General features: G+C 52.3%; 53 protein-coding genes and 2 riboswitches (2 of these 55 cut by a window edge). Of the genes, 33 read left to right on the top strand and 20 right to left on the bottom strand.

All coding sequences use genetic code 11. The features are described 5' to 3' along the window. The 3 genes from OGW17_RS09225 to OGW17_RS09215 form a co-directional block, all read left to right on the top strand. On the top strand, positions 1–630 hold the 3' portion of the coding sequence (locus OGW17_RS09225; protein WP_012132447.1) for a Zn-dependent oxidoreductase. It extends 390 nt beyond the left edge of the window; the window shows 630 of its 1,020 coding nt (coding positions 391–1,020); its start codon lies off the left edge, out of view; the stop codon is at positions 628–630. Positions 631–683: 53 nt separating this feature from the next. Continuing rightward, positions 684–2,063 carry an MFS transporter gene (locus OGW17_RS09220; RefSeq protein ID WP_012132446.1) on the top strand — a complete coding sequence of 460 codons (1,380 nt, stop codon included), beginning with the start codon at positions 684–686 and terminating at the stop codon, positions 2,061–2,063. A gap of 175 nt (positions 2,064–2,238) precedes the next feature. Further along, a complete protein-coding gene (locus tag OGW17_RS09215; protein ID WP_071258303.1) occupies positions 2,239–3,711 on the top strand; it encodes a mannitol dehydrogenase family protein in 1,473 nt (490 codons plus the stop codon). 107 nt (positions 3,712–3,818) lie between these two features. Here the strand turns inward: OGW17_RS09215 and OGW17_RS09210 are convergent, their stop codons facing one another. Further along, positions 3,819–4,505 carry a GntR family transcriptional regulator gene (locus tag OGW17_RS09210; protein WP_012132443.1) on the bottom strand — a complete coding sequence of 229 codons (687 nt, stop codon included), beginning with the start codon at positions 4,503–4,505 and terminating at the stop codon, positions 3,819–3,821. A gap of 87 nt (positions 4,506–4,592) precedes the next feature. Continuing rightward, positions 4,593–5,339 carry a bifunctional NADP-dependent 3-hydroxy acid dehydrogenase/3-hydroxypropionate dehydrogenase YdfG gene (ydfG, locus tag OGW17_RS09205; RefSeq protein WP_024130344.1) on the bottom strand — a complete coding sequence of 249 codons (747 nt, stop codon included), beginning with the start codon at positions 5,337–5,339 and terminating at the stop codon, positions 4,593–4,595. Between the two features lie 137 nt (positions 5,340–5,476). Between ydfG and dcp the strand changes: the two genes are divergently transcribed. The 3 genes from dcp (at position 5,477) to OGW17_RS09190 (ending at position 9,974) form a co-directional block, all read left to right on the top strand. Beyond that, positions 5,477–7,522: a peptidyl-dipeptidase Dcp gene (gene dcp, locus OGW17_RS09200; RefSeq protein WP_286452165.1), complete on the top strand. Its 2,046-nt coding sequence runs from the start codon at positions 5,477–5,479 to the stop codon at positions 7,520–7,522. A 200-nt stretch (positions 7,523–7,722) separates the two neighbouring features. Then, positions 7,723–8,901, top strand: coding sequence for a serine hydrolase domain-containing protein (locus OGW17_RS09195; RefSeq protein ID WP_071258306.1), 1,179 nt, complete (start codon positions 7,723–7,725; stop codon positions 8,899–8,901). Between the two features lie 182 nt (positions 8,902–9,083). Next, on the top strand, positions 9,084–9,974 hold the full coding sequence (locus OGW17_RS09190) for a diguanylate cyclase (protein WP_047457159.1): 891 nt from the start codon (positions 9,084–9,086) through the stop codon (positions 9,972–9,974). Positions 9,975–10,306: 332 nt separating this feature from the next. Here OGW17_RS09190 and mgtS read toward each other — a convergent pair whose 3' ends face one another. After that, complete coding sequence (gene mgtS, locus OGW17_RS09185) at positions 10,307–10,402, bottom strand: protein MgtS (RefSeq protein WP_000901367.1); 96 nt, start codon at positions 10,400–10,402, stop codon at positions 10,307–10,309. A 329-nt stretch (positions 10,403–10,731) separates the two neighbouring features. Between mgtS and OGW17_RS09180 the strand changes: the two genes are divergently transcribed. The 6 genes from OGW17_RS09180 to urtE all read left to right on the top strand — a co-directional run bounded on the left by OGW17_RS09180 (position 10,732) and on the right by urtE (position 17,567). After that, on the top strand, positions 10,732–11,835 hold the full coding sequence (locus OGW17_RS09180) for a cobalamin-independent methionine synthase II family protein (protein ID WP_012132436.1): 1,104 nt from the start codon (positions 10,732–10,734) through the stop codon (positions 11,833–11,835). A gap of 263 nt (positions 11,836–12,098) precedes the next feature. Next, positions 12,099–13,370 (top strand): urea ABC transporter substrate-binding protein, encoded by a 1,272-nt coding sequence (gene urtA / locus OGW17_RS09175; RefSeq protein WP_071258307.1) that lies wholly within the window; start codon positions 12,099–12,101, stop codon positions 13,368–13,370. Positions 13,371–13,414: 44 nt separating this feature from the next. Next, positions 13,415–14,989, top strand: a complete 1,575-nt coding sequence (urtB, locus tag OGW17_RS09170) for an urea ABC transporter permease subunit UrtB (protein ID WP_071258308.1) — start codon at positions 13,415–13,417, stop codon at positions 14,987–14,989. Continuing rightward, positions 14,989–16,062: an urea ABC transporter permease subunit UrtC gene (urtC, locus tag OGW17_RS09165; RefSeq protein ID WP_012132433.1), complete on the top strand. Its 1,074-nt coding sequence runs from the start codon at positions 14,989–14,991 to the stop codon at positions 16,060–16,062. Before urtB ends, urtC begins: the two co-directional genes overlap by 1 nt. Continuing rightward, positions 16,062–16,859 carry an urea ABC transporter ATP-binding protein UrtD gene (gene urtD / locus OGW17_RS09160; RefSeq protein ID WP_024130341.1) on the top strand — a complete coding sequence of 266 codons (798 nt, stop codon included), beginning with the start codon at positions 16,062–16,064 and terminating at the stop codon, positions 16,857–16,859. Before urtC ends, urtD begins: the two co-directional genes overlap by 1 nt. Positions 16,860–16,868: 9 nt before the next feature. Further along, positions 16,869–17,567 (top strand): urea ABC transporter ATP-binding subunit UrtE, encoded by a 699-nt coding sequence (gene urtE / locus OGW17_RS09155; protein ID WP_012132431.1) that lies wholly within the window; start codon positions 16,869–16,871, stop codon positions 17,565–17,567. Positions 17,568–17,613: 46 nt separating this feature from the next. Here urtE and ydeE read toward each other — a convergent pair whose 3' ends face one another. After that, positions 17,614–18,801: an efflux MFS transporter YdeE gene (ydeE, locus tag OGW17_RS09150; protein ID WP_071258309.1), complete on the bottom strand. Its 1,188-nt coding sequence runs from the start codon at positions 18,799–18,801 to the stop codon at positions 17,614–17,616. Between the two features lie 195 nt (positions 18,802–18,996). Here ydeE and eamA point away from each other — a divergent pair, with 195 nt between their 5' ends. Continuing rightward, complete coding sequence (gene eamA, locus OGW17_RS09145; RefSeq protein WP_047457143.1) at positions 18,997–19,896, top strand: O-acetylserine/cysteine exporter; 900 nt, start codon at positions 18,997–18,999, stop codon at positions 19,894–19,896. A 32-nt stretch (positions 19,897–19,928) separates the two neighbouring features. Here the strand turns inward: eamA and marB are convergent, their stop codons facing one another. Genes marB through marR form a run of 3 tightly spaced genes read right to left on the bottom strand, consistent with a single transcriptional unit; the run spans position 19,929 to position 21,014 of the window. Continuing rightward, positions 19,929–20,147: a multiple antibiotic resistance protein MarB gene (gene marB / locus OGW17_RS09140; RefSeq protein ID WP_071258310.1), complete on the bottom strand. Its 219-nt coding sequence runs from the start codon at positions 20,145–20,147 to the stop codon at positions 19,929–19,931. 30 nt (positions 20,148–20,177) lie between these two features. Next, positions 20,178–20,561, bottom strand: coding sequence for an MDR efflux pump AcrAB transcriptional activator MarA (marA, locus tag OGW17_RS09135; protein WP_024130339.1), 384 nt, complete (start codon positions 20,559–20,561; stop codon positions 20,178–20,180). Positions 20,562–20,579: 18 nt separating this feature from the next. Continuing rightward, positions 20,580–21,014, bottom strand: coding sequence for a multiple antibiotic resistance transcriptional regulator MarR (marR, locus tag OGW17_RS09130; protein WP_012132424.1), 435 nt, complete (start codon positions 21,012–21,014; stop codon positions 20,580–20,582). A 250-nt stretch (positions 21,015–21,264) separates the two neighbouring features. On the opposite strand from marR, the gene OGW17_RS09125 reads away from it, so the two are divergent. Continuing rightward, the gene (locus tag OGW17_RS09125; RefSeq protein ID WP_071258311.1) at positions 21,265–21,930 is read left to right on the top strand and encodes a MarC family NAAT transporter; all 666 of its coding nucleotides are present in this window, start codon (positions 21,265–21,267) and stop codon (positions 21,928–21,930) included. Positions 21,931–22,588: 658 nt separating this feature from the next. Here the strand turns inward: OGW17_RS09125 and OGW17_RS09120 are convergent. From OGW17_RS09120 to ptrR, 3 genes are all read right to left on the bottom strand, one after another. Further along, entirely contained in the window at positions 22,589–23,782 is a 1,194-nt protein-coding gene (locus OGW17_RS09120; protein ID WP_012132421.1) for a sugar transporter, read from the bottom strand. Between the two features lie 164 nt (positions 23,783–23,946). Then, positions 23,947–24,891, bottom strand: a complete 945-nt coding sequence (locus OGW17_RS09115) for an L-lactate dehydrogenase (RefSeq protein WP_071258312.1) — start codon at positions 24,889–24,891, stop codon at positions 23,947–23,949. 81 nt (positions 24,892–24,972) lie between these two features. After that, positions 24,973–25,839 carry a putrescine utilization regulator PtrR gene (gene ptrR / locus OGW17_RS09110; RefSeq protein ID WP_071258313.1) on the bottom strand — a complete coding sequence of 289 codons (867 nt, stop codon included), beginning with the start codon at positions 25,837–25,839 and terminating at the stop codon, positions 24,973–24,975. 103 nt (positions 25,840–25,942) lie between these two features. Between ptrR and sad the strand changes: the two genes are divergently transcribed. From sad to OGW17_RS09085, 5 genes are all read left to right on the top strand, one after another. Beyond that, positions 25,943–27,331, top strand: coding sequence for a succinate-semialdehyde dehydrogenase (sad, locus tag OGW17_RS09105; protein WP_071258314.1), 1,389 nt, complete (start codon positions 25,943–25,945; stop codon positions 27,329–27,331). A gap of 102 nt (positions 27,332–27,433) precedes the next feature. After that, positions 27,434–29,023, top strand: coding sequence for a methyl-accepting chemotaxis protein (locus OGW17_RS09100; protein WP_012132417.1), 1,590 nt, complete (start codon positions 27,434–27,436; stop codon positions 29,021–29,023). 63 nt (positions 29,024–29,086) lie between these two features. Then, complete coding sequence (glsB, locus tag OGW17_RS09095; RefSeq protein ID WP_058669100.1) at positions 29,087–30,013, top strand: glutaminase B; 927 nt, start codon at positions 29,087–29,089, stop codon at positions 30,011–30,013. Continuing rightward, entirely contained in the window at positions 30,013–30,372 is a 360-nt protein-coding gene (locus tag OGW17_RS09090) for a DUF4186 domain-containing protein (RefSeq protein WP_049010515.1), read from the top strand. Before glsB ends, OGW17_RS09090 begins: the two co-directional genes overlap by 1 nt. 149 nt (positions 30,373–30,521) lie before the next feature. Beyond that, positions 30,522–31,973, top strand: a complete 1,452-nt coding sequence (locus tag OGW17_RS09085; RefSeq protein WP_071258315.1) for a tagaturonate reductase — start codon at positions 30,522–30,524, stop codon at positions 31,971–31,973. 160 nt (positions 31,974–32,133) lie between these two features. Here OGW17_RS09085 and OGW17_RS09080 read toward each other — a convergent pair whose 3' ends face one another. Next, complete coding sequence (locus OGW17_RS09080; protein WP_024130336.1) at positions 32,134–32,460, bottom strand: GFA family protein; 327 nt, start codon at positions 32,458–32,460, stop codon at positions 32,134–32,136. Between the two features lie 323 nt (positions 32,461–32,783). On the opposite strand from OGW17_RS09080, the gene OGW17_RS09075 reads away from it, so the two are divergent. Further along, positions 32,784–33,305: a GNAT family N-acetyltransferase gene (locus tag OGW17_RS09075; protein WP_058669102.1), complete on the top strand. Its 522-nt coding sequence runs from the start codon at positions 32,784–32,786 to the stop codon at positions 33,303–33,305. Positions 33,306–33,340: 35 nt separating this feature from the next. Here OGW17_RS09075 and OGW17_RS09070 read toward each other — a convergent pair whose 3' ends face one another. Then, the gene (locus OGW17_RS09070) at positions 33,341–34,054 is read right to left on the bottom strand and encodes a GNAT family N-acetyltransferase (RefSeq protein WP_012132412.1); all 714 of its coding nucleotides are present in this window, start codon (positions 34,052–34,054) and stop codon (positions 33,341–33,343) included. A gap of 243 nt (positions 34,055–34,297) precedes the next feature. On the opposite strand from OGW17_RS09070, the gene OGW17_RS09065 reads away from it, so the two are divergent. Then, positions 34,298–34,810, top strand: coding sequence for a GNAT family N-acetyltransferase (locus OGW17_RS09065; RefSeq protein ID WP_071258319.1), 513 nt, complete (start codon positions 34,298–34,300; stop codon positions 34,808–34,810). Positions 34,811–35,170: 360 nt separating this feature from the next. On the opposite strand, the gene OGW17_RS09060 is transcribed toward OGW17_RS09065, so the two are convergent. Continuing rightward, entirely contained in the window at positions 35,171–35,950 is a 780-nt protein-coding gene (locus OGW17_RS09060; RefSeq protein ID WP_071258321.1) for an HAD-IIB family hydrolase, read from the bottom strand. A gap of 202 nt (positions 35,951–36,152) precedes the next feature. Continuing rightward, positions 36,153–36,227, top strand: a riboswitch (Fluoride riboswitch). Between the two features lie 236 nt (positions 36,228–36,463). On the opposite strand from OGW17_RS09060, the gene OGW17_RS09055 reads away from it, so the two are divergent. Together OGW17_RS09055 and eno are read left to right on the top strand one after the other, a co-directional pair. Next, complete coding sequence (locus tag OGW17_RS09055; RefSeq protein ID WP_012132409.1) at positions 36,464–36,892, top strand: universal stress protein; 429 nt, start codon at positions 36,464–36,466, stop codon at positions 36,890–36,892. A gap of 15 nt (positions 36,893–36,907) precedes the next feature. Next, a complete protein-coding gene (gene eno / locus OGW17_RS09050; RefSeq protein ID WP_071258322.1) occupies positions 36,908–38,194 on the top strand; it encodes a phosphopyruvate hydratase in 1,287 nt (428 codons plus the stop codon). Here eno and OGW17_RS09045 read toward each other — a convergent pair. After that, a complete protein-coding gene (locus OGW17_RS09045) occupies positions 38,191–39,726 on the bottom strand; it encodes a MutS-related protein (protein WP_071258323.1) in 1,536 nt (511 codons plus the stop codon). The genes eno and OGW17_RS09045 overlap by 4 nt on opposite strands. After that, entirely contained in the window at positions 39,723–41,282 is a 1,560-nt protein-coding gene (locus OGW17_RS09040) for a MutS-related protein (RefSeq protein WP_081353180.1), read from the bottom strand. Before OGW17_RS09040 ends, OGW17_RS09045 begins: the two co-directional genes overlap by 4 nt. Positions 41,283–41,332: 50 nt before the next feature. Beyond that, positions 41,333–41,395: riboswitch (Fluoride riboswitch) on the bottom strand. Positions 41,396–41,470: 75 nt separating this feature from the next. Between OGW17_RS09040 and OGW17_RS09035 the strand changes: the two genes are divergently transcribed. Then, positions 41,471–42,793, top strand: coding sequence for a glycoside hydrolase family 10-like protein (locus tag OGW17_RS09035; RefSeq protein ID WP_049011696.1), 1,323 nt, complete (start codon positions 41,471–41,473; stop codon positions 42,791–42,793). A gap of 41 nt (positions 42,794–42,834) precedes the next feature. Here OGW17_RS09035 and OGW17_RS09030 read toward each other — a convergent pair whose 3' ends face one another. The 3 genes from OGW17_RS09030 to OGW17_RS09020 form a co-directional block, all read right to left on the bottom strand. Beyond that, positions 42,835–44,103, bottom strand: coding sequence for a type II toxin-antitoxin system HipA family toxin (locus tag OGW17_RS09030; RefSeq protein ID WP_071258324.1), 1,269 nt, complete (start codon positions 44,101–44,103; stop codon positions 42,835–42,837). After that, positions 44,096–44,410 (bottom strand): helix-turn-helix domain-containing protein, encoded by a 315-nt coding sequence (locus tag OGW17_RS09025; protein WP_047463672.1) that lies wholly within the window; start codon positions 44,408–44,410, stop codon positions 44,096–44,098. The genes OGW17_RS09030 and OGW17_RS09025 overlap by 8 nt, the downstream gene beginning before the upstream one ends. Before the next feature lie 204 nt (positions 44,411–44,614). Then, entirely contained in the window at positions 44,615–46,558 is a 1,944-nt protein-coding gene (locus OGW17_RS09020; protein ID WP_012132402.1) for a methyl-accepting chemotaxis protein, read from the bottom strand. Positions 46,559–47,283: 725 nt separating this feature from the next. Here OGW17_RS09020 and OGW17_RS09015 point away from each other — a divergent pair. Genes OGW17_RS09015 through OGW17_RS08985 form a run of 7 tightly spaced genes read left to right on the top strand, consistent with a single transcriptional unit; the run spans position 47,284 to position 54,211 of the window. Then, positions 47,284–48,150, top strand: a complete 867-nt coding sequence (locus OGW17_RS09015; RefSeq protein WP_012132399.1) for a MurR/RpiR family transcriptional regulator — start codon at positions 47,284–47,286, stop codon at positions 48,148–48,150. A gap of 14 nt (positions 48,151–48,164) precedes the next feature. Next, on the top strand, positions 48,165–48,752 hold the full coding sequence (gene ddpX / locus OGW17_RS09010) for a D-alanyl-D-alanine dipeptidase (protein WP_049011702.1): 588 nt from the start codon (positions 48,165–48,167) through the stop codon (positions 48,750–48,752). A 16-nt stretch (positions 48,753–48,768) separates the two neighbouring features. Then, the gene (locus OGW17_RS09005; RefSeq protein WP_071258326.1) at positions 48,769–50,331 is read left to right on the top strand and encodes an ABC transporter substrate-binding protein; all 1,563 of its coding nucleotides are present in this window, start codon (positions 48,769–48,771) and stop codon (positions 50,329–50,331) included. Positions 50,332–50,375: 44 nt separating this feature from the next. Beyond that, entirely contained in the window at positions 50,376–51,398 is a 1,023-nt protein-coding gene (locus OGW17_RS09000) for an ABC transporter permease (protein WP_012132396.1), read from the top strand. Next, positions 51,395–52,291 carry a D,D-dipeptide ABC transporter permease gene (gene ddpC / locus OGW17_RS08995; protein WP_071258327.1) on the top strand — a complete coding sequence of 299 codons (897 nt, stop codon included), beginning with the start codon at positions 51,395–51,397 and terminating at the stop codon, positions 52,289–52,291. The genes OGW17_RS09000 and ddpC overlap by 4 nt, the downstream gene beginning before the upstream one ends. Continuing rightward, positions 52,288–53,274, top strand: coding sequence for an ABC transporter ATP-binding protein (locus OGW17_RS08990; protein WP_071258329.1), 987 nt, complete (start codon positions 52,288–52,290; stop codon positions 53,272–53,274). The genes ddpC and OGW17_RS08990 overlap by 4 nt, the downstream gene beginning before the upstream one ends. Further along, on the top strand, positions 53,267–54,211 hold the full coding sequence (locus OGW17_RS08985; RefSeq protein WP_071258330.1) for an oligopeptide/dipeptide ABC transporter ATP-binding protein: 945 nt from the start codon (positions 53,267–53,269) through the stop codon (positions 54,209–54,211). Before OGW17_RS08990 ends, OGW17_RS08985 begins: the two co-directional genes overlap by 8 nt. 100 nt (positions 54,212–54,311) lie before the next feature. Here the strand turns inward: OGW17_RS08985 and osmC are convergent, their stop codons facing one another. After that, positions 54,312–54,743, bottom strand: coding sequence for a peroxiredoxin OsmC (gene osmC, locus OGW17_RS08980; RefSeq protein ID WP_012132392.1), 432 nt, complete (start codon positions 54,741–54,743; stop codon positions 54,312–54,314). A gap of 169 nt (positions 54,744–54,912) precedes the next feature. Between osmC and sra the strand changes: the two genes are divergently transcribed. Beyond that, on the top strand, positions 54,913–55,056 hold the full coding sequence (gene sra, locus OGW17_RS08975; protein ID WP_024130331.1) for a stationary-phase-induced ribosome-associated protein: 144 nt from the start codon (positions 54,913–54,915) through the stop codon (positions 55,054–55,056). A gap of 173 nt (positions 55,057–55,229) precedes the next feature. Continuing rightward, complete coding sequence (gene maeA, locus OGW17_RS08970) at positions 55,230–56,927, top strand: malate dehydrogenase (RefSeq protein WP_012132390.1); 1,698 nt, start codon at positions 55,230–55,232, stop codon at positions 56,925–56,927. A 126-nt stretch (positions 56,928–57,053) separates the two neighbouring features. On the opposite strand, the gene fdnI is transcribed toward maeA, so the two are convergent. Beyond that, positions 57,054–57,671 carry the 3' portion of a formate dehydrogenase-N subunit gamma gene (gene fdnI, locus OGW17_RS08965; RefSeq protein WP_012132388.1) on the bottom strand. Its footprint extends 39 nt past the window's final position, so only the last 618 of its 657 coding nucleotides appear in the window; its start codon lies off the right edge, out of view; it ends in the stop codon at positions 57,054–57,056.

Here is a 57,671-nt window from a genome sequence, read left to right as displayed (position 1 = left end):
ATCCCGGATGCCATTGCTGATAAGCACGCGGTGATGGTTGAACCTTTCACCATTGCGGCGAACGTCACCGGGCAGGTTAATCCGACAGAGAACGATATTGCGCTGATTTATGGCGCAGGGCCGATGGGACTGACGACGGTTCAGGCGCTGAAGGGCGTTTATAACGTTAAAGAGGTGATTGTTGCCGATCGTATTGATGAACGACTGGAGATGGCGAAAGAAAGCGGCGCCGACTGGGTTATCAATAATGGACAGCAATCTCTGCAAGATTTCCTGGACGAAAAAGGGTTAAAACCGACGCTGATCGTTGATGCGGCGTGTCATCCGTCTATTTTACAAGAAGCTATCTCGCTGGCGTCGCCCGCCGCGCGCATTGTACTGATGGGGTTCTCCAGCGATCCTTGCCAGATTGTGCAGCAGGGGATTACCGGCAAGGAGCTGTCAATTTATTCGTCCCGTTTGAATGCGAATAAATTCCCGGTCGTTATTGGCTGGCTGGAAAAAGGTCTGATCGATCCCGATAAGCTCGTCACGCATACGTTTAATTATCACCATGTCACTGACGCGATTGAATTGTTTGAGAAAGACCAACGGCACTGCTGCAAGGTTTTACTCACATTCTCTGAATAATATTAATAAATGCGAGAGAGTGGTACGCATCTTACCTCTTAGAGATTGCCAATATGACTCAACAAAAACATGAACGGTCAACAAAAGATTTAATCAGAGCCGCCGTATCCGGTTGGCTGGGAACCGCCCTTGAATTTATGGATTTCCAGTTATATTCTCTGGGCGCTGCATTAGTTTTCCATGAAATATTTTTCCCGGAACAGTCCGCCGCAATGGCGCTTATTCTTGCGATGGGAACCTATGGCGCAGGATATATCGCACGTATTGTCGGCGCGTTTATTTTCGGAAAAATGGGCGACAGTATTGGGCGTAAAAAGGTCTTGTTTATCACTATCACCATGATGGGGATTTGTACAACCCTCATTGGGGTTCTGCCGACCTATGCGCAAATTGGTATATTTGCGCCTGTTTTACTGGTGACGTTACGTATTGTTCAGGGGTTAGGCGCCGGGGCGGAGATCTCCGGGGCGGGAACGATGCTGGCTGAGTATGCGCCTAAAGGGAAACGCGGCATTATTTCCTCGCTTGTCGCAATGGGAACAAACTGCGGTACGCTGAGCGCAACGGCAATCTGGGCAGTGATGTTCTTTGCGCTTGACAGAGAACAGCTTCTGGCCTGGGGATGGCGTATCCCATTCCTGGCGAGCGTTGTTGTCATGATCTTCGCTATCTGGCTGCGTATGAACCTCAAAGAAAGCCCGGTATTTGAAAAGGTCAATGAAAGCGAAAATGCGCCAGCGTTAAATAACGCATCAGAAAACACATTGGGTGCCATGTTTAGCAGTAAATCCTTCTGGCTGGCAACCGGTTTACGTTTCGGTCAGGCGGGCAATTCTGGATTAATTCAGACATTCCTTGCAGGATATTTAGTGCAGACGTTATTATTCAATAAGGCGATTCCTACCGACGCGTTAATGATTAGCTCTGTCATCGGTTTTATTACTATTCCACTTTTGGGGTGGTTATCTGATAAATATGGTCGCCGCCTGCCTTATATTTTATTGAATATATCTGCGATTATTCTTGCGTACCCGATGTTGTCTATCATCGTGGATAAAACCTATAGCCCTGGCGTGATTATGACCGCGCTTATTGTTATTCATAACTTTGCCGTGCTGGGTCTCTTCGCGCTGGAAAACATTACGATGGCCGAGATGTTTGGTTCGCGTAATCGCTTTACCCGGATGGCGATTTCAAAAGAAGCCGGTGGATTAGTCGCCGTTGGATTTGGTCCTGTACTGGCAGGTATTTTCTGTAATATGACCGATTCCTGGTTGCCTATATTAGCGATGATCATTGCCTATTCTCTTATCGGCTTAATTTCAGCGATTTTGATGCCGGAAGTGAGAGATCGCGATCTGAGCGTGCTGGAGGATGCAGCGGACCTAAAGGCGGCAAGTAGCGTTCAGGGTTCGGCAACGCAGGTAGGGTAACGTCGCACAGGGCATGACCGGAATGGACAGGGAATGTTGAATTTCGGTCATGTTGTCACATAACTTTAAAATGATGTCATACCAATTGCAAAAAGCTTAATTCAAATCAAATCATACAACCCTACAGGCGTTACTCTGAGACAGTCCTGAATTCATTCATACAATAGGTCATACCATGCAAAACAAGCTCTTAACGGCTAAGGCTTCGCTTCCTCATTACGATCGCGCCAGACTGGTTCCTCGCATTGTGCATTTGGGCTTTGGCGCATTCCATCGCGCGCATCAGGGTGTCTACGCGGATATCCTCGCGGCGGAACACAACAGCGACTGGGGATATTGTGAAGTCAACCTGATTGGCGGCGAGCAGCAGATTGCCGACCTGAAACAGCAAGACAACCTGTATACCGTGGCGGAAATGTCAGCGGATGCCTGGACCGCAAGGGTTGTTGGGGTGGTAAAAAACGCGCTGCACGCGCAGGTTGACGGTCTGGAAACCGTCCTGGCCGCCATGTGCGAGCCGCAGGTGGCGATTGTTTCCCTGACGATTACAGAAAAAGGGTACTGCCACTCTCCGGCGACCGGTCAGTTGATGCTGGATCACCCGATGATCGCCGCCGATCTGCAAAACCCGCAGCAGCCAAAATCCGCGCCTGGCGTGGTGGTGGAAGCGCTGGCGCGTCGTAAAGCGACTGGCCTGGCGCCATTTACCGTGATGTCCTGCGATAACATGCCTGAAAATGGTCACGTCATGCGCAATGTGGTTACTGCCTATGCCCGTGCGGTAGATGCAGAACTGGCCGCGTGGATTGAGCAACATGTGACGTTCCCGTCCACGATGGTTGATCGTATTGTACCGGCGGTGACGGCTGACACGCTGGATAAGATCGAACAGTTAACCGGCGTACGCGACCCTGCAGGTGTGGCGTGTGAACCGTTCCGCCAGTGGGTGATTGAGGATAATTTTGTCGCGGGTCGCCCTGAATGGGAAAAAGCGGGTGCTGAACTGGTGGCAGATGTTATCCCGTTCGAAGAGATGAAACTGCGTATGCTTAATGGCAGTCACTCATTCCTGGCGTACCTCGGGTATCTGGCGGGCTATCAGCACATTAATGACTGCATGGAAGATGAGAATTACCGCCTGGCCGCGCATGCGTTGATGTTGCAGGAACAGGCGCCGACGCTGAAAGTGAAGGGGGTGGATCTGAAGCGTTATGCCGATTTGCTGATCGCGCGCTACAGCAACCCGGCGTTGCGTCACCGTACCTGGCAAATTGCGATGGACGGTAGCCAGAAACTGCCGCAGCGTATGCTGGACTCCGTTCGCTGGCATATCGCGCATAACAGCCATTTCGACCTGCTGGCCTTAGGCGTGGCGGGCTGGATGCGTTACGTTGGCGGCGTTGATGAGCAGGGGAATCCGATTGAAATTAGCGATCCGCTGCTGCCGGTTATTCAGCAAGCGGTTCAGGGCAGTGAAGAAGGGGAAAGTCGCGTTCAGGCGCTGCTGGCCATTGATGCGATTTTCGGTAACGAATTGCCGCACGTTGAGCTGTTTACGAATAAGGTGAAAGAAGCGTATCTGTCGCTGCTTGCCAACGGCGCGAAAGCAACCGTTGCAAAATATGCGGCGAATATCGCATCAGCGTAATCTCTGCATGGTTGTAGGCCGGATAAGGCCTGCAACGTTCAACATCATTGACTATTGTAGGCCGGATAAGGCGGTTACGCCGCCATCCGGCTTGTTTGTCAGCGGGATTACTCTTCGCTGAACCAGTCGCTGTTTTCCTGGCGGATAAGTTGAACGGACTCGCCAATCTCCTGTAGATGCACAGTCATTGCGCGTTCCACCGCGTCGGCGTCATGCTTTTCCAGGGCGGCAAAAATATCATGATGCTGGCGCAGCAACATTTCAGGCGGCGACACATGATCCAGACTCATATAACGCACGCGGTCAATGGTGGCTTTAATATTTTCAACCGTATCCCACGCCAGCTGGCAATCGGCAATTAATGCCAGTTTCTGGTGAAATTCATCATCAAGCTGGAAGAAATCGTTGAGCTGCTTGCGGTCAATGGCGATCCGCTGCTGGTGAAGGTTCTGCTCCAGCTGATAGCACTGGCTGTCGGTGATCATCAACGCCGCGCGACGAACGACCGCACATTCGATGGCCTGTCGGACAAAACACCCATTCTGCACCTGCGATAATGAAATCTTATTCACATAGCTGCCGCGCTGAGGGCGGATTTGAATCAAACCGTTTTCCGCCAGCTTAATAAACGCTTCACGTACAGGCTGGCGCGACACGTTAAAGCGCACGGAAACCTCTTTCTCGGAAAGCGGTGTGCCTGGCGCAATCAGACAGTGCACGATGTCACGTCGGAGAATGCGGTAAATTTGCTGATTTACAGGCTGCGTAGGATTGAGTTGGGTTTCAACGGTCATTCGTTCTTACTTTTTAGAGAGTTAACCAGAATACTCTACCACTTTTTTGTCACTATCTATACCCGACCCGCAGGCCGGGTATAAAAATTAACCCCGATGAACGCTCAGTCCGGCAAAAGACTGCGTAACCGGCATCATTTCCAGCGTATTAATGTTCACATGCGCAGGCAGATTAGCGACCCACCATACCGCTTCTGTGACATCATCCGGCGTGAGCGCGGTTGTGTTCTCGTAGGTTTTACCCGCTTTGTCGTCATCGCCTTTAAAGCGGACGTTAGAAAACTCCGTGCCGCCGACCAGACCGGGTTCAATATCGGTAACGCGTACTGCCGTACCGTGTAAATCCGTGCGCAGATTCAGACTGAACTGGCGCACAAACGCTTTGGTTGCGCCATATACGTTGCCACCCGCGTATGGCCAGCTACCTGCGGTAGAGCCAATATTGATGATGTGGCCGCGATTGCGCTCCACCATGCCAGGCAGAACCGCGCGGGTCATGTAAATAAGACCTTTGTTGTTCGTGTCGATCATGGTTTCCCAGTCTTCCACGCTGGCTTTATGCGCGGGTTCAAGCCCCAGCGCCAGCCCGGCGTTGTTGACCAGCACATCAATGTTGCGCCACTCTGCGGGTAATGACGCCAGCATATCTTCAATGGATGCACGGTTACGCACATCTAAACGAGCGATAAACAGATTGTCGCCCAGCTCATCTTTCAGTTCTTGCAGGCGTTCCTGGCGACGGCCAGTGGCAATCACTTTGTGTCCATTCTCAATAAAACGACGTGTAATGCATTCGCCGAAACCTGCGGTCGCACCGGTGACTAAAACGATCATCTCACTGTTCCTCAACGCTTTTTGTGTTGTATTACCATAGCACGCCATCTCTGTTCAGGGGTAATCCTCGTTAATGGGATTGCGGTCATTTCAAGGGAGACCTACTCTAATGAACAAATCGTTTGCAGGAGTGAAAAATGTCGTTAACGAATCCATTCTTTAGCCAGAGCGTATTGCCTTACCGGGCCCCGCGTTTTGATCTGATTGAAGATAGCCATTACCGCCCGGCGTTTGACGAAGGGATGCGGCAAAAGCGCGCTGAAATTGATGCGATTGTCCAAAACCCGCAAGCGCCTGATTTTGAGAACACGTATCTGGCGCTGGAGCAAAGCGGCGCGTTGCTCACCCGTGTGACAAGCGTGTTTTTCGCCATGACAGCGGCGCATACCAATGACGAATTACAGCGCCTTGATGAAGCCTTTTCCGCTGAACTGGCGGCGTTGGCAAATGATATTTATCTCAACAGTACGCTCTTTGCGCGTGTGGATGCGGTCTGGCGACAGCGGGAGACGCTGGCGCTGGATGCCGAGTCGTTGCGTCTTGTGGAGGTTATCCACCAGCGTTTTGTACTTTCCGGCGCGCAGCTTGGCGATGACGATAAAGCGCAGCTCAGGAGCCTGAATACCGAATCCGCCACGCTGACCAGCCAGTTTAATCAGCGGCTGTTGGCGGCGAATAAATCCGGTGGGATGGTGGTTGATTATCGCCATCAACTGGACGGATTGAGTCAGGAGGAGGTCGCTCTTGCCGCTGATGCCGCCAGGGAAAAAGGGCTGGCGGATCGCTGGCTTATTCCGCTTCTCAATACCACACAACAACCGACACTGGCCGTTTTACGCGATCGCCAGACCCGTGAAAATCTGTTCAACGCCGCATGGACTCGTGCGGAAAAGAACGACGCCAACGACACGCGTGCGATTGTTCAGCGTCTGGTGGACATCCGTACCCGGCAGGCAACATTACTCGGGTTTGCCAGTTATGCCGCCTGGAAAACCGCCGATCAGATGGCGAAAACACCTGACGCGGCGCTCGCTTTTATGCGCGCCATTGTCCCGGCCGCGCGTCAGCGCGCGCTGGATGAGCAGGCTGAGATCCAGAAAGTGATCGATGATGAGCAGGGAGGATTCACGACCCAGGCGTGGGATTGGGCGTACTATGCTGAGCAGGTACGCCGTGGAAAATACGCGCTGGATGAAGTGCAGCTCAAACCTTACTTTGCGTTAGATACGGTACTGAACGACGGCGTGTTCTGGACGGCAAACCAGCTGTTCGGCATTAAGTTTATCGAGCGCTTTGATATCCCGGTTTACCATCCTGATGTCCGCGTCTGGGAAATTTTCGATCATGATGGCGTCGGTCTGGCGTTGTTTTATGGTGATTTCTTTGCCCGCGAGTCAAAAAGCGGCGGCGCATGGATGGGCAATTTTATTGAACAATCCACGCTTAACGAAACCAGACCGGTTATCTACAACGTCTGTAATTACCAGAAGCCAGCGGCAGGGCAGCCCGCATTGCTGCTTTGGGATGATGTGATCACCTTGTTCCATGAATTTGGTCATACGCTGCACGGCCTGTTTGCGACACAGCGCTATGCGACGCTGTCGGGGACGAACACCCCGCGCGATTTTGTCGAATTTCCTTCGCAGATTAATGAGCACTGGGCGAGTCATCCGCAGGTGTTCGAACGCTATGCGCGCCACGTCGGGACGGGTGAAAAAATGCCCGAAGCGTTGCAGGAAAAAATGCGGCGGGCAAGCCTGTTTAACAAAGGCTATGACATGACGGAACTGCTCAGCGCCGCATTGCTGGATATGCGCTGGCACAGTCTTGAAACCTTTTCGGCATCGCAGTCGGTCGATCTCTTTGAACAGCAGGCGCTGGCGGCGGAAGAACTCGATCTTCCGGCAGTGCCGCCGCGCTACCGGAGCAGCTATTTCGCCCATATCTTCGGTGGCGGGTATGCGGCAGGCTATTACGCCTATTTGTGGACGCAAATGCTGGCGGACGACGGCTACCAGTGGTTTGTTGAACAGGGAGGGTTAACGCGTGAGAACGGACAGCGTTTCCGTGATGCCATCTTGTCACGCGGCAACAGTACGGACCTGGAACGCCTCTACCCGGCGTGGCGGGGTCATGAACCGCGTATCGAACCCATGTTAAAACACCGGGGTTTAGACCGCTAAGCGCAAGGGCGCTGCCTGAATGTTTATCAGGCAACGCTCTGATTTTTTGTCAATGTTAAGTAAGCTGCCGGGATACTGGTGTACAATGCGGGCTTCTTTTTATCCGGGGCCCCTGTTTTCATGTGTTCGTATTCTCTTCCGCTTTTCTCTTTGTTTGAGAAAAAACCTGTTGTGTCTGTGAATCAGAACTGATGCGAACAATGAAAATTAAACACCAGATGCTCTGCGTATCCTTATTTGCGCTCATCGGGTGTGGCAACAGCACGCTTTCACAGCTGGATATGCCTGCGCAAAAAAGCGCGCAAGTTGTGGTGGGATACTACGGGCGCGGTATTGATCCGATGATTCGGCAATATATGCGGGAAAAAGAGGTGACTGGCGTCGTTGTTGCTGTTATTCAGAATAATGGCCCGGCAGAATTTCACAGTTACGGGATAACCGATGATAAAAATCGTTATCCCATCACGCCAGATACGCTGTTCGCTTTAGGCTCGCTGAGTAAAGGCGTGACGGCAGAAGTGACGACGATGCTGGTGGATGAAGATGTGTTTAACTGGACGGATACACTGGAAACGTTGCTTCCACAGAATACGCCTTTAAGCCCTGACGCCAAAAATATTACGCTCCTCCAGTTGGTGACTCACACTTCCGGTTTGCCCCGACAGCCTATGGATTTGCTGACGCTGGAAAACTTAATGCGCTATTTCAGTAACGGCGAGAACTTTTATACGCAGCTGGACAGCGACGCCGTGCTGGGTTATCTCAGTGATTTTACTGCGCCGGACGCGCGCGTTCCGCAGTATTCCAACATCGGCTACGCCATCCTGGGGTATATTTTGCAGCGCAGAACGGGAGAGCCGATCCAGGCGCTGGCGCAACGCATGATATTTGAACCACTGGCGATGACAAACAGCAGTTATACGCCCACCTTATTGAAGGCATACCCGCGAAGAGCGCTGGGCCATGCTGGCGATCAGCCTAAGCTCATTACCCGTGGTCATCTGACGCCAGACTGGGTTTTTAACAAAAATATGATGGGGGCGGCCAGTTTATACAGTAGCGCCCGCGATCTGACTAATTATGCCCGCGCGCATTTTACATCCACAACCGTTTCGGCTATCGATCAGGCTTTTGCTGAAGCCACACAGACTTATTATTATCGACAGAAAGAAGCAGCGAATATTGCGTGGGTGAGTGATGAGTTTTCTGCGCAAAAGATCACCTATCAGGTCGGATATATTGGTGGATATTCCAGCTATATTGGGTTTGATAAAAGAAATCGCAACGCGGTAGTGGTTTTGCAAAATAGTTTCAACTGGAGTAATTATATCGGTCAGACGATCCTGACTCGCCTGGCGCAGCAGAGGAAGGGCGATTAAAGATGTTAAGTGCATTGCAAATATTCCAGGATTATTCACTTTTTTCCTTTATTACCACTTTAAAATCATAGCGTTATAGATTCTCCATTTCCTGGCTCGGCCTTCTATTAATAAATTGACATAAATTTGCTTTTGTACCGCTAGACTACGGTACATCAAGGATGTATGCCCAAGGAGTGGCAATGATTAAAAAAACGATAGAAATCGATACCATCTTGTTAGATCTGAACCAGTCTATTGATGCCCACTATCAGTGGCTGGTGAAAATGTTTCGTTGCACAGTGTCTGGCGATGTCAATCAACCCGATATTTTCGATATCAATTCTCACTGTCTGTGTCAGTTCAGCCAATGGCTAAATAATCATCCGGTACACGAACCTGAAGAAAAGGGCTTTGTTATCAAGATTATTATTGCTCATGAACACATGCACACACGAGGTCGGGAATTACTGCGGGCGATCGCGGAGAAACGTTCGGAAGATCACCATTTTGACAGCTTTCAGGAAGCGTTATTAGCATTTACCTCGGCGGTGATGGACTACAAAATATATCTGCTCAATATTCGCAGCAATATGGATATATTAACCGGATTACCCGGTCGCAGAGTCCTTGATGAATCTTTCGATCGTCAGCTTATTGATGCGCAACCGCTTAATTTATATTTGCTGCTTTTTGATATTGACCGCTTTAAATTGGTCAATGACAACTATGGTCATCTGGTCGGTGATAGCGTGCTGCGCACCCTGGCGTCGAATTTATCCGTCTGGACGCGCTACGATGAAACGCCTTACCGCTATGGCGGGGAGGAGTTTGTGATTATCATCCGTACAAAAACGGATGAACAGGCCTGTCGGGCAGGGTTACGTATCTGCCAGCTAGTGGCGGATAATCCGATTAACTACCCTGACGGAGAACTTTCGATAACGGTAACTGCGGGCATTACCCAGGCGCAGCAGGGAGAACCGCTGGATGTCGTCATCGGACGCGCAGACAGGGCAATGTACCGGGGCAAACAAACCGGAAGGAATCGCTGCATGTTTATGGACAAAGATCAGCAAATCACCCGTGTGTAACATGAGCCGAACGGCACGCTCTTTACATAACCGGTTATTCACTGACATAAGTGTGCAAAGGGATGGAAGCGCGAAACGCCGGTTTTGCTGGTTTAGTTCTATGTTGTTTAACCTTCATTGATATTGTCTGTGTCAGGATGGTCAACGATCCGTTATCTGCGCAGGGAATTGCCTGATAACGCATAAGGTAAAAACACAAATCTATCCATGCAAGCATTCACCGCTGGTTTATCCGGCGGTTTTTTTTGTCTGTCTGCCGGGTGGGTAAAAAAATGGCCCCTTGTGCAGTTACGCTACAAGGGGCCTTGTCGGTGAGGAGCTATCTCCGTTCATTAATCATCCCATTTATGACTGAAATACGCGGCCAGAAAACCAGAAAATAAAATAATTCCCAGAACGGCCATGAAAACGTTCATATTACCCAGCATATAATGCCTCCTTTTATTTGTGTGTTTCCTCTCTTACCTTAATTCACCTCATGAGCACCCATAGTAGCAGATTAAATCTAAACAAATGCTGAATTAGGTGATTATTTCAACGTTAACGTCAGGATTTTTCCGGTATGGGGTTTCAGACTATGAAAAAGCGTCACAAAACGATGAGGCAATGTGAATTTATTTCAAGGGTGATGAATTTTTCTCGGTTGTCAGTGAGCAGGTTGCATGTCATTTTTAGACGCATAGCCATCCAGAAGTCTAATCTTCAAATAATAAATTATCACGTCAGGCAACTAACGCCGGGTGAATGAGGAGATCACATGCAAAAACAACAGGCCCCGTTTCGCGCAGACATCGTCGGCAGTTTTTTACGCCCGGACACGATCAAACAAGCTCGTTTGCAATTCGCATGCGGCGAGATAACGGCGCAACAATTGCGTGCGGTGGAAGATGACGCTATCCGCACCGTTGTGGAACAGCAGTGTGCCTGCGGGCTGCATGTTGTCACGGATGGCGAGTTTCGCCGCGCCTGGTGGCATTTTGATTTCTTCGATGGACTGCAAGGCGTTGAACGCTATGACGCTGAGAAGGGGATCCAGTTTAATGGCGTGCAGACAAAAGCGCACGGCGTGCGCGTTACCGGAAAACTGGGGTTTGGCGATCACCCTATGCTGGAAGACTTCCGCTATCTGAAAAGCATTAGCGGTGCAGCCGAGCCCAAAATGACCATTCCATCCCCCAGCGTGCTGCATTTCCGTGGCGGGCGCAAAGATATCGATGCTACCGTTTATCCGCATCTGGATGCTTATTTCGATGATTTGGCTACCACCTGGCGCGATGCGATTCATGCTTTTTATGAAGCTGGCTGTCGTTATCTGCAATTGGATGACACCGTCTGGGCTTACTTGTGCTCCGACCAGCAACGTCAGCAGATTCGTGAGCGGGGTGACGATCCTGACGAGCTGGCGCAGATTTATGCCCGCGTGATTAACCGTGCGCTGGAGGATAAACCAGCCGATCTGACGGTCGGGCTGCATGTTTGCAGGGGAAATTTCCGTTCGACGTGGATCTCTGAAGGGGGCTATGAACCGGTGGCGGAAGTGTTGTTCGGCACGGTGAACGTTGATGCGTTTTTCCTGGAATATGATAACGATCGCTCCGGTGATTTCGCGCCGCTGCGCTTTGTTCGGCCCGGACGTCAGCAGGTGGTTCTGGGTCTGGTGACCACGAAAAACGGCGAGCTGGAAAACCCGGAAGGGGTGAAAGCCCGCTTGCAGGAGGCAGAGCGCTATGTCGCAAAAGAGCAGATCTGCCTTAGCCCACAGTGCGGATTTGCCTCCACGGAAGAGGGGAATACGCTGACGGAAGCCCAACAATGGGGCAAAGTACGCCTCATCACCGAAATCGCCAGTCAGGTCTGGTAAGTTGCCTCTCTTTGTTACACAGCGTTGCACATTCGTAATGCAACGCTGTTTCATTCTGGATCATTTTCCTCGTTGTATTTCCCGCCTTGTGGTTTCCGATTTTCTTGTTTCAGCCCCGTTGTCGGTTAATAAATTGATATTTATAGACATTTAAAAATCTGGCATCGATTTTGCCTTATCACTTCTGAACATCCTTAATTTGCACCATTTGCCCGTCCGGTTGCACCGGGACTTCCAGCAAGCTTAATTTCAGGAGTGAAACTATGCAGCGTCGTACATTATTAAAAGCCTTTGCACTGTCCGCCTCGGTGGTTGCGATAGGGCTGAGCTTTAGCGTTCAGGCGGCCGATACGATTAAGGTCGGCATCATGCATTCGCTATCCGGCACGATGGCCATTTCGGAAACCCCGCTTAAAGATATGGCGTTGATGACGATTGATGAGATCAATGCTAAAGGCGGCGTGCTGGGCAAAAAGCTGGAACCGGTGGTGGTTGACCCGGCCTCAAACTGGCCGTTGTTTGCAGAGAAATCGCGTCAGCTGCTGAGCCAGGATAAAGTCGCGGTCGTGTTTGGCTGCTGGACGTCGGTATCGCGTAAATCGGTGTTGCCGGTATTTGAAGAGTTAAATGGGCTGCTGTTTTACCCTGTGCAATACGAAGGGGAAGAGTTATCGCCGAATGTTTTCTATACCGGCGCAGCGCCAAATCAGCAGGCTATTCCGGCTGTCGAGTATCTGATGAGTGAAGACGGCGGCAGCGCGAAACGCTTTTTCCTGCTGGGAACCGATTATGTCTACCCTCGTACCACCAATAAGATCCTTCGCGCCTGGCTGCATGCCAAAGGCGTCGAGGATAAAGATATTGAAGAGGTGTATACCCCGTTCGGACACAGCGATTACCAGACTATTGTCGCCAATATCAAAAAATTCTCTGCGGGCGGCAAAACGGCGGTGGTCTCTACCATTAACGGCGACTCAAATGTTCCGTTCTACAAAGAGCTGGCGAATCAGGGGATAAAAGCGACAGACGTGCCGGTCGTGGCATTCTCGGTCGGTGAAGAGGAGTTGCGCGGTATCGATACCAGACCGCTGGTGGGCAACCTGGCGGCGTGGAACTATTTTGAATCTGTCGACAACCCCACTAACCAGAAATTCGTTGCGGATTACCGGGCATACGCCAAAGCGCATAAGCTGCCGAATGCCGACACCGTCGTGACCAACGATCCGATGGAAGCGACCTATGTGGGTCTGCATATGTGGGCGCAGGCAGTAGAAAAAGCCGGCACGACCGACGTCGATAAAGTCCGCGAGGCGATGGCGGGGCAATCCTTCGCTGCGCCGTCTGGCTTTACCCTGACGATGGACGCCACCAACCACCATCTGCATAAACCCGTCATGATTGGCGAAATTGAAGATAACGGCCAGTTCAATGTGGTATGGCAAACCGACGAACCGGTTCGCGCCCAGCCCTGGAGCCCGTTTATCGCCGGTAACGATAAAAAATCAGACCAGCCTGTTAAAACCGCCAGCAACTGATCTTTTGCCCTCCTGCGGGAGGGCACATTCTGGAGAACACTTTCATGAAAGCCATGCGCTTTATTCGGGGTGTGTTGCTAATGACGTGGCTGGTGCCGTGGATCGTGCAGGCAACCGATGCCGATGTGTTTGTTGGCGCCAGCCGGGCGCAACAGGCGACGTTATTAGAACAATGGGCCATCACGCCTGAGGCGCAGCGTTTGCCTTTGTTGAACGCATTAGCGCGTGAGAATGTGCTGACTGATAGCGCAAAGCACGCTTTCATTCGGCAGGGTACGCAGGTTCTGCCGCTCGGCGCTGTCGCCGCGCCCGATGGCGAACTGAAAAAGGTTCGTCTGACTAACCGTCTGCGAAACCTGGTCAGCGGGGCGTTAGCCACGCATCAACTATTAAGTGACAATGTCACGGAAAGAGCCGCTGCCGCCAGCCTGTTACAGCGGGAGGCCACGCCCGCGATGCTGCCGCTTTTACAGCAGCGGCTGGCGCAGGAAACGGAAAGCGAAGTGACATCACGTCTGGAGATTGCGCTGGCTAACCTGCAACTGGTGAGTCCTTCCGCTGACGTCCGGCGTCAGGCGATTGTCCTACTGGGGCAGTCGGGCGACCCGGAAACGCAATCACGCCTGCAACCCTTTACGGATGCTGAACATGAACCGGATGCGCGTGTTCGCGAGGCCGCGACAGAAAGCCTGAACGCAATCGCGCAGCGGATGGTGATTGGCGATCTCCTGGGGCAGGCATTTATGGGGCTGTCGCTGGGATCGATTCTGCTGCTGGCGGCCCTGGGGCTGGCGATCACCTATGGATTACTGGGCGTAATCAATATGGCGCACGGTGAAATGCTGATGCTTGGCGCGTACAGCACATGGATGGTTCAGCAGTTTATGGGGCAGTTCATGCCACAGTGGCTGGCGTTTTATCCCGTTGTGGCGTTGCCGGTTGCCTTCCTGATCGCTGCCGGAACTGGAATGGCGCTGGAGCGCGGCATTATTCGCCATCTTTATGGTCGTCCTCTCGAAACGCTGCTGGCGACCTGGGGGATTAGCCTGATGCTGATCCAACTGGTACGCATGACCTTTGGCGCGCAAAACCTGGAGGTTGCCAACCCTGCGTGGCTTTCTGGCGGGGTGCTGGTCTATGCCAACCTGACGTTGCCCTGGAACCGTATCGTGGTGCTGGGGTTCGCCATGCTGGTGCTGTTTTTCACCTGGCTATTGCTGAATAAAACCCGCCTCGGGATGCGCGTTCGCGCGGTAACGCAGAACCGCAGTATGGCGGCGTGTTGCGGCGTGCCGACGGGGCGCGTGGACATGCTGGCGTTTGGCCTCGGCTCGGGGATCGCCGGATTGGGTGGCGTGGCCTTGTCGCAACTGGGCAACGTCGGGCCGGAACTGGGTCAGGGATACATTATTGATTCATTTTTAGTGGTGGTGCTCGGTGGCGTCGGACAACTGGCGGGAAGCGTGGCCGCCGCATTTGGGTTGGGTATCTTCAATAAGATTCTGGAACCGCAAATGGGCGCGGTGCTGGGCAAAATCGTCATTCTGATTGCGATCGTTCTGTTTATCCAGAAACGGCCTCAGGGATTGTTTGCGCTGAAAGGGAGGGTTATTGATTAATGACCATGCCAATGACATTAACACTGGCGCGTAGAGCGCCGCGTACTGTCCAGGTTTTTGGCCTTTGCCTGCTGGCGGCGCTGCTGATTCTGCCTTTTCTGGCGCTGCTGCCTGCGGATCACCCGCTGGCTGTCCCGGTCTGGGTGTTAACGCTGGCCGGGAAGATCCTCTGTTACGCCATTGTCGCTGTGGCGCTGGATCTGGTGTGGGGTTATGCCGGGATGCTGTCGCTGGGGCACGGTATTTTCTTCGCGCTGGGCGGGTATGCGATGGGAATGTATCTGATGCGTCAGGCTTCTGGCGACGGACTTCCCGCGTTTATGTCTTTCCTCTCCTGGAGTGAATTACCGTGGTTCTGGTGGGGAACGCAGCACTTCGCCTGGGCGATGCTACTGGTTGTGCTGGTTCCGGGACTGCTGGCGCTGGTGTTCGGCTATTTTGCCTTTCGCTCAAAAATCAAAGGCGTCTATTTTTCCATTATGACCCAGGCGCTGACGTTCGCAGGCATGCTGCTGTTTTTCCGTAACGAAACCGGGTTTGGCGGCAATAACGGGTTTACGGGGTTTACCACGTTGCTGGGCTTCCCTGTTGCAGCGACCTCCACGCGCGTTGCGCTGTTTCTCGCGACCGTCATATTACTGGTGCTGGCGCTGTGGCTGGGGTATCTCCTTGCACGCAGTAAGTTCGGCCGCGTTCTGACCGCCGTGCGCGATGCGGAAAATCGCCTGATGTTTTGTGGGTACGATCCGCGTGGCTTTAAACTGTTGGTATGGACGCTCTCCGCTGTTCTGTGCGGTCTGGCGGGCGCTCTGTACGTTCCTCAGGTTGGCATCATTAACCCCAGCGAAATGTCGCCGACCAACTCTATTGAAGCGGCCATCTGGGTCGCGCTGGGCGGGCGCGGCACCTTAATTGGCCCGGTGTTTGGCGCTGTGCTGGTGAACGGCGCTAAAAGTCTGTTTACGGTGATCATGCCGGAGTACTGGCAGCTGTTTCTCGGCCTGATCTTTATTGGCGTTACGCTGTTTTTACCGCGCGGTGTCATTGGTCTGTTTCGCAAAGGAGAAAAATGATGCAACCGGATGACGGACTTTTTACCCGCCAGTTGCCGGGGGATCGTTTTCGCGATCAAACAGACCCGGTTCTGCAACTGGAAGGGATCAACGTCAATTTTGACGGCTTCCAGGCGCTGACGGATTTAACCCTGAACATTGGCGTGGGGGAATTGCGCTGCGTTATTGGCCCTAATGGCGCCGGAAAAACCACCTTAATGGATGTGATTACCGGTAAAACCCGGCCGCAAAGCGGACGCGCGATTTACGATCAGTCCACGGACTTAACTTCGCTCGATCCTATCGCGATTGCCCGCCAGGGCATTGGGCGTAAATTTCAGAAACCGACCGTGTTTGAGGCACTGACGGTGGAGGAGAATCTGGAACTGGCGATGAAAGAGGATAAATCCGTCTGGGCCACGTTAAGAGCGCGCCTCTCGGGCGAGCAGCGGGATCGCATTGACGAGATGCTCGGGTTATTGCGCCTGGGCGCGGAGCGTGGGCGTCGCGCCGGGCTGCTTTCGCACGGACAAAAGCAGTTTCTGGAAATCGGTATGCTGCTGGTACAGGAGCCGCACCTGCTGCTACTGGATGAACCTGCGGCGGGAATGACGGACGCGGAAACGGAGTATACCGCTGAGCTGTTTCGCACTCTGGCCGGGAAACACTCGCTGATGGTGGTGGAGCATGACATGGGGTTTGTCGAAACCATTGCCGACCATGTCACCGTTTTGCATCAGGGGCGCGTGCTGGCGGAAGGGAGCCTGCGCGACGTCCAGGCCAATGAACAGGTTATTGAAGTTTACCTCGGGCGATAGGGAGGACGGATGTTACAGGTGAATGAACTGAATCAATATTACGGCGGCAGTCATATCCTGCGCGGGGTAAGTTTTGAGGCCCGCATTGGCGAAGTAACCTGTTTGCTTGGGCGTAACGGCGTGGGAAAAACCACCTTGCTGAAGTGTCTGATGGGGTTAATCCCGGCACGCACCGGCAATGTGATCTGGCAGGGGAAGAACATCACCCAGCGTAAACCGCATCAGCGCGTGCGGGCCGGTGTCGCCTATGTGCCGCAAGGGCGGGAGATTTTTCCTCGCCTGACGGTAGAGGAAAACCTGCTGTTGGGGCTGTCGCGTTTTTCCGCCCGCGATGCAAAACAGGTGCCGGATGATATTTACGCGCTTTTTCCGGTGCTTAAAGAGATGAAGCACCGGCGAGGGGGCGATCTCTCCGGGGGGCAACAGCAGCAGCTGGCAATTGGCCGGGCGCTGGCCTGCCGTCCTCAGCTGTTAATTCTGGATGAACCGACTGAAGGGATACAGCCGTCAGTGATCAAAGAGATTGGGCAGGTGATTTCACATCTGGCGCGTCAGGGGGATATGGCGATTTTGCTGGTGGAGCAGTTCTATGATTTTGCCGCCCAACTGGCGGATCACTACTTATTGATGTCGCGGGGAAGCATTATTCAGAGCGGCAGGGGCGAGAATATGGAAGCGGAGGGCGTCCGCGGTCTGGTCGCGATCTGAGTTCCGGGACTGTACCGGACGTTATCCGGCACAGTCTGGCGTGCCGTCAGCACATTGCGGGCTGCCCCCAGGGTCTGGCCCGCATCCCTTTTAGCATCAGCGCCCAGGCAAGAATAATCGCGACGATCAGCACCGCAAACAGGGTCCAGGCGGGCAAGGTGGTGAGGATCACGCCGCTGACCAGCGGGTTGACCGCCGCGCCGAGCCAGCCAAGCGACTGCGCTGAGAAGTAGCTTGCTTTCATCCCCGCCGGAGCAATGTTATCGATCAGCATATATTCGCCCGGGGCGTAAATAACCTCGCCAATGGTAAATATGGCGGCGGAGAGCCCCCAGAGCAGCAGGCTGTTTCCTGAAATCATAAAACCAACCAGCCCAGCCACAAAACAGATTGTGCCGGTCGCCATCAAGGGTCTGATATTTGCGGTCGTTAACCGACGACCTACGGCATATTGCAGGCTGACGACAATCGCCGCGTTGACGGGGAGTACGACAGCCACCACTTTTTCGGCAAAATTACCGTTTGCGACGACCATGACATACTGGGAAATACATGAGGCGAACGCGCCGCTGACAAATGACGCCAGGAAGGCCGACAGGGTAAACCAGAGCAGGGCTTTATCGCGTAACAGCACCGATGGCGACCAGACTGACGCCGTTGTTCCTTCAACGGGCGTCTCTGTGCGCTTCACCCAGGTCTGGATAAACACCAGCGGGAAAGCAGAGCAAATGGCCGCAAGCCAGAACGGCAGGTTGATGCTTTGCATGACCAGCAGGGTGCCAAGCGGCGGCCCGACGGTCCAGCCAATATTGAGCACGGTATAGTTGAGGGAAAATATTTTGCTCCTGGTTGTGGCGGAAAGATTGTCGGCAAACCAGGCTTTCAACACGGTGGCAAAGACGGAGTAGGCGCAGTTTATCAGGGCGAAAAGCAGCACCACCAGCGTGACGCTGTGTACCAGGGGGATGGCGATAAAGCCCAGCAAGAACGCCGAAATTGCCAGAAGCATATAGCGCTTTTTATCGAACTTATCCGCGAGGATGCCGAAACCCAGGCTGAAAATCACGCCGATGGTTAACGCTACCGTCATGGCATAGCCGATCAGATCGACGCTCAGATCGTACTGGCGGTTAAGATAGATCGTCATGAAAGGAAGCGTGGCGCCGCGCCCAATGGTCAATAACAGTGATGAGGCGAGTAAAGCGAGGGTGGAGCGTCTCAGCGTTGTGTTCATTTTCCTGCCCGACAATGCGTTTCATTATATTTATTGGTGATTTAAAGCAATAGCACGGCAAAAGTGTGATGTATACCCGGGATGTTGTTCGAAAATGCTCATCCCACCCTACCTGAATTAATGATCTGTTCCGGGGCGATGATTTCCGTTAACTTAACTTGTTTACAAAAATTTAATATTTGCAGGGGCCGTGGTATGTCGCGTAAAGACGGGTTATTGGCGTTACTGGTCGTGGTGGTGTGGGGGCTTAACTTTGTCGTCATCAAAGTCGGGCTGCACAATATGCCGCCGCTGATGCTGGCGGGATTACGTTTTTTGCTGGTCGCGTTTCCGGCCATCTTCTTCGTTGCGCGCCCGAAAATCCCGCTGTCGCTGTTACTCGGCTACGGCCTGACCATCAGTTTTGGTCAATTCGCGTTTCTCTTTTGTGCGATTAAATTCGGAATGCCTGCCGGGCTGGCGTCACTGGTGCTACAGGCGCAGGCGTTTTTTACCATCGTACTGGGCGCGTTTGCGTTCGGCGAGCGCTTGCAGGGCAAACAGGTGGCCGGTATCGCCCTGGCGGTGTTTGGCGTTCTGCTGCTGATAGAAGCCAGCCTCAATGGGCAACATATTGCGATGCTCGGGTTTATGTTAACGCTGGCGGCGGCGTTCTGCTGGGCGTGCGGGAATATTTTCAATAAGAAGATCATGCAACATGCCACTCGCCCGGCGGTGATGTCGCTGGTGGTCTGGAGTGCGCTGATCCCGATTATTCCCTTCTTTCTGGCCTCTTTGATTCTGGACGGTTCTGCGCAGATGGTTCAGAGCCTGATCGCGATTGATATGACGACGATTTTATCGCTGGTGTATCTGGCGTTTGTCGCCACGATTGTCGGTTACGGGATCTGGGGAACGTTGCTCGGACGCTATGAAACCTGGCGCGTGGCGCCGCTGTCTTTGCTGGTGCCGGTCGTGGGGTTGGCCAGCGCGGCCGTGTTGCTCAATGAGACGCTTACCGGGTTACAGTTTCTTGGCGCGGTGCTGATTATGGCGGGTTTGTACATCAACGTGTTTGGTTTTCGGCTGCGCAAAGCGGCGCAGGTAAGGGGATAAAAAAAGCCCCGCAGTGGCGGGGCAAAAACGAATTACAGGCTGTGTCCGTTGTAATACGGTACGCCTAATTCGTCGGATTTATCGCTTCCCGCACCCATATGATTGAAATCGAATGGCGACTGATCATGCGCAGACGGCATGACCATCGCATCGCGATTATTTTGTGTTCCAGGTTGTGCGGTTTGCTCCGCAATGCTTTGGCCAGAGACGACAAGCAGCACAGCCAGCATTGCGGAAGACAGAGATTTCATGATTTCCTCGATTACGTCATTAACAGGCGATTAGCAATTACAATGGTTGAGTGGATGCAAATACCGGGATTCGCCATGCATATTGGTAATACGGTACTTATGCGGTGGAACGTCGAAATAGTTTTTAAATGTCCGGGTCAGCGTCTGCTGTGACTCAAAGCCATAACGTTCCGCCAGGTACAGGATCGGCTCGTTACTTTCTTTTAATTTCTGGGCTATTTCAGTCATTTTGCGACTGCGGATGTACTGGCCTAATGAGTGACCGGTCTCTTTTTTAAACATCCGTTGCAGGTGCCATTTGGAGTAACCTGAACGCTCTGACACTTTTTCCAGTGAGAGCGGCGATTCCAGGTTATCTTCGATCCAGTCCAAAATGCTATGAATGGTAATAGCGTCAGTGTTGCGTCTGGACATCGTCATACCTCTTTCTGTTTACGGCAGGATTTTCTTAAGCAAAAGCTCAAGTGTTGCCACTTCATCCGCCGTTAAGTTTTTTGTTAGTTCCTGGTGCAGGTCTTGTCCTACTAACTGATGACATTGCTCACAAATTGCCGCGCCGTGTTCGGTGAGTTTCACCAGCACGCCGCGTTTGTCATGTGGATTTGGCAGTCTTTCGATCCAGCCTTTACAGACCAGCCGATCAAGCATGCGCGTCAATGCGCCGAGATCGACAGACAGCACTTTCTTCAGCTCGACCGGGGTAATGCATACCGCGCAACGGATAGAACAGAGCACCTTAAACTGCGATGCGGTGATATCCAGCGGCGACAGATAGTCGTTCAACAGACGATCTTTTTTCTGATTGACCATGTAGATCAAGCGACCCAGCGGGATGATTTCGTTGAATAGGTCACTGGTGCTTTTCACAATGGTTGCCCCGGCAAGTAGTTAGTCACGGCAGATACTATTGCCCAGGCAAATATAAGTCAATCGAATGAATAAGGGGATGCCACGATTTGCTAAAACGCGTCAGTGCAGGGGCTGCATCACGGGGTAATTTATTAATAATAATTACTGGTTATGCTTATTCGGCATAATGAATGCTTAATGGCGAAACGCCGCGTTTTCCCTTTATACTTGCCGCTTACAACGAGCTTGATGGGGAAGAGATGGCATTATGATGGATTTGTTTAAAGCGATGGGGCTTGGGCTGGTTGTCCTGCTGCCTTTGGCGAACCCGCTAACCACGGTGGCGTTGTTTTTAGGCCTGGCCGGTAATATGAACAGCGCGGAGCGTAACCGTCAGTCGCTGATGGCCTCCGTGTATGTGTTCGCCATCATGATGGTTGCGTATTACGCCGGTCAACTGGTGATGAACACCTTTGGAATTTCCATCCCCGGTTTGCGCATTGCGGGTGGGCTGATTGTCGCCTTTATCGGCTTTCGGATGTTGTTCCCGCAGCAGAAGGCGCACGAATCGCCGGAGGCGAAAAGCAAGTCAGAAGAGCTGGAGGATGAGCCTTCCGCCAATATTGCTTTTGTTCCGCTGGCGATGCCGAGCACCGCTGGGCCGGGGACTATCGCGATGATCATCAGTTCGGCCTCTACCGTACGTCACGGCGTCGATTTTCCCGGCTGGGTTATTCTGGTGGCGCCACCGCTTATTTTTCTGGCGGTGTCAGTGATTCTGTGGGGTTCTCTGCGCAGCTCAGGGGCGATTATGCGCCTGGTCGGCAAAGGGGGAATTGAAGCTATTTCCCGTCTGATGGGCTTCTTACTGGTCTGTATGGGCGTGCAGTTTATCATTAACGGCGTGCTGGAAATTATTAAGACTTACCATTAAGTGACATGTGTTGCCCTGAAAAAATAAAAACCACCGTTGGTAGCGGTGGTTTTTATTTTTGAAGCCAGTCATTAATTCAGGAAAGGCTTCAGCACTTATAAAAAGTGCGATAAACCAAACTTAACACGCGCATTATCTTACGCCACATCAGGCCATCATACAAATCTAACCGTTAATGATTACATCGCTAAGCCGTCTTATATTCGGTGCTGAATTATTTATGTTTTTATATACACCCTGTGAATTAATGTATAAAAATCATTGTGTTGATGCGTTTTTCGGGGAAGATTATACTGCGCAGGTGTGTTGATTATCGTTTTACTGGCTTTTGCTCCTGTGCAAAAAAAGTTTCTAAGTCCTGGCTTACGGGGTGGTACCTGCGAGCGCCTGGGCCAGGAATGCGATAAACCAAACTTAACACACTTGATCTTTGGTGGACGGGCAAGGAGAGGCTAAGCCGGAGTAATCGCATTCCTCTTTAAGAGGAAGAAAGCGTGGTGAATATCTTAAGCACGATTATTGTGGTTCTTGAGTTCATCGTTGCATCATTGCAACTGATCTTATCGTTCATTAAGTAACATTGATAAGAAACGAGTAAAGGGCCAGAACTTACCTGCTCTGGCCCTTTATAAAAAAGTCATTTTATTGGGGTTTTACTTCAATGCTGCGGCTGCTCTTCCAGCGAAACAGGCCAGCGGCGAAAGATAATGATCGACCACACCAGCGCCGCCAGGGCTGGCACTGCGCCGACGTAGCCAATAGTGGACATCGACCAGTGTAAACTCACCTGATTCCCCACCAATGCGCCAGCGCCAATGCCAATATTAAAAATGCCTGAGAACAGCGCCATTGCCACATCGGTGGCGTCCGGCGCCAGTGCCAGGACTTTCACCTGCATCCCCAGGCCTATCACCATAATGGCGATGCCCCAGAAAATACTCAGCACGGCAAGATGGCTTTCGCTGTCTGCTGCGGGCAGCAGGAGCATCAGGCAAATCACCAGCAGCATAATGGCAATGCTGATAAGCGGCGAGGCGTACTGATTACCCAGTTTGCCGAATACCACGCTGCCGATAATCCCGGCGCCGCCGAGGATCAGCAGTAATACCGTGGCAAAGTTTGCGCTCAGACCCGCCACCGTTTGTACAAACGGTTCAATATAGCTGTATGCCGTATAGTGTGCGGTGACCACTACGACCGTCAGTAAATAAATACTCATTAGCGCCGGGCGACGGAACAGCAGCGGCAGACTTTTTAGTGACCCAGAATGTTCGCTGGGCAATTTCGGCAGCAGTTTGATCAGGCATACCAGCGTGATTAACGCCCCTATACCAATGGCGAAGAACGTTGTTCGCCAGCCGAAGTATTGACCAACGATACGCCCGATAGGCAGCCCCAGAACCATCGCCAGCGCGGTTCCGGTGGCGATCAGACTCAGTGCCTGCGCACGTTTGCCTGGCGGCGCAAGGCGAATGGCCAGCGAAGCGGTAATAGACCAGAAGACGGCGTGTGCAAACGCGATCCCGATGCGGCTGATTACCAGCACGGTAAAATTCCATGCCAGGAAGGAGAGCACATGGCTGGCAATGAAGAGAACAAACAGGCAGATTAGCAGCTTACGCCGCTCAACCTGGCTGGTCAGCAACATAAAGGGCAACGACATCAGCGCCACAACCCAGGCATAGATCGTCAGCATAATCCCGACCTGCGCGGTCGGCATAGCAAAACTTCGGGCGATGTCCGACAGTAAGCCAACAGGGACAAACTCTGTGGTATTGAAAATAAAAGCGGCAATAGCAAGCGTAACTACCCGTAGCCACGCGACCTTGCGGGAAACAGTGTTTGTTGTCATAAGAGTAAATCGGGTTAGTTGCGAAAAGGCGAGGTCACGATCTTAAAACGTTTGCTGGCGAAAATACAATCATTTTGTGATGTATGTCTCATTATCGTTGGTGAGCCGATTGATGAAACAAACGAAATGGCGTCCGGGTATGGAAATCATCCCGGACACCGTATTCAGGGGAGTTTTGCGATATTCGCTTTGATGACTTCGGCGGAGTATCTGAATTTCGCCAGCTCATCATCGGCTAACTGTAATTCGATAATTTGTTGAACACCGCTTTGAGTCAGCACCGCCGGTACGCCGATAGCGACGCCGTCAACGCCGTATTCCCCCTCCAGTACGCAGGAGATGGCCAGCGCCCGATGGCTTCCGGTGAAGACGTTCCGGCAAATTTCCGCAATGGTTCCGGCAATACCATATTCAGTGCAGCCCTTGCGGTTATAGATTTCAAACCCATGTTTGCGCACTTTTTCCGCCATCGCCTCGACGTCCAGAATTTTACCCGTACGGCGTTGATAAACGTCCGCAATCGGAGAACCGTAGACGGAGGAGTGGGACCAGACCGGGAATTGCGTATCGCCATGCTCTCCCAGAATAAAGGCATCGATGCTTTGCGCGCCGATATCCAGTTCCTGCGCCAGCGCGCGCCGTAAACGGGTGGTGTCCAGCCAGACGCCGGTGCCGATTACCTGGCTGCGCGGCAGGCCTGATAGCGTCCATACCTGCCAGGTAATGATATCGCAAGGATTGGTGGCGATAAGAAAGATGCCGTTAAAGCCGCCATCCATCATTTCCGGTACGATCTTTTGGACGATCCGCGCGGTGTTGTTCAGCTCATCAAGCCGTGTTTGCCCTAGTTTTAATGCGCCGCCGGAAACGGTAATCACGGCGATATCGACATCGGCGCATTCATGCGCCTCCCGGGTGGAAATGGTCATCATCCCCGGCATGTAGGCCGCTGCATCGGCGAGATCTAAAGCATGGCCTTCCGAACGATCTCTGTTCAAATCGACCAGAATCAGTTCTTCACAAATATTCTGATTGAGCAGAGCGTAAGCTGCTGATGCGCCAACATTACCTGCCCCAATGATCATCACTTTACGCGCTTTGGTGTTCATGACTGTTCCATATCCGTTTTCGTCTTGCGCAGTATAAAACGCTTCTCCCGGCAGGCGTAGCCCCAAACCCATAGGATAATGCTATGGCTGCGAGGACGGATTCAGCAGGGCGATAAACGCGTCCAGTTGACGGGTCATTGCCCCGCGACGCCACACAAGCCAGGTGTCCAGCCATCGCCATTCTTCGCTCAACGGCCAGGCTTCGACCTGATGATGCCCGGGCATACTTTCCAGCATGGTACGAGGGATCAGCGCGATGCCCGCTCCGGCGATAACGCACGCCAGCATGCCGTGGTACGACTCCATTTCATGAATGGTGCCGGGCATCGCGCGATCGGCATGAAACCAGCTTTCAAAGTGACGGCGATAAGAGCAGTTTGCGCGAAAGGCGTAGATATTGCTGCCATTCACGTCTTTTGCCCGCCGTACGGGGGAATGCCCATGAGGGGCGACAATCATCATCTCTTCACGGTATACCGGCATGCCTTCAAGACCCGGATGAGTAATCGGGCCATCAACAAACGCTGCGTTAAGTCTGCCTTCCAGAACGCCTTCGAGCATTGTCCCGGAAGGCCCGGTAGAGAGGGCGAACTGAATTTTGGGGTAACGCTGATTGTACCCGGCAAGCGTGGCCGGGATGCGTACCGCTGCGGTGCTTTCCAGCGCGCCGAGTGAAAACAGTCCCTGAGGTTCATCACCAGCAACCACCATTCGCGCTTCATCAACCAGCGCCAGGATCTGCTGGCTGTAGCGCAGAAAGTTATGTCCGGCGGGAGAAAGGCGCAGCCGCTGACTTTTACGAATAAACAGATCCACGCCAAGATCGGCCTCAAGCTGGCGGATTCGCGTAGTGAGGTTCGACGGGACGCGATGCACCTTCGCCGCCGCCTGCGTAATACTGCCGGTTTCGGCCACGGCATTGAACATTTCCAGCTGAGTCAGATCCATAGTTTTCTCTTTTTGTGAACGCAGTGCTTAATATTATTCATTTTTCAGAAAGAGTAAATGCGCCCATTATGCAGGCATTCCCGCAACGTAGAGAGACAAACCGATGACGATGACACCTGCTACACATGCGATTTCCGTGGACCCGACAACCGGTGAAACGCTGGCGATGATGCCGTGGGCCAGCGCTGATGATATTGAAAATGCACTCACTCTGGCTGCCCGTGGATTTGAGGAATGGAAACGCACGACGGTGGCATACCGGGCGCAGAAACTTCGCGATATCGGGCAAGCGCTGCGTAACCGTACAGAAGAGATGGCGCACAGTATTTCCCGTGAGATGGGAAAACCGATCCGGCAGGCGCGCGCCGAGGTGGCGAAATCTGCGGCGCTCTGTGACTGGTATGCAGAACATGGCCCCGCGATGCTTAACCCGGAACCGACGCTGGTGGAAAATCAGCAGGCGGTGATTGCATATCGTCCGCTGGGGACAATACTGGCGGTCATGCCGTGGAACTTTCCGCTCTGGCAGGTATTACGCGGGGCGATTCCCATCCTGCTGGCGGGTAACGGCTATTTACTAAAACATGCGCCGAATGTGATCGGTTGTGCTGAACGTATTGCGCAGATCTTCGCCGATGCCGGTATTCCGGCGGGCGTTTATGGTTGGGTGAATGCCAGTAACGACGGCGTTAGCCAGATGATTAACGATCCCCGTATTGCCGCCGTGACGGTAACGGGCAGCGTGCGTGCCGGGGCCGCGATTGGCGCGCAGGCCGGGGCTGCGCTGAAAAAATGCGTGCTTGAACTGGGCGGTTCCGATCCGTTTATCGTTCTTAACGATGCCGATCTGGATCTGGCTGTTAAAGCCGCTGTCGCCGGTCGCTATCAAAATACCGGGCAGGTATGCGCGGCGGCGAAGCGCTTTATTGTTGAAGAGGGGATTGCCGGGGAATTTACTGAACGGTTTGTTGCCGCCGCCAGCGCACTGAAAATGGGCGATCCGCTGGCGGAAGAGAACGATCTCGGCCCTATGGCGCGTTTTGATCTACGGGATGAGCTGCATCAGCAAGTGGAGGCATCAATAGCAGAAGGCGCGCGTTTATTACTGGGCGGTGAAAAGCTCGCCGGGGAAGGCAACTATTATGCCGTGACGGTGCTGGGCGATGTGACGCCTGAGATGACGGCGTTTCGTCAGGAGTTGTTTGGGCCCGTGGCGGCGATTACCGTGGCGAAGAACGCCGAACATGCCTTGCATCTGGCTAATGACAGCGACTTTGGGTTGTCGGCGACGCTGTTCACTGCGCGTGATGCACTGGCTCAGGAGATGGCATCGCGCCTGGAATGCGGCGGGGTATTTATCAATGGATACAGCGCCAGCGATCCGCGTGTGGCATTTGGCGGCGTGAAGAAAAGCGGCTTTGGTCGCGAGCTCTCCCATTTTGGCCTGCATGAGTTTTGCAACGTACAAACTGTCTGGAAAAACCGTCTGTGATCATTCCGGCGTCTTCTTGAGGCGCCATGTCACATTACTGCAATAGTTCTGTCATTTTCTCTCCGTACACTCGCGCATAACGCATTGATACAGAAGAATATCATGAACTTAACGCAAATTTTTCGAGGCTTAATTCGTCGTTTCACTCCCCGCCAGTTTGGTCTGTTAACGGGAATATTTTGCATTATCGCGCTGTTTTCTATTTTGCAGGTTGCGTCATCCCTGATGCTGTCGTTTTCCGTGCGAGACGCTCAGCGTAACGAACAACGTAACCAGCAGGCACTGCTGCAACAAACGAAGGTGGATGAGGCGAGGGTAGCGCTGTTGTCCGCAAGCGATCTGCTGAACCGGGCGGGCGTTTACTTTATGCAGGATGCCGCAACGGGATCAGAAGGCAGCTGGCGCCCGTTGATGGATGAAGCTCAGCAGGCGCTGGTGCAGTCAAAAACGGCCTGGGATGCCTGGCTTGCAATGGCCCCTCATAAAGACGACGGCCTGATTGAGAGTTATCAGCGTTTTTATAGCGGTATTCAGGAACAGGCGGACGGCCTGAGCCAGACTAACGCCATCGACGCGTTCTTTGCTGTTCCTGTTCAGGCGTTTCAGACAGATTTCAATGAAAACTATGCTCGCTTTCAGCAAGAGAGTGGGCGTCAGACAGAGGGTGGCAGGCAGCAGCTGATTGCCAGCCTGGAAGGGTTGCAGCACCTCTTTTTGTTCATCCCGTTTGTGCTGGTGGTGATTGCCCTGCTGGTCTGGAGCGGCATGTCTCGCTGGGTTATTTCTCCGCTGCGCCGCCTGATCGCCCATATTAATATTCTGGCCGCAGGCGATCTGTCCGAACCAATGCCGAAGGTGAGCGGGTTTAACCGCGAGGTCGCGCAACTCAGCTCACGCATTGATGCGATGCAACAGGGGCTGAGGCAGCTGGTGCAGCAGGTGAGCGATGCCACCACCGCAATGGTCGGCAACATCGATCAGCTTGCGCAGAGCAACAAACAGCTTTATCAGCAATCGGCGAAACAGAGCGAAGAGTTAAGTAGTGTCACCTCGCATATCTCGTTTCTGGAAACGCATGTCGAGGACAATAGCGGCTTTGCCAGACTGGCTAATCAACGTGCAGCCGAGGCGCGTCAGGTAGCGGCTGGCGGCGATCGTATGATGGAAACTGTTAACCGTTCGATGCAGGCGATTGTTGAGCGATCGTCAGAAATGCGCGGGATCATCTCTCTGATTGACAGCGTCGCGTTCCAGACCAATATCCTGGCGCTGAACGCGGCTATCGAAGCAGCTCATGCCGGAGAACAAGGTCGCGGATTTGCCGTGGTGGCAAAAGAAGTGGGGCTGCTGGCCCGTAAAAGCAGTCAGTCCACGCAGAACATACAGGAACTTATCCACCACTCCTTGCAGGGAATCGAGGAGGGTTCACATGCGGTTAACCGGCTGGAAGAAAATTTACAGCAGGTGATTTCGTTAGTAGACAATCTGGGCATACTGTTGAATGACATCTCTGGCGCCACGTTAAGTCAGGGGGACAGCATCCACCAGATGACGGGGCAGCTACAGGCGCTTAACCGTGCGGCGCAAGAGACCAGCAGCCTGGTGAATACCGCATCGGCGTCATCGCTGCAACTGCATCATGAATCTCATCAGCTTCTGAACGCGGTGGCGCGATTTCGTCTTTCTGCCTGACGCCGCACATTCAGCTCTGTTATACTCGCAGGCCTTTTCAGACCTGCGAGCAAGGAGCACATTGTGGCCAGGGCCATGGACAATTCAATTTTAGAGACCATCCTTCAGCAGGTGCGCCCGTTGATTGGACAGGGGAAAGTGGCTGATTACATCCCTGCGCTGGCTTCTGTCGATGGATCAAAACTGGGGATCGCCATTTGCACCGTTGACGGGCAATACTATCAGGCTGGCGATGCGCAGGAACGCTTCTCAATACAATCCATATCAAAGGTGCTGAGTCTGGTAGTGGCGATGCGTCACTACCCGGAAGAGGAAATCTGGCAACGTGTCGGAAAAGATCCCTCCGGGTCGCCATTCAATTCCTTGGTGCAGCTGGAACTGGAGCAAGGGATACCGCGTAACCCCTTCATTAATGCCGGCGCGCTGGTGGTTTGCGATATGCTGCAAGGGCGACTGAGCGCGCCGCGCCAGCGTATGCTGGAAGTGGTCCGGGCGCTTAGCGGCGTGTCGGATATTGCGTATGACGTCACGGTTGCCCGTTCTGAATTTGAGCACTCCGCACGCAATGCCGCTATTGCCTGGCTGATGAAGTCATTTGGTAATTTCCAGCATGATGTCACTACCGTTTTGCAAAATTACTTTCACTACTGCGCGTTGAAAATGAGCTGTGCGGAACTGGCGCGTACATTTGTTTTTCTGGCCAGACAGGGGCAGGCGTTTCACCTTGATGAACCGGTTGTCTCGCCGATGCAGGCCCGACAAATCAACGCGCTGATGGCGACCAGTGGAATGTACCAGAACGCAGGCGAATTTGCCTGGCGAGTAGGATTACCTGCTAAGTCAGGCGTTGGCGGCGGGATTGTGGCGATTGTCCCGCACGAAATGGCGATTGCGGTATGGAGCCCTGAACTGGACCCGGCGGGCAACTCCCTGGCGGGTATTGCGGTACTCGAACAACTCACCCAACAATTAGGTCGTTCGGTTTACTGATGAACGCGCTTGATCCACTTTTTTCTCGCCTGTCACGTTCGCCATTTCGCGCGCGGTTTCGTCTTGGCGCAAAAGAAAGGCAGTATTGCTGGGATAAAGGCGCGCAGGTTATTGATCAACATGCCGCCGAGTTTATTGCTAAGCGGCTGGCCCCGGCTTTTCCGCGCAACGATGGTAAACAAACGCCGATGCGCGGCCACCCCGTATTTATTGCCCAACACGCGACGGCGACCTGCTGCCGTGGTTGTCTGGCGAAATGGCACAACATTCCTCAGGGAGAATCGCTGAGTGAAGAACAGCAGCAGTATGTTGTCGCCGTCATTCACCACTGGCTGGTTATCCAGATGAATCAGCCGTAAATCTCCGCGTCGTGAGAGATGTTAAAGCATAAAACAGTTTTGATTAATCGTGACTACTTGATCAAAACAGGGTTTCAATATCATAAAGTTTGCTAACCTGTTCTACCAATTCAAACAGGTTGTATGACTAATTAAGAAGGGAACCCATTGTGAAAACTCTAAACCGTCGCGATTTTCCCGGTGCCAGCTATCCTGAGCGCATCATTCAGTTTGGTGAGGGAAACTTCCTGCGCGCCTTTGTTGACTGGCAAGTTGATCTGCTGAATGAACATACCGATTTGAACGCCGGAGTGGTCATTGTTCGCCCTATCGAAAGCACGTTTCCGCCGTCATTGAGTACCCAGGACGGGCTCTATACCACGATTATTCGTGGTTTGAATGAAAAGGGCGAGGCGGTTAGCGACGCGCGTTTGATCCGTTCTGTTAACCGTGAAATCAGCGTCTATGAGGATTACGATGAATTCCTGAAACTGGCGCATAACCCGGACATGCGTTTTGTTTTCTCTAATACCACAGAAGCCGGTATTAGCTACCATGCCGGTGACGCATTTGATGACGCGCCCGCGGTCAGCTACCCCGCGAAGCTGACGCGACTGCTGTTTGAACGTTATACCTGTTTTGACGGCGCGCTTGATAAAGGCTGGATTATCATTCCTTGTGAACTGATTGATTACAATGGCGAGGCGTTGCGCGAGCTGGTACTGCGTTACGCTCAGGAGTGGAGCTTGTCCGCTGCGTTTGTGCAGTGGCTGGATCAGGCGAACACCTTTTGTTCCACGCTGGTTGACCGGATTGTGACCGGATATCCGCGTGATGAAGTGACGCAACTTGAAGCGGAACTTGGCTATCACGATGCTTTTCTCGATACTGCGGAACATTTTTATCTGTTTGTGATTCAGGGGCCAAAAAAGGTAGCTTCTGAGCTGCGTCTTGATAAGTATCCGCTCAACGTGCTGATTGTTGATGACATCAAGCCGTACAAAGAGCGTAAGGTCGCGATCCTGAATGGTGCGCATACGGCGCTGGTGCCCGTTGCGTTCCAGGCCGGGCTGGATACCGTTGGTGAAGCCATGAATGACCGCGACATTTGCGCCTTTGTTGAAAAAGCCATCTATGAAGAGATTATTCCGGTGCTGGACTTACCTCGCGACGAGCTAATGTCGTTCGCCAGTGCGGTGACGGGGCGTTTCCAGAATCCGTATATTAAACACCAGTTGTTGTCGATTGCGTTAAATGGCATGACTAAATTTCGCACCCGTATTTTACCGCAGCTACTGGCAGGGCAGCAGGTCAGCGGCGTTTTACCGGCGCGCCTGACGTTTGCGCTTGCGGCGCTGATCGCATTTTATCGTGGTGAACGTCGCGGCGAGACGTATCCGCTCCAGGATGATGCGCACTGGATTGAGCGCTATCAACAGTTGTGGCATCAACATAGCGACGGTCTTATCAGCACACAGGATTTGGTTCATACCGTGCTGGCCGTGGACGCGCATTGGGAGCAGGACCTGACGCACGTTGCAGGTCTGGTCGAACAGGTCACGACCGACCTGGATGAAATCCTGACGAAAGGGATGCGTGAAGCGGTAAAACCGCTGTGCTAATCATCTGACCCGGCTGCGGCCGGGTTTTGTTTTCATGTTATTTAGTTACAACATACTTTTGAGGGGGAAATTAATCGCTGTCTGAAACTTCCGTGCGTTTACCCGTCAGGCAGAAAAGGGAGGGCTGGCGAAACAGGCAGACAGGGTGAGGGCGATGCGCTTAATGCGCATGAAGATCTTCATCCTGAGGCTCGTCAAATACGCCAGTTAACAACGCAACGGTAGGCGCATCATCAATTGCGCCTACTGAACTTCCGCAGTGAGAACAAAATGCCCGACTGGAGATATCCGAAGAGCGCCAGACCGCAGGCTTGTCTCCTTGTCCTGTCCACGTCACATCCTGAGCGTCGAACTCAACCCAACTGACCGAATATGCACCTGTATGTTTTTGGCAAATCGAGCAGGAACAGGTATGTGGATTTTTCGGCGCTACTGCCGAAAAACGGATAAAACCGCACAGACAGCCGCCAGTATAGACTTTGCTCATCGTCATTTCCGTTAAACATTCATTTCCCGACACTATCAGATGATCCCACACTCAACCAGTGATGAATGGCAGAAAGGAGAACAGACGCAGGATCATAATGACAAAGCGGGATCTGTGTTACAACGGAGGCTAAACAGATGTCTCAATGGCTGGAAAACCGTGTCTATCTGTCTATTGGAATTTGCCAGCGACAGCGCATTTGTTGCGTTTTTCCGTCAACACACGGGATTAACGCCAACGCGTTATCCACAGAAAGTTTTGGACGGAATGAGTGGATAACTCAGTTACAATAGAAGCAACGTAAGCATAATGAGTGGAAAATAATGTCTGCTATCGTCACGGAAAGATTCATTCTGCGCCCTCAAGCCATCACAGATTATGATGTATGGTATCCGATGTATTCAGACCCTAAAATATTTCATCTGGTTAATGCCCCAGGCTTTACGCCGGAAGAGGCATGGAACCGCCTGTTGAGAAACATCGGGCATTGGTCTGTTTTTGGTTACGGTATATTTTCTATTTTTCAAAAGTCTGACGGCACGTTTTTAGGCGAAACAGGGCTGGCTAATTTTCATCGTGGCATTGATGAAAACTTTGAGAACTGTGTCGAGGCATCATGGGTTATTTCACGTTCAGCTCAGGGGGCTGGCGTAGCAAAGGAAGCCGCCGTCGCTGCGCATCAGTGGTTTGTCCATTCGTTTTCACCTTCGAAGACAATTTGTCTTATCGCAAAGAATAACATTCCGTCCATTCGTGTTGCTGAGCATGTGGGCTACCGTATTTATGATGAATGCTTATACAAAGGCGCTGAGTGTTTAAAACTTGAATGCTTATGGGATAAATAAAAGCATGGGCCGTCGTCACGGCCCCGTATTCCTGATTACACTTCAGGCTCCGCCAGATAGTGCCGTAAAGGGTGGATCTGATGTCCACGTTCGTCGAGATTTTCCGTTCTTAGCCAGACAGATATCGCACTGGATATCTTCGGCCACTCGGCGCTAATAATTGAATATGTTGCGATATCCACGCTCCTTGATTTTATGATTTGCTTATCACGTAAGATGCCTTCTTTCCGAAACCCAATTCTTTCAGCAGCATTCATCCCAGCATGGTTAAGCGTGTCTGTTTGCCACTCACAACGACGATATTTAAGGACATCAAAAACATACATCAGTAAAAGATAAATTGCTTCCGTGCTTAAAAAGGTACGTTTTATCGCTGGCGTGAGATGTACATATCCGATTTCCGCAACGCCATTATTCTTGTCTATATTAAAAAGGGCGAGGGTGCCTCGGGCTTTCGCGGATTTATTTTCTATTATGGCATAATATGAAATTCCGCCCTGACTGATGATGCGTTTGATATAGTCAAAGGTTGCTTGCCTTGTCTCGGGGCGTTCATCAGGAAGATAAGTCCAGTCCCGTGGGTCCTCTATACTATGCCAGCCCTGATAAAGATCATCACAGTGGTAAGTCGCAAGGGGCTGTAAGTGACAGTAACGGCCTGACAACTGGCGCGTGTCAGGTAAAATAAAATCAAGGTTACCCTCAAGATGTCTGCCTACATATTGACCGAAGATATTAAGCTCTTTCATACTCTTCTCCTTAAAATAATAACGACAAGGATTTAAACGAGTAATATCGGTATGTTTATGTGAGTAAGCGACAGGTTCCTTAGTATGTTAACAACAACTGATGGATGTACCCGATGAAAACATTATATATTAACCATAGCATATTTTAATCTTGCTACAGCACTTCTGAGCGCTTTGTGATAAATATCATATTCAGCATTATGTTGTGCGTTAACTTAAATTTAAGCCGTTTCAGGAGAGTGTATGAACTTGACCATACGTTATGCTGTACCTGCCGATACCCCGATATTACAAACACTGGGGAAGTCAAGTTATTACTATCATTTCAAAGAGTTATGGGATTGTCCTGTAGAGCTTCGACAATTTATTGACAGTGAGTACGCGCCGGACCAACTTGAAAATAGTTTAAATGATCCGTCAGTTACCTGGCTCATTGCGGAAAGCGATAAGCCAGTAGGTTTTGCAAAGATAAGCTGGGACCGTCCAGTTAGCGGTGGTAATCACTCAGGTGCGCTCTTAAACAAACTGTATTTTGCACCCGGAGAAACCGGGAAAGGATATGGCCGAATTCTTTTCGAAAAAGCTATCGAGATAGCAAGGCATAAGGAGCAGCATTTTTTCTGGTTGCAGGTTCTTAAGGGTAACGACAGCGGGCGTCGGTTTTATGAATCCCTGGGGATGCAGCATCTTGCGGATGAGGAATTCACAACGCCTAAGCAAAAAAACGTGTTACATGTATTCGGAAAATGTATTTAGACATCGCGGGAAGTGCTGGAGCTGTGAAACAGAGCCTCAGAATCAACGGAGAGTCGTGCTGGAGAAAGTGCTTCAGAGACTATAGCGGCCAGCACAAGGATGACTACAAAACCACAGATTCTCCCTTTACCCTCTTTAGTGCGCATAATGTATATTATGTTAAATTGAATTTATGACGCCCAATACAGGCTTACTCCCTTGACTCATAATGCATCCCTCGCCTTTTCTGCACGCCTTCCATCGTGCCCTGTGTGAATTCTGCAAACTGTTGGCGGTTATCCTGCGTCAGATTTCACGTAGCGCACGCATTAAAAACCCGGCCACTGTGACCGGATAAGCCGACGGGACCTGCGTTTTTCACTATCTGGCGGCAATTACCGCATCTGCAATTTCCACAAAACCAGCACCTCCCGGGCCACGGGTAATCCACTGCGGAGGTTTCGGGATTTGATCAAGGTAATCTGATACCGTGCTCACTCCAACCGTATGTTCAAAGAATGAAAACATCGGCGCATCATTCGTCGAGTCGCCGCTATACAATACGGCAGAACGTTCGGCATCAATGTCGAGATCGTAAAAATCCCTGAGCACTCGTCGGGCCATAGATAACTTGTCATATTCTCCAGACCAGCCAAGAATCCAGAGATTGTTTACGGTGGTTGTAGCACCTGCTTGCGTCAATGCGTTAAGTATTAATGAACACTGATGGGCTTCTGGCGGTTTAGCAAAGGCAATGGACGTCATCCTGAAAGGTTGATCGTCGGCAAAATGAGCGGCAGGAATTTCCCTTTTTATCTGTTCCCCAATTTGCGTCAGGCGCTCAGCGACGTCAGGATATTTTTCTGTGCCGTGCCAGAAGAAACGCTCAATGCCATGACCGTCATTTCGCCTTCTGAAAAACACACCGCCATTTTCACCAATGACGCCATCAACTGGCCACATCCGTGCCATCTGGTCGCACCAGCCTGCGGGCGCGGCTGTGACCGGTATCACTTTTACTCCTGCATTCTGCAACCGTTCCAGCGCCATATAGGTTTCAGCCGCAAGGCGCCCCTTGTAAGTCAGCGTTTCATCCATGTCTGTGAGAACAAAACGCACATGTTTAAATGTTGACGAATCTGCGGAACAGATCTCTTTCATAAGCACACTCGAAGACTTGTAGATACAATAACTGTCTATAATTAAACGACTTATGGAATTGTTAAAGTCAAAATCGTACTAAGTTATAATTTTTATTGCGTTATTTCCGCCGCAGATTTCGTTGACTACCCTCTCCTTCTTCGCGATCCATGCGTAACAGACTTACTTCTCATTGATTTCCGCCTGAACCTGCTATACGCTTAGTTCACAAGGTGATGGTGTTCCACCTTTCCCAACCGCCGGTTCGCTCGAATCGGATGATGACGCCTGATATACAACTGTTGCTGTTTTTCTTAGGCATGTATGTCGGGTATCGCTATGAATAGTAAAACAACCACTTCATTACTTCCTGAATCTCATCTTTTTGAAAAGAAAGATGTTATCCATGCCTTTGACTATCACAACATCAGCAACAACGTAGCGCTCACCGGCTCTTGTTATGTCCATCGGCCCGTCTGCAACACATTGTTCATTTGCGATGCTGAACGTTTCTCATTACTTGAGAGGTGGCGTATGCATATGTACAAACACGCATTATTACTGGTCCAGAATGAAATCGATGGTGTGCTGTTGCTGCACCATGCTGAACGTCTGGCAAAAGAAATGGGGACTCAGATCACCCTCGGGCATATCAGTTCTGATTACCGGGAGCTGGATTACACGAGTGATGCTTTAACCCGGGATCGGCAATCACATGAAGTGATCGAGGCCAAAGCGATGCTCAGTCGCCTGGCGGAATCCAGCAGTATTCATGTGCAAGTGAAATCAATTATCAGCATTCAACGTTTCAAAGATGTTGAAGCGGTTATCCAACATGAGGATATCGACCTGGTCATGCTGGGTCATAAGAATCGCCTGTTTGGGGTTTTTTCCTCGTTCTCTTTTGAGTTCATCAATCATCTCTCGGTTGATGTGCTGATTAAACATATATCCACTCCATAAAATAAGGTCATTTCTATGAGCTATGAAATTGAACGTGTGATCGCAAGAGAAATTCTGGACTCCCGAGGTAATCCGACCGTTGAGGTCGAAGTCTCCGCCATCGGCGGCGGTGTTGCGCGCGCGTCAGTCCCTTCCGGTGCCAGTACCGGTTCGCGCGAAGCCATTGAGCGCCGTGATGGAGATAAGTCGCGTTTTGGCGGCAAAGGTGTATTGGGCGCGGTTCAGAGTATCAATACTGAGATCGATAATGCGCTACGGGGATATGATGTCCGCCGTCAGAAAGATATCGATAACTGCCTGATAACTCTTGATGGTACGGAAAATAAAAGTCGTCTCGGGGCCAATGCTATTCTCGGGGTATCGCTTGCCGTGGCGCGTCTGGCCGCGCAGCTATCAAACATTCCGCTGTATCGTTACCTCGGCGGCGTTGGCGCTAACCTCCTCCCGGTTCCTTGTATGAATATCATCAATGGCGGCGTTCACGCTCGCTGGCAAGGCGCCGATTTTCAGGAGTTCATGATTGCTCCCTGGGGCGCAAGCTCTGTTCGGGAAGCCATTCGCTGGGGTAGCGAGGTGTATCAGAATTTACGTCAGGTCTTACTGGAGAAAGGCTTGTCTACTGGCGTGGGTGATGAAGGTGGATTCGCGCCAGCCGTCTCGTCAAACCGGCAACCGCTGGAATTGATTGTCGAAGCGATCGAAAAAGCCGGTTATAAACCCGGCGAGGATATTGTTATTTGCATGGACCCTGCATCCAGCGAATTTTATTCAGACGGAAAATACACCCTGCGCAGCGAAAATGCGCAATTCAGTGCGGAAGAGATGACGCGCTATTATGAGCGGCTGGTCAACGAATTCCCCATTGTTCTGATCGAAGATGGCCTGGCCGAAGATGACTGGGCTGGCTGGCGAATTCTGAGCGATACGCTTGGCAATAAGATTGAACTGGTGGGTGACGATCTTTTTGTGACTAACGTGAAATATATCCAGCGAGGAATTGATGAAAATCTGGCGAATGCCGCACTGATCAAATTGAACCAGATTGGTACGTTAAGCGAGACAATTGAAGCGGTTCAATTGTGTCATGATCATCACTGGGGCAGCTTTATCTCACACCGTAGCGGAGAAACAATAGACAGTTTCATTGCTGATATGACGGTAGGCTTACGCGCCGGACACCTCAAAACGGGAGCGCCAAGCCGTGGAGAACGCATCGAGAAATACAATCAGCTAATGCGTATTGAAGATGAACTTGGCGATGCCGCCGTTTTCGCCGGTAAATCTGCCTTCAGAAAAGGTTAACGCTCTGAATCCTCTCCCGTATTCCGGTATACGGGAGAGGCATCAAAAACATCCCGGTACAGATCTTCGCCATAACTGATATCCAGAGGCACGCCTTCTGCTATTTTGTATGTCCTTTCTCCATCGTCGCGTCGTTCGGCGCACAGGTATACCGTGTCCTGGCGATCCTCCTGATAAAACGAACATGCAAATTCCGCAGTATGCGTAACAAAAAAGAGCTTCACGTTGCTTTCTGCCAGTGCGGTTACCACGCCTCTGATGATTTCGGCCCCTTCCCGACTGTTTGTTGCAGAGAACGATTCGTTAAACAGCACCAGGTCATCACGTTGTAGAGAATCAACAATGTCACTCATTCGTCGGAGCTCTTCATCCAGCTTTCCGCTGACCATATGGCTGTCTTCTTCACATTTGTAATGCGTGAATATCTGCCGACAAAGATCTGCGCTATAACATTCAGCAGAAACGAACATCCCCGTCTGCATCATTATCTGCGCCAGCCCGATACTGCGTAAAAACGTGGATTTCCCTCCCTGGTTTGCGCCAGTGATGATAAAAGTATTTTTATTATCTGTTCTTAATGTGTTGCTAACGATTTCCCGATCCGATGTCAGTGCAAGGCAGGGATCAAAGAGTGCCTCAAACACATGATGGCGTTCTCTTTGATATATCGGGACAGGAAAGCACAGTGGAATATTGCGTTTGTTTAAGGCCTGCGCAAGATTAAGGCATGAAATATAAAATCCTAATTCAGTGCGCAGTGACTTTAGAAAATTAAGCAAATGCGCGGTGGATTGCGCCATTGCATTGGCGATCAATACGAGCCCTTCATCCTTTAAGTCGCTTAATGCCCTGAAGCCATTTTCATCACGCGCGGCTAGCTGTACGGTGTAATGCGCTGGCCTTTTTGTCCAAAGACGCCGAAACCATCCTTTTTGCGGGGGATTGGGCCGCCTGAGTACATAGTCTTTGCCCTGATTACCCTGCCCTAATCGCGCGCTGATTAATACGCCTTTTTTGAAAGTCATCTGCTTCAGATGTCTTTCAATAGTGCTCATATAATCATCGTTTAACTCCTGAACAAGCATCGAGAAAAGACGAACCATCCCCGGAGATTCAACGTGATGGATATTTTCTTGTGCGATAATTTTTATTTTCTGTAAATATGTCATCAGGAATTGGGTAAACGAAAGAGACTGATGCAGCACAGCGGAAGGATAATGACCAAAAACGCCGTAGTGAAGTTTCTCCTTTTCCATTTGCAGACATTCAACCACCACGTTATAGAATGTTCTGATAACGTCCTCGTTATACAGGCAATCCCGCAGAATAGCCTGCCTGTACTCAATGTCAGGAATGCCCGATAGCAGCACGGAACATGCCTTCCTGACGACGGAATAAAGAAAATCATCTCCATCAGACAACGCATTAAACAACACCGCCAACTCCAGATCTTTCATGGCAAATTTGATGTTCTCTGGGATATTATCGTCAACGATAAAATCGTTATCTTTATACATCAGATACGCGTTCATCCGTTTAACCTCGTTTTTATCTGCTCATATGTCAGCCCATGCTTTATCACCAGCGTCGTTGACCATGCGATACCATCGGCCGGTTTCCTGGTGATTTTATAGGTTCTTAATGCCGCATTATTATGCTCAACCGTACTCATTAAGCTGACGATGGACGGATCTAATGCCGTAAGCTCGTCGATAAACGTTACGCAGACACAAAGCGCATCGAGCATGACTATTTTCTTGATTACCCGTGTTCCCAGATAAATGGCGTCCCGCGATGTGGTTGACGTAAAAATCTCATTCATGATAATCAAACTGTGTGATGTGGCAGCATCAAGGATCGCTTTTATTCTCACCAGGTCGTCATACAGTTTTCCCCGAAGGTTATAAATATTTTCGCTTTTCTCAAAATGCGTAAAAATAGTGTCTGTCAGAAAGAGCTTTGCCTGCCTGGCAGGGACATAAATGCCCAGCAAGGCAAGAAAATGCAGTTGCCCTATCATGCGGGCAAAGGTGGTTTTCCCGCCCTGGTTGGGGCCCGATATGACGAAAATACGTTCATGCTTCTGGAAGCTGAAATCATTGCAGACAACCTTCTCCTTTTTCTCAAGGATGACCTCTGCAAGCGCGAGATCGAAAGCCGCAACAGCCGAAATAGCCTTTTCATCTCGTTGTACCTCCGGGATACAAAATGGCAGCCCTTTCTGCCGAAATTTTTCAATGTATTCCACAACAGCCAGATAAAACTGCACTTCACGTTCAAAAAGATCCAGCGTGTTATCTCTGTAGCGCCTGTTGGCATCTATAAACACATCAAGTTGATGAAACTCGGCGGGAAATAGTCTGGCAACACAATCCAGAACTTGTGCTTCAATATGGTTCATCCCGAAGCTGTGATGTCTACTCTCCACCTCGACATTCACATCATGCTGCTTAAACTTTGAGAACACATCGAGGATCTCATCGCTATAGTTTTTCTCCTGGTGATACCGTTCAACAATAATGGTGTCGCCTTTAATTTTCAGGCCGTACTGAACCGCCTCCAGACTTTTTCTTATCATAGTGGCGGTTGAATATAACCCGGTAAAATTTTCACTCTCGATATACTGACGAAGATAATGCCTGAAATTAATCATACCGTCGGAAGACAAAGACAGCGGCGCTATACGCTCATACAGCGCCGTAACGGCCTGGCAATACAACAAAATGCACTCAAGCTCCCAGCGCCGCTGTTGATAGAAGTAAAACCGGTTTGTTTTTTCTTCTGAAATCTCCCTGATATTCTTCATATCTGTGGAATATGCCATTAGCGCCTTATAGAGCGCATGTATTGTCACATCCTGAATAATTTCCTGTCGATAGAGGATATCCTCCAGACATTCGAGCGGTGAATAAAAGAAAGCGCTGATGCCGTACTCTTCCCGCCCCTGAACAATGCGATCGACGATTTTATCAAGATTCAGATCGACAAAATATGCAGGAGCACGATCGCCCGAAGGGGGGGTATGACGACGACCAGAGGCATACAAAACGGTAATAAATTGCAGCGATGTTGTTGAGGTACGGCGCATAATGACTCCTACACAATACACGTTGACTTGTCCACGCGGGGCAACGTCCAGAATGTGCAGGCATCATCAGCCAGAGGGCGGTTATGAGGAGGAATGCCATCTCCTGTAAAAAACGTAGCAATGAACTCTGTAATTAGCCAGATCTCGTGTAAGATTTTTTGGATTAACCAAACGGAAAATTGGCAAATATGATCATCAGCTCTCGTCACGCTCGTCTTGTCAGCAAAGTAAAAAAACGGGCTACGCTTGTCGCCACCGCGTTTTTACTTGCCAGTTGCGCCTCAAAACCTCCCGTTTCGCTGGTTACGCCCCCTTCTTCTGCGACGCCAGCCCCATCCCAGAAAAATCAGCAGCCGGTTCGTGGTATCTGGCTGGCAACCGTTTCGCGTCTTGACTGGCCTCCGGTCAGTTCCGTGAATACGAGTAATGCGGCGGTTCGGGTGCGTCAACAACAGAACGCGTTGATCGAAAAGCTGGATAAGCTAAAAAGTCTGGGAATCAATACCGTGTTTTTCCAGGTCAAGCCGGATGGAACGGCGCTCTGGCCGTCAAAAATTTTACCGTGGTCAGATATGCTGACCGGAAAGATTGGTGAAGATCCGGGCTACGATCCGCTACAGTTTATGCTTGATGAAGCGCATAAGCGGGGAATGAAAGTACACGCTTGGTTTAACCCCTACCGCGTATCAGTAAACACCAAACCGGCAACGGTGGCGCAGTTAAACGCGACGGTGACGTCAAATCCGGCGAGCGTGTTTGTGCTGCATCGCGACTGGGTGCGCATCTCTGGAGACCGTTTTGTTCTTGATCCCGGCATTCCTGACGTCCGGGACTGGATCACCAGTATCGTGGCGGAAGTGGTCACACGTTATCCCATCGATGGCGTACAGTTTGATGACTATTTCTATACCGAAACGCCAGGCTCCACGCTTAACGACAATTCCACCTTTGCCCGATATGGTCAGGCGTTTGCCTCAAAAGCGGACTGGCGGCGACACAATACGCAACTGCTGATTGAGCAGGTATCCCGCACGGTCAAAAACCTGAAACCGGATGTTGAATTTGGCGTCAGCCCCGCTGGTGTATGGCGTAACCGCTCGCATGATCCGGCAGGTTCAGATACGAGGGGCGCGGCGGCGTATGATGAATCCTATGCCGATACTCGCCGCTGGGTGCAACTGGGATTACTGGATTACATTGCGCCGCAGCTCTACTGGCCCTTTGCGCGTGACGCGGCCCGTTATGATGTGCTGGCGAAATGGTGGGCGGATGTGGTGAAACCCACGAATACCCATCTCTATATTGGCGTGGCGTTGTATAAAGTCGGCGAACCGTCAAAGAATGAACCGGACTGGATGATCAATGGCGGCGTCCCGGAGCTTAAGAAGCAACTCGATCTGAATGAATCCGTCTCACAAATCAAAGGCACAATCCTGTTCAGAGAAAGCTATCTTGATCGGCCGCAAACCCAGCAAGCGGTGAACTATCTGAAAAGCCGGTGGGGAAGCTAACCTCCCCCACACCCTCTTGTTCCGTGAGACTGACTCAGCCGTCATCCCTTCAGGCGGCTGATATTCCCATCAATCTGTTTTTGGATATAGTTCAGCGTGTCGCTCGTGATTTGCCCCGGGTAGAGGTCGGTAGCAATTGCGCTGAACGTCGCCGCAACGTCGCAAATAGTCGCGATGATCTCCGCGACTCTGGTGGCTGGCAATTCGGCTTCCTGTTCACCCAGCGCCTGAAGATGCTTTCTTTCAATATCCAGAGCTTCACCCATCACATCCATCTGATGATAGCCGCCAGGCCCATCGCAATAGGTCACATCATAGGCGGGCGCCAGGGTCCATTGTCCATCTGCGGACATCAGATAAGCGAAGTTCTTCGGATGATCGTCCCGGTTGTTGAACACGACATTAAAGACCACTCGCTCGAAGGCAAGCGTTTTTTCCCGAATATCGTTGGTGCATATTTGCGTCGCACGTAAAAAACTTCGGTAGTCGAGCGAACCAGGCGTCTGGTAATTCGCGCCAGTGAAGGCGGCCAGACTTTGCATGGGCACGCGCATCCCTTGTTCACGATCAAAACGGCGGGTGGCGAATGCCGCTTGCCCTTCCGGCAAGGCGAAATACGTAACGTCAGGCGTCTGGATGCCGCATTTGCGCAGACACGCTGAATAGACGGCTTCAATGGCGCAGACCTCGGCATGTTCCTGTCTGGCCGGGAATTTGACCAGCCAGCTTTCCGCACCTGCTAACGGCGAGGTTGTGAATTTTGACGTGACAGTGTCACGGTAGAGTAATGCTTTTGGCCGTGCCCCCTGCGGTGAACCGCCCATCTGCAATAATTTTTGCAGGAACTCCCCGCCTTCTCCGCTCAGAACCTCCTGCACCTCTGCGGCCAGCTGCACCAGCGGGATCTCTTCTTGCGAGGTAAGTTCTGCCTCTGCCTGTACCGGCTGGAATGTCATTGCCCCCATTGCGTTGCCGCCTACCCAGGTGAGCCGCTCCAGGGGGCCAATTCGGGCGGCATTGAGTCCTCTGCGTTTGAATAAGCGATCCATCAGCAGCATTCCCCAGCCATCAGGCAGAGCGTCGTAAACCGGCCCCGGAAGATGTAATTGATGAGCCGGAAAGTCCCTGCGTAATCGCGGCCCCTCAAGCGGTAATGTTAAGCGGGACAGCTCAAAACCTTTGCGAACGGCCTCGTCACTGTATTCAAAGGCGATGACTGGCCGACCGGTCAATGCCGTTGATGAGACCAGCTTGCCCCAGAGCCATCGTTCCCCCCATCCTTCATAGAAGACGTCTATCTGCTCAGGCATCGCTATTTTTCCTCTTCACCCGCTGACGCGTCGCGCTCTTCTCATAACGTAAGATATCATCCAGGCTATCAATTTTGGGCTTGAACAGCGCTTTCAACGCGTCGCCATAACCTAATACCACCGCCACTCTGACCAGATTCTCGAAGCCCACATTTTTGCCTGCTTCAAGGTTTGAAACCGTATTGACGCCAACTCCCGCCCGGGCGGCCACGTCAGCCTGAGTCATCTGTTTTGCCAGGCGTTCTTTGCGTAATCGGTCGCACAGTAGCGTAACAATCTCGGCTGGAGAACTAAGGGTTAAATCCATCATAGTGTCCCTTATCGCAATATTTCTGACGTAATACACAATATTATAGAGTTAATGTGCAGCGAAGGCAAAAAGCATAAACCACTATATAATGGAGTTATTGGCTATTCATGGAGATAAAACACTAAATAATGGATTTAGCTATCTGACTGACGCAAGCAGAACGTCTGCAATTTGCAGACGTTCTGTGGGGGAGAGAGAAAATTATGCTGCGGTGGGTTCAGGCAATCTGAATGAAGAGACCAGCAGCGCCAGTTGTTCAGCCTCTTCTTTCAGGACCTGGGTTCGCGCAGCGGCATCATCAATCAGCGACGCGTTCTGCTGAACCGTACTGTCCATTTCGGTTACTGCCAGCGTGACCTCAGAGACACCTTTACGCTGTTCTTCACCCGCCACGCGAATTTCACCCATCAATTGTCTGACCTGACGCACGTTGCCGACCAACTCGCCAAGACGATCCCCGGCGTTATGGATCTGCTGACTGCTGCTGTCTACGTGTGAAACCGACTCATCGATTAACGCCTTGATCTCCTGCGCGGCAGTGGCGCTGCGCTGTGCCAGCGTGCGCACTTCAGAGGCGACGACGGCAAATCCGCGACCGGCATCACCCGCTCGTGCGGCTTCCACCGCCGCATTCAGCGCGAGAATGTTGGTCTGAAACGCGATGCTGTCGATAACGGCGACAATTTCCACCATCCGGCCGGACGACGCGCTGACGTTATCCATCGTGGAAATCACGCCCTGCATGACATCGCCACAGCGGTTAGCCGTTTGCGCCGTGTTTTCGGAAAGCTCATCGGCTAACTGTGTATTCCCGGTATTTTGATGAACGGTCGCATTTAATTGCTCCATCGCCGACGCGCTTTCCTCCAGCGCGGCAGCCTGCTGCGTTACGCGGGAGGATAACTCCATATTACTGTCAGCCAGACTGACGGCGTTATTCGCAACCACCACGCTACTGCTGCGAACGGTAATCAGGATCGCGGATATTTTGTCCACAAAGAGGTTAAAGGCCTGAGCAATATCGGAAATCTCATCTTTACCCCGGACGTCCAGGCGGCGAGTCAGGTCGCCTTCGCCCTGGGCGATATCATCCAGCGCGCGACGCGTATCGTCCAGACGAGAGATAAGACGGCGCACCACCAGCCAGGAGCCCACCAGCAGAATGGCCATGATCGGAATCAGCACTTCCAGTACATCCTTCATCATCACTTTTGCCAGTCCGACAACGCGTTCTTCAGGCGTCACCAGCCCAACGATCCACCCGGTATCCGCCATCGGGAAAAGCATCACCCGGGAAGGCCCGTCCAGTATGCCGTCGTGTGCAAGAGGAATGGTGGCGACATCGGCCGAGGCATTCAGCGTTTTCAGCGATCCGGCTACCGGGGCGAGCCAGTCAGAGGCTTTGACCAGGTCAGTAAACGTTTTAAACTGCGCGTGATCGGCCTGCGGGAAATAGAGGATTTGCCCCTGTTTATCCACCACAAAGGCGTAACCGCCCGTGCTGTTCCCCTGCTGTTGCATAAAGGTGGCGACGTTATCCAGTCGGATATCGGTTGTGGCGACGCCGGCAAATTTCCCTGCCAGTTGATAAGGAATGCTACAGGTCACCATGTTAACCCCGGAAATCGTATCCTGGTAAACATCAGACCAGACGCAACTGTTCTGTGAGTGCCCTTTCGCCTGGAGATACCAGCTTTCGTTATGATAACCGCTTCCTCCGGCAACGTTGTAGTCGTCGGAAAAGATCAATTTCCCTTCTGCATCACGCGCCCAGAAGAAACTGCGTCGCTCAATGCCGGGCGTAAAGGCATCCGGCTCCGGCCAGATGCCGCCGCCGGTAATGATGGAATCATTCTGTTCGCCAATAAGATGCGGAACGACATGCTGGTATAGCGATTCGTCGTTTGGCAGCACTTCGGCAAGGCGCGACAGGCTAACCGTTTCACCTTCAATACGCGATAAAACAGTACCTAACTGGCGAGTCAGTCCTTGCCCTGTCTCCTCTATCAGGGCGGAGTTGATCTCAACAACGCGCGGCTGACCGCGCCAGAGCATAATGGCAACAATAACCAGCGTGGTCACTGCAAGCAGCGCAATCCCCCCAATCGTCAGACGGGTGGAAATACGTGATGGATACCAGACCATACAAACCCCTTATGTAAACGACTCTCTTTTATTCAGTATCGGCACACAAATTTATATCTTTATGCGGTTTTATGGTTCGTTAAGAAATATTAATGCGCCCTTAAATGTGACGTTGTCACTAATAACAAAATCCTGCACTTTCACCTGATTTAAATAGCGTGATAAGCTTATTTTGAATATTATTTTTAATGCGTTGTTTTAATCACTTACGCGCCAGGCCTTGTGTTATCCTGGTTGTGCCGCACTTCATAAGTCAGGGGTTTTACGCTTCGCCTGCCTTCATACGTTGCTACAAACCTGTCTGTTATAAAAGAATAATTAATATCGCGTTGTATTTTAATGCGTAAAATGAACAGATTACTTGCCTGATGAATATTTATTAAATCTACAAAAATAATACACCGTTCTTTCCGCCGATAAATAATGTGTCTCGCGCTTTTATATTTCTCTGCTATCCACGTTGGCGTTTGCCATTTTTGACCCTGCAATTTCTGGCATCACAATGTGATCCCTGCGACGGATTCGACACATTCATGCCCTCTCTGACGATCGCTGCACCAAAAGTGAACTAATCTGCACAAATGTTGATCATTCGTTAATTAAATATCACCTTAATTTAACAAAAAAGACGGCGATGCCGTGGTTTCCAGGTTGGCATGCGTCCTGCATTGTTAATTCAGTAACAGCGGAACGCTCTCTGACAGCTCACTAACAGCGAGACGGTAATGACATCAAAACCTGAGTTATTTGCCCGAATTGAGAAGAGTTTTAGCCAGCATACGCCCAGCGAAAAGCGCGTTGCAGGCTGGCTGTTAGCGCACGCGGCGCAGATACCGTTTGAAACGGCAGACGGTATCGCCAGAGCGACAGGCACCAGCGGCATCACGGTAGGACGTTATTTACGGAAGCTTGGTTTTCGTAATCTTGAGGATGCCAAAGCCAGCCTGCGGGAACTGCCATCCGTGCCCTATCAGCCCTGGGGGATGAATGAACGCCTTGACTCCTGGCAACAGCAGCAGCGGCTGCCCGACAGAGCGCGTCAGTCGCTGTCGCTGGAAATTGATGCCATTACCCACGTCTATCAGCTGGCGCAAAGTGAAACGTTCTTGCGAATCGCTCAGCAACTGGCGCATGCGGAGGCCGTGTATGTTCTGGGGATTCAGTCCACGCGCGGCATTGCTAACGCCTTTTTCAGCCACCTGGAATACCTGCGGCCCAAAGTCAGTTATTCCGAAGGGCTATCCGGGAGCTGGGTTGAGTCGCTGAATTCCGGGTTCGCACGGCCATATGTGGTGATCACGGATACCCGCGCCTATTCCGCCGCTGCCCGTCAGTATTGTCGCGTTGCCAGCGAGCGGCGCATTCCGCTGGCGTTAATCACTGATGTCTGGTGTCCGTGGGCCAGAGACTACGCCATCGACTTATTGCAGGTAAAAACCGACACCGGGCACTTCTGGGATTCACTCGCCCCCGTGAGCTGCCTGTTCAACTTATTGCTGTCAGGCGTGGTGGATCAACTGGGCGATACGCTTGCTGAACGGCTGCGAACCAATCGCCAGCTGCAACAAGAGTTTGGTCAATTCGAACAATAAACAGGAAACGTGCTATGTCAGAAACCCCTGAACTGGTCGATCTGTCAGTGATTTTCCCCTCGCTGCATATCGATCTCAAATACGCCACCGCCGATAACCTCACCGGCGCGCCCATTTACCGGGAGGCCCGTTGCCTGTTGCATACGGATGCCGTCACCGCGCTGGCGAAAAGTATCAGCATCGCGCAGCTGGCAGGGCTGTCTCTGGTGGTATACGACGCCTATCGTCCGCAGCAGGCGCAGTCGGTTCTGTGGCATGTCTGTCCCGATCCGCAATACGTGGTGGATGTGGCCATCGGTTCAAACCATAGCCGTGGTACGGCAATTGACGTCACTCTGATGGATGAGCATGGCAACGTGCTTGATATGGGGGCCGGTTTTGATGAAATGCACGATCGCTCGCACTCGTATCACCCTTCTGTTCCACCCGCAGCGCAACGTAATCGATTGTTATTGAACGCTATTATGTTTGGCGGTGGTTTTGTCGGCATCAGCAGTGAATGGTGGCATTTCGAATTGCCGGACGCGGCCAGCTACCCCTTGCTCGACGACTGCATTGCCTGTTTCCCGGCATCACGCACAACAACACAACCCTCCCTGTAAATGATGGAGCACGGTCATGAAGACAACACACACTTTAACTTCGCTGTTTCGTCCCGCCCTGATTGCCGTGGCACTGGCTGTTGCCCTGCCCGCCGCTCAGGCGGCTGTACCCAAAGATATGCTGGTGATTGGTAAAGCGGCCGATCCGCAAACGCTTGATCCTGCCGTCACTATTGATAACAACGACTGGACGGTGACCTACCCGTCTTATCAACGCCTTGTGCAGTACAAAACCGAGGGAGGTAAAGGTTCCACGGAGGTTGAAGGCGATCTGGCGAGCGACTGGAAGGCCTCTGACGATCAGAAAGAGTGGACGTTTACCCTTAATAAAGATGCCCGATTCGCTGATGGCTCGCCCGTTACGGCAGATGCGGTGCAACAATCTTTTGCGCGTCTGCTGAAAATTGGGCAAGGCCCGGCAGAAGCCTTTCCAAAAGATTTGAAAGTCGAAGCCGTCGATGACTATACGGTGAAATTTACGCTGAGCCAGCCGTTTGCGCCCTTCCTGTACACGCTGGCGAATGACGGCGCCTCCATTATTAACCCGGCGGTTCTGAAAGAACATGCCGCAGATGATGCGCGCGGTTTTCTGGCGCAGAACACCGCAGGTTCCGGCCCGTTTATGCTGAAAAGCTGGCAGAAAGGACAGCAGCTGATTCTGGTGCCGAATCCGCATTATGCGGGAGCCAAACCTGCCTTTAAGCGCGTGTCGGTAAAAATCATTGGTGAGAGTGCTTCCCGCCGCCTGCAATTGTCGCGGGGAGACATCGACATTGCCGATGCTCTCCCGGTAGACCAGCTCAACGCGTTAAAACAGGAAGGGAAAGTCAACGTGGCGGATTACCCTTCGCTGCGCGTGACTTATCTCTATCTGAACAACAGTAAAGCGCCGCTGAATCAGGTGGATTTGCGCCGGGCCATTTCATGGTCAACGGACTATCAGGGCATGGTGACGGGTATCCTCAGCGGTAACGGCAAGCAGATGCGCGGCCCGATTCCTGAAGGTATGTGGGGCTATGACGCGAAGGCAATGCAGTACAGTTTTGATGAAGCGAAAGCCAAAGCCGCCTGGGAGCAAGTCGCGACCAAGCCCGATGGCCTGAGCTTCCTCTACTCTGATAACGATCCAAACTGGGAGCCGATTGCGCTTTCCACGCAGGCCAGTCTCAGCAAGCTGGGCATTAAGGTGAAACTGGAAAAACTGGCGAATGCCACCATGCGCGACCGGATTGGCAAAGGTGATTACGACATTGCCATCGGCAACTGGAGCCCGGACTTCGCCGACCCGTACATGTTCATGAACTACTGGTTTGAGTCTGATAAGAAAGGTCTGCCGGGTAACCGTTCGTTTTATGAAAACGCCGGGGTCGATAAACTTCTGCGCAGCGCGCTGACCACCACCGATCAGGCGGCCAGAACGAAGGATTACCAGCAGGCGCAAACCATCGTGATTGATGAGGCCGCCTACGTCTACCTCTTCCAGAAAAACTACCAGCTGGCGATGAACAAAGAGGTCAAAGGCTTTGTCTTCAACCCCATGCTGGAACAGGTCTTTAACATTGGCGCCATGAGTAAATAAGCCACGTTGATGCGGGGCCGTTATGGCTCCGCAAGGGGAAGCCTATGACGTTCTGGAGCATTTTACGCCAGCGATGCTGGGGACTAATTCTGGTGGTGGCCGGTGTTTGCGTAATTACGTTTATTATTTCTCACCTGATTCCTGGCGACCCTGCGCGACTGCTGGCCGGCGATCGCGCCAGTGATGAAATTGTCGAAAACATTCGCCAGCAGCTGGGGCTGGATCAGCCGCTGTATGTGCAATTTTTTCGCTATGTCAGCGACGTTTTTCACGGTGATCTGGGCACGTCTATACGCACTGGCCGCCCGGTAATGGAAGAGTTGCGCGTGTTTTTCCCCGCCACGCTTGAACTGGCCTTCTGTTCCCTGCTGCTGGCGTTGGTGATCGGGATTCCGCTGGGGATTTTATCCGCCGTCTGGCGAAACCGCTGGCTGGACCATCTGGTGCGGCTGATGGCGATAACCGGCATTTCCACCCCGGCGTTCTGGCTGGGGCTGGGCGTTATTGTTCTGTTTTACGGGCATCTGCAAATTCTGCCCGGCGGCGGAAGGCTTGATGACTGGCTGGACCCGCCCGCCCACGTCACCGGGTTCTACCTGATTGACGCGCTGCTGGAGGGGAATGGCGAGGTCTTTTTCAACGCGTTACAACACCTTATTTTACCGGCGCTGACTCTGGCGTTTGTCCACCTGGGAATTGTCGCCCGTCAGATTCGTTCCGCCATGCTGGAACAACTCAGTGAGGACTACATTCGCACCGCGCGTGCCAGCGGTCTGCCTGGCTGGTACATCGTGCTCTGCTATGCCTTGCCTAACGCCCTGATTCCGTCGATTACCGTTCTGGGGCTGGCGCTGGGAGATTTGCTGTATGGCGCCGTGCTTACCGAAACGGTCTTTGCCTGGCCGGGAATGGGGGCCTGGGTGGTCACCTCTATTCAGGCGCTGGATTTTCCGGCGGTGATGGGATTCGCCGTAGTGGTCTCTTTGGCTTATGTGCTGGTAAACCTGGTCGTCGATTTACTCTATTTGTGGATCGATCCCCGAATCGGTCGCGGAGGTGCTGAATGATGTTAACGCAAGAGACGCCCGCCCCGTCGCAGACCTCCCGCCGCCGGATCGACTGGGCAAAACTCTTCTGGCTGATGAAAAGCAGCCCGCTGACGCTGACTGGCGGCGTGATTATCATCCTGATGTTGCTACTGATGGTGCTGTCGCCCTGGATAACGCCTTACGATCCCAATGCCATCGATTTGACCGCGCGCCTGCTTGCGCCCTCTGCGACGCACTGGTTCGGCACTGACGAAGTGGGACGCGATCTGTTCAGCCGCGTACTGGTCGGCAGCCAGCAATCCATTGTCGCCGGGCTGGTCGTCGTGGGGATTGCCGGTGGAATCGGCTCCTTGCTTGGCTGTCTGTCCGGCGTCATGGGCGGGCGCGCCGACGCTATTATTATGCGCCTGATGGATATTATGTTGTCGATTCCTTCGCTGGTGCTGACGATGGCGCTGGCCGCCGCGCTGGGGCCGAGCCTGTTTAACGCCATGATGGCGATCGCCATTGTCCGTATTCCTTTTTATGTGCGCCTGGCGCGAGGGCAAACGCTGGTCGTGCGCCAGTTTACCTATGTACAGGCTGCCCGAACGTATGGCGCTTCCCGCTGGCACCTTATCAGCTGGCATATCTTACGTAATTCGCTGCCGCCGCTTATCGTGCAGGCGTCGCTGGATATTGGCAGCGCGATCCTGATGGCCGCCACGCTGGGCTTTATTGGCCTTGGCGCACAACAGCCCACCGCTGAATGGGGCGCAATGGTGGCTATTGGTCGTAACTATGTCCTCGACCAGTGGTGGTATTGCGCCTTTCCTGGGGCGGCGATCCTGATTACCGCTGCCGGGTTTAACCTGTTTGGCGATGGTATTCGCGATCTGCTTGACCCTAGAGCCGGAGGAAAACAGTCATGACCCAACCCGTGCTGGAAATTGAGGATTTACACCTGAGCTTTCCGGGTTACAAAGCCGATGTTCACGCCCTTAACCACGTATCGTTGCGTATCGACCGGGGCGAAATCGTCGGCGTGGTCGGCGAGTCCGGGTCAGGTAAATCCGTCACCGCCATGCTGGCAATGCGGCTGCTGCCGGAAGGCAGCTATCACATTCATCAGGGCCGCGTATCGCTGCTGGGCGAGGACGTGCTGAATGCCAGCGAAAAGCAGATGCGTAAATGGCGCGGCGCGCGCGTGTCGATGATCTTCCAGGAGCCAATGACGGCGCTGAATCCCACCCGGCGCATTGGGCAACAAATGGTGGAAGTCATTCGCCATCATCAGGCGGTGAGCCGCCAGGCTGCGCGGGAGAAAGCCATCGCCCTGCTGGAAGAGATGCAAATTCCCGATGCGGCGCAGGTTATGGCGCGATTTCCGTTTGAGCTGTCCGGCGGGATGCGCCAGCGGGTGATGATCGCGCTGGCATTCTCTTGCGAGCCGGAGCTGATTATTGCTGACGAACCCACTACCGCGCTGGACGTCACGGTGCAGCTACAGGTTCTGCGTTTGCTGAAACTAAAAGCGCGAGCCAGCGGTACTGCGGTGCTGTTTATCAGCCATGACATGGCGGTGGTATCGCAGTTGTGCGATCGGCTGTATGTCATGTACGCCGGAAGCGTGATTGAGAGCGGCCCCACGCAGACGGTTATTCGCCGCCCCACGCATCCCTATTCCATTGGTTTGTTGAAATGCGCGCCGGAACACGGCGAACCTCGCGCGCCGCTGCCCGCGATTCCAGGGACGGTGCCTAACCTGACCTGCCTGCCAACCGGATGCGCCTTCCGCGAACGCTGTTTTGCCGCCGGGACGCTGTGCGAGGCTGTCCCGGAGTTGGAGAATCATGGCGAACCTGAACAACAATCCGCCTGCTGGTATCCACAACAGGAGATGACGCATGTCTGACATATTGCTCTCGTTACGGGATGTCCATATCACCTTCCCCGCCCGTAAAAACTGGTTGGGGCGGGTGACGGAGCGCGTACATGCCCTGAACGGTATGGATTTGCAGATTCGCCAGGGAGAAACGCTTGGCATCGTGGGGGAATCCGGCTGCGGGAAAAGTACGCTGGCGCAACTGCTGATGGGAATGTTAAAACCCAGCCACGGCGAGTGCTCGCGGCCTGGCGTTGCGCGCACCGGCGCCAACAGCGGGATGCAGATGGTCTTTCAGGACCCGCTCTCTTCGCTGGACCCCCGATTACCCGTCTGGCGGATTATCACCGAGCCCGTCTGGCTCCAGAAGCATAACAGCGAACACGAGCGGCGGACGCTGGCAGAGGAACTGGCCTTACAGGTTGGCATCCGGCCTGAGTACCTCGACAGGCTTCCCCATGCGTTTTCCGGCGGACAACGCCAGCGCATCGCCATTGCCCGCGCCTTATCGTCAGAGCCGGACGTTATCGTGCTTGATGAACCGACTTCCGCGCTGGATATCTCCGTGCAGGCGCAGATCCTGAATCTGCTGGTTGCGCTACAGACGCGCCGTAAACTGACGTATGTGCTGATTTCACACAACGTGTCGGTTGTGCGGTACATGAGCGATCGGGTGGCGGTGATGTATCTCGGGCAAATTGTTGAACTGGGCGACGCGCAACAGGTGTTGACCACGCCTGCGCATCCCTATACCCGGCTGTTGCTGAATTCCGTGCCGAAAACGGGTGCGCCGCTGGCAGAAGATCTGGTGCTGCGCAAAACGGAATTACCGGGGAACCGCCACCTGCCGCAAGGGTGTTATTTTCGCGATCGCTGTCCGCTGGCAACCCGTGGCTGTGAAAAACCGCAGGCATTATTGACGCGGGGATCGGAGAGCGACGTTCGCTGCTGGCGAGCGGTGGAGTAAGAGCCAGACAATCGCCCGGTGGCACTGTCGCTTACCGGGCCTACAGGGTGTTGTGGGGCCGACCCGACGCTCAATCACCGGGCCGTCGAGAACGATGCCGTTATGACGTCAACTGATAATCCAGCGTGATTTCCGCTTTCAGCACCTGCGAAACCGGGCATCCGGCTTTTGCTTTCTGAATAATGCCGTCAAAAGTGGACGCATCAATGCCAGGTACGGCCACTTCACTGTGCAACGCAATTTTCGTGATCGCAAAACCCGCGTCGACTTTATCCAGCGAGACATCGGCTGTCGTGTCGATTGACGATGGGGTAAAACCCGCCTCGCCCAGCATCAGCGAAAGCGCCATCGAGAAACAGGCCGCGTGGGCTGCGCCGATTAACTCTTCCGGGTTGGTTCCTTTTACGCCTTCAAAGCGTGTATTAAAGCCATAGGGTTGTTGATTCAACACGCCGCTTTCGGTCGATACCGTACCTTTTCCACCTTTAATATCGCCTTCCCAGTGTGCCTGACCTTTCTTATGGATTGTCATTCTTGCTCTCCTGTTGGCTCAAAACAGAAAGTATAGACCAACTCTGTTACACGCGTTCGGTCGCCTTCCGGGGAAAACCTGCTATGCTGTACCAGCAACCTAAGGGGTTACGTTTCTTTCGCAATTGCGAATTTGTCCTTAAAACTAGCAACAGGATTGAGGAGTTAAAATGAAATCGAACCGTCAGGCCCGTCATATTCTTGGACTGGACCATAAAATTTCCAACCAACGCAAGCTCGTGACCGAAGGCGACAAAGTCAGCGTGGTCAACAACCCTACTGGCAGAAAACGTCACGCTGACAGCCAAAAGTAAGCGCCCCGTTCTGATATGACGATAAACACCATTGCAACCGCAATGGTGTTTTTGCTTACAAAAGCCTGGATTCATTCACAATGCTTTATACTCTTTGCCCGACGCCCTGGTGAAAACCTAAGTACGCCCATAAAACAGCACCAGGAACGGATATTCGAAAAAGAGTGAGTGACATGGAAACCAAAATCAAGAAACAGCGTTCCCTTTATATTCCTTACGCTGGCCCTGTGCTGCTGGAATTTCCTCTCCTGAATAAAGGAAGCGCTTTCAGTATAGAAGAACGCCGTAACTTCAACCTGCTGGGGTTACTGCCGGAAGTGGTCGAATCGATTGAAGAACAGGCGGAGCGCGCCTGGATCCAGTATCAGGGATTCAAAACGGAAATCGATAAACATATCTATCTGCGCAACATTCAGGATACCAACGAAACCCTGTTCTACCGACTGGTGCAAAACCATCTCGATGAGATGATGCCGGTTATCTATACCCCAACGGTCGGCGCCGCCTGTGAGCGCTTCTCTGAGATCTACCGTCGCGCGCGCGGCGTGTTCATCTCTTATCAGAACCGCCACAACATGGACGATATCCTGCAAAACGTGCCTAACCACAATATCAAAGTGATTGTGGTGACGGACGGGGAACGCATCCTCGGTCTTGGCGACCAGGGCATTGGCGGAATGGGGATTCCAATCGGTAAACTGTCGCTGTACACCGCCTGTGGCGGCATCAGCCCGGCCTATACTCTGCCGGTGGTGCTGGACGTCGGCACCAACAATCAGCAGTTGCTGAACGATCCGCTCTATATGGGCTGGCGTAACCCGCGCATCACCGATGACGAATACTATGAATTCGTCGATGAGTTTATTCAGGCGGTGAAACAGCGCTGGCCGGACGTCTTGCTGCAATTCGAAGATTTTGCGCAGAAAAACGCGATGCCGCTGCTTAATCGCTATCGCGATGAAATCTGCTCTTTCAACGATGATATTCAGGGAACGGCGGCCGTGACCGTCGGTACTCTGATTGCCGCCAGCCGTGCGGCGGGCAGCCAGTTGAGCGAGCAGAAAATCGTCTTCCTTGGCGCAGGTTCTGCCGGTTGCGGGATTGCTGAACAGATCATCGCGCAAACCCAACGCGAAGGACTCAGCGAAGAAGCCGCTCGCCAGAAAGTGTTTATGGTGGATCGCTTTGGTCTGTTGACGGACCAGATGCCTAACCTGCTCTCATTCCAGACGAAGCTGGTGCAAAAACGCGAGAACCTGCAACACTGGGACAGCGAAAGCGAAGTGCTCTCCCTGCTTGATGTCGTGCGCAACGTGAAGCCGGACATTCTGATCGGCGTGTCGGGGCAAACCGGACTCTTTACTGAAGAGATCATTCGCGAGATGCACAAGCACTGCCCACGTCCGATCGTGATGCCGCTGTCTAACCCGACGTCCCGCGTTGAAGCCACGCCTCAGGACATCATCGCCTGGACCGAAGGCAATGCGCTGGTCGCGACCGGCAGTCCTTTCGCGCCGGTGGCCTGGAAAGATAAAATTTACCCTATTGCGCAATGTAATAACGCCTACATCTTCCCGGGGATCGGCCTGGGCGTGATTGCGTCCGGCGCGTCGCGTATTACTGACGAAATGTTGATGTCGGCAAGCGAAACGCTGGCGAAATACTCTCCGCTGGTGCTCAACGGCGAAGGTCTGGTATTGCCGGAGCTGAAAGATATTCAGACCGTGTCGCGAGCGATTGCCTTTGCCGTGGGTAAAATGGCGCAGCAACAGGGCGTGGCGGTAAAAACGTCCGCAGAAGCGCTACAGCAAGCCATCGACGAGAATTTCTGGCAAGCGGAATACCGCGATTACCGCCGTACTTCTATCTGAGTGTTTGCCCGGTGGCGCTACGCTTACCGGGCCTGCGTTTTATACGGTTGTCGGCCAGCGCCATCCGGCATTCTGTTGGCAAAAAAAAGCGCTACAGACGTAGCGCTTTTGTCTTTTGAAAGCGGGTTATTGTAATCCCTCTTTGCTTTCCTTTTTCGCTTCGACCTTCTCGACGTCGCGATACCAGCGCGGGTGGTGTTTCTTCGCCCAGCGGCGACTCACTTTACCTTCGATCATCCCTTTAATCGATCCTTTCACCCAGAATGCCATATACATATGGATGAGGATGGCGTGCATCAGGATGATGCCTGCCGCCGCATGGATCAGCAGGCTGTAACGCACGACCTGCATCGGGAAGAACTGCGCAAAGTACGGACGCCAGATAATCACGCCCGTCACCAGCAGCACGAAAATCATGCTCATGATCGACCAGAACATCATTTTCTGCCCGGCATTGTACTTACCGACATCGGCGACTTTGTGTTCATTGCCCTTCAGTACTTCCACAATATTCTTCAGCCACGGAAGATCTTTCTTGTCCGGGATGTTGTGGTGTACAAAGCGCACAAACATGAACATCAGTGCGACAAAAATCGCTACGCCGAAGAACGGGTGCAAAATACGCCCCATCTGCGGCGTCCCGAAGGTTTGCGTCAGCCATTGCAGCGTCGGGAAGAAAAACGCAATTCCCGACAGCGACACCAGGAAGAAGCAAATCACCACCGTCCAGTGACAGGCGCGATC

This window comes from Citrobacter sp. CK181, from assembly GCF_030333595.1.
Classification (GTDB): Bacteria; Pseudomonadota; Gammaproteobacteria; order Enterobacterales; family Enterobacteriaceae; genus Citrobacter_B; species Citrobacter_B koseri.
Note: the sequence above shows the minus strand (reverse complement) of the source record. Positions and strands in the feature narration are given on the sequence as shown.

Coding starts and splice junctions, on each gene's coding strand:
- OGW17_RS09220 (WP_012132446.1), top strand. CDS start 684: ATGACTCAACAAAAACATGAACGGTCAACAAAAGATTTAATCAGAGCC.
- OGW17_RS09215 (WP_071258303.1), top strand. CDS start 2,239: ATGCAAAACAAGCTCTTAACGGCTAAGGCTTCGCTTCCTCATTACGAT.
- OGW17_RS09210 (WP_012132443.1), bottom strand. CDS start 4,505: ATGACCGTTGAAACCCAACTCAATCCTACGCAGCCTGTAAATCAGCAA.
- ydfG (WP_024130344.1), bottom strand. CDS start 5,339: ATGATCGTTTTAGTCACCGGTGCGACCGCAGGTTTCGGCGAATGCATT.
- dcp (WP_286452165.1), top strand. CDS start 5,477: ATGTCGTTAACGAATCCATTCTTTAGCCAGAGCGTATTGCCTTACCGG.
- OGW17_RS09195 (WP_071258306.1), top strand. CDS start 7,723: ATGAAAATTAAACACCAGATGCTCTGCGTATCCTTATTTGCGCTCATC.
- OGW17_RS09190 (WP_047457159.1), top strand. CDS start 9,084: ATGATTAAAAAAACGATAGAAATCGATACCATCTTGTTAGATCTGAAC.
- mgtS (WP_000901367.1), bottom strand. CDS start 10,402: ATGCTGGGTAATATGAACGTTTTCATGGCCGTTCTGGGAATTATTTTA.
- OGW17_RS09180 (WP_012132436.1), top strand. CDS start 10,732: ATGCAAAAACAACAGGCCCCGTTTCGCGCAGACATCGTCGGCAGTTTT.
- urtA (WP_071258307.1), top strand. CDS start 12,099: ATGCAGCGTCGTACATTATTAAAAGCCTTTGCACTGTCCGCCTCGGTG.
- urtB (WP_071258308.1), top strand. CDS start 13,415: ATGAAAGCCATGCGCTTTATTCGGGGTGTGTTGCTAATGACGTGGCTG.
- urtC (WP_012132433.1), top strand. CDS start 14,989: ATGACCATGCCAATGACATTAACACTGGCGCGTAGAGCGCCGCGTACT.
- urtD (WP_024130341.1), top strand. CDS start 16,062: ATGCAACCGGATGACGGACTTTTTACCCGCCAGTTGCCGGGGGATCGT.
- urtE (WP_012132431.1), top strand. CDS start 16,869: ATGTTACAGGTGAATGAACTGAATCAATATTACGGCGGCAGTCATATC.
- ydeE (WP_071258309.1), bottom strand. CDS start 18,801: ATGAACACAACGCTGAGACGCTCCACCCTCGCTTTACTCGCCTCATCA.
- eamA (WP_047457143.1), top strand. CDS start 18,997: ATGTCGCGTAAAGACGGGTTATTGGCGTTACTGGTCGTGGTGGTGTGG.
- marB (WP_071258310.1), bottom strand. CDS start 20,147: ATGAAATCTCTGTCTTCCGCAATGCTGGCTGTGCTGCTTGTCGTCTCT.
- marA (WP_024130339.1), bottom strand. CDS start 20,561: ATGTCCAGACGCAACACTGACGCTATTACCATTCATAGCATTTTGGAC.
- OGW17_RS09125 (WP_071258311.1), top strand. CDS start 21,265: ATGATGGATTTGTTTAAAGCGATGGGGCTTGGGCTGGTTGTCCTGCTG.
- OGW17_RS09120 (WP_012132421.1), bottom strand. CDS start 23,782: ATGACAACAAACACTGTTTCCCGCAAGGTCGCGTGGCTACGGGTAGTT.
- OGW17_RS09115 (WP_071258312.1), bottom strand. CDS start 24,891: ATGAACACCAAAGCGCGTAAAGTGATGATCATTGGGGCAGGTAATGTT.
- ptrR (WP_071258313.1), bottom strand. CDS start 25,839: ATGGATCTGACTCAGCTGGAAATGTTCAATGCCGTGGCCGAAACCGGC.
- sad (WP_071258314.1), top strand. CDS start 25,943: ATGACGATGACACCTGCTACACATGCGATTTCCGTGGACCCGACAACC.
- OGW17_RS09100 (WP_012132417.1), top strand. CDS start 27,434: ATGAACTTAACGCAAATTTTTCGAGGCTTAATTCGTCGTTTCACTCCC.
- OGW17_RS09090 (WP_049010515.1), top strand. CDS start 30,013: ATGAACGCGCTTGATCCACTTTTTTCTCGCCTGTCACGTTCGCCATTT.
- OGW17_RS09080 (WP_024130336.1), bottom strand. CDS start 32,460: ATGAGCAAAGTCTATACTGGCGGCTGTCTGTGCGGTTTTATCCGTTTT.
- OGW17_RS09075 (WP_058669102.1), top strand. CDS start 32,784: ATGTCTGCTATCGTCACGGAAAGATTCATTCTGCGCCCTCAAGCCATC.
- OGW17_RS09070 (WP_012132412.1), bottom strand. CDS start 34,054: ATGAAAGAGCTTAATATCTTCGGTCAATATGTAGGCAGACATCTTGAG.
- OGW17_RS09065 (WP_071258319.1), top strand. CDS start 34,298: ATGAACTTGACCATACGTTATGCTGTACCTGCCGATACCCCGATATTA.
- OGW17_RS09060 (WP_071258321.1), bottom strand. CDS start 35,950: ATGAAAGAGATCTGTTCCGCAGATTCGTCAACATTTAAACATGTGCGT.
- OGW17_RS09055 (WP_012132409.1), top strand. CDS start 36,464: ATGCATATGTACAAACACGCATTATTACTGGTCCAGAATGAAATCGAT.
- eno (WP_071258322.1), top strand. CDS start 36,908: ATGAGCTATGAAATTGAACGTGTGATCGCAAGAGAAATTCTGGACTCC.
- OGW17_RS09045 (WP_071258323.1), bottom strand. CDS start 39,726: ATGAACGCGTATCTGATGTATAAAGATAACGATTTTATCGTTGACGAT.
- OGW17_RS09040 (WP_081353180.1), bottom strand. CDS start 41,282: ATGCGCCGTACCTCAACAACATCGCTGCAATTTATTACCGTTTTGTAT.
- OGW17_RS09035 (WP_049011696.1), top strand. CDS start 41,471: ATGATCATCAGCTCTCGTCACGCTCGTCTTGTCAGCAAAGTAAAAAAA.
- OGW17_RS09030 (WP_071258324.1), bottom strand. CDS start 44,103: ATGCCTGAGCAGATAGACGTCTTCTATGAAGGATGGGGGGAACGATGG.
- OGW17_RS09025 (WP_047463672.1), bottom strand. CDS start 44,410: ATGGATTTAACCCTTAGTTCTCCAGCCGAGATTGTTACGCTACTGTGC.
- OGW17_RS09020 (WP_012132402.1), bottom strand. CDS start 46,558: ATGGTCTGGTATCCATCACGTATTTCCACCCGTCTGACGATTGGGGGG.
- OGW17_RS09015 (WP_012132399.1), top strand. CDS start 47,284: ATGACATCAAAACCTGAGTTATTTGCCCGAATTGAGAAGAGTTTTAGC.
- ddpX (WP_049011702.1), top strand. CDS start 48,165: ATGTCAGAAACCCCTGAACTGGTCGATCTGTCAGTGATTTTCCCCTCG.
- OGW17_RS09005 (WP_071258326.1), top strand. CDS start 48,769: ATGAAGACAACACACACTTTAACTTCGCTGTTTCGTCCCGCCCTGATT.
- OGW17_RS09000 (WP_012132396.1), top strand. CDS start 50,376: ATGACGTTCTGGAGCATTTTACGCCAGCGATGCTGGGGACTAATTCTG.
- ddpC (WP_071258327.1), top strand. CDS start 51,395: ATGATGTTAACGCAAGAGACGCCCGCCCCGTCGCAGACCTCCCGCCGC.
- OGW17_RS08990 (WP_071258329.1), top strand. CDS start 52,288: ATGACCCAACCCGTGCTGGAAATTGAGGATTTACACCTGAGCTTTCCG.
- OGW17_RS08985 (WP_071258330.1), top strand. CDS start 53,267: ATGTCTGACATATTGCTCTCGTTACGGGATGTCCATATCACCTTCCCC.
- osmC (WP_012132392.1), bottom strand. CDS start 54,743: ATGACAATCCATAAGAAAGGTCAGGCACACTGGGAAGGCGATATTAAA.
- sra (WP_024130331.1), top strand. CDS start 54,913: ATGAAATCGAACCGTCAGGCCCGTCATATTCTTGGACTGGACCATAAA.
- maeA (WP_012132390.1), top strand. CDS start 55,230: ATGGAAACCAAAATCAAGAAACAGCGTTCCCTTTATATTCCTTACGCT.